Origin of the sequence: Mycobacterium sp. 852013-51886_SCH5428379 (genome assembly GCF_001665575.1) — a bacterium.
Taxonomy (GTDB): Bacteria; Actinomycetota; Actinomycetes; order Mycobacteriales; family Mycobacteriaceae; genus Mycobacterium.
Genome location: NZ_LZSU01000034.1, coordinates 1 through 56,226 on the forward strand (window position 1 = coordinate 1; position 56,226 = coordinate 56,226).

A 56,226-nucleotide genomic window follows, 5' to 3' on the forward strand; every position below is an offset into this window, starting at 1 on the left:
CGACCCTACGAGCCAGACACCAGGTGATCAGGAATCCAACCACCGCAATACGCGGCACCCCACCCTGACACTGACGCGACCCTATCCGGCGGGGTCGACGAGATCGGCGAACTCGTCGTGCTTCTCCACATAGTTGGCGACCAGCTTGCACACCGGCACGATGCGCATACCGGCGTCGCGCGTCTGCTGCAGCGCCTCGCCGACCAGGATCGTGGCCAGCCCCCTGCCCTCGAACTGCTTGTCGACCTCGGTGTGGGTGAAGATGCGCCGGCCGTCGCGATCGGTGAACTCGGCGAAGCCGACGGTGTCGCCCTCGACGCCGATGGTGAAGCGGTCGCTCTCCGCGGTGACGGTGGTGGATGCGCCGGTCTTGTCGGTGGTCACAGTGTCTCCTCGATGGTCTGTCCGATGGTTCTGGCCCCCACCGGTGTACCCGTCATCGCCCCGCGGATCCGCGCGAAATCGGAATCGCCGATCGCGAACAGGCCGAACCGGAACCGGTAGCCCCAGCGCTGCTTGTTCTCGATGAACTCGAGGTCGTCGATGAGGGGACGGATCGGCGTCTCGGTGGAGGCGAGAAAATCGACGTTGCGCCGCCAAGGCATGACGTCGGCGGACAGCTCCGCCTGATACGGCTCGTCGTCGACGACCTGCCCGATGGCGGTGAACGCCTGCAGTGGTGCGCCGTCGGGATATTCGAGACGGGGGGAGTAGAAGATGATCCAGTCGCCGCGGGCCACGCGGCGCAACGGTTCTGCCTTGCCGTGGCCCGCCTGGGTGAAGCGTCCGCGGACGCCGAGCAGGACATGGTCGCGGCTCACGGTGTTGATCCAGTTCGTCATGTCTCGAACGCTAGGTCGCGTCGCCGACAGATCCGGCCCCGCCGACTACGCCCCTGTGGATAACTCCATCGGCCTAGCATCACGGTGATGAGCCGACCCCGTGACGTGCTGACCGCCGAGGATGTTCGCGCCGCCGTCTTCGCGAAACCACCGTGGAACAAGCGCGGATACGACCCGAAGCCGGTGCATGACTTCCTGGCGCTCGCGGTGCGCCGCCTCGAGGGGCGCGGCTATCTCTGCGCCGACGACGTGCGCGGGGTGCGACTCCCGCGCGCACCGATCGGCAAGCGCGGATACGACATCGAGCAGGTGGACGGCTATCTCGCCGCGGTGGCCGACGCGGTCGCCGCGATGGACGACCGCTGAGGGGGAAGTAGGGACGGTGCCGCCATGGCGCCTCTCGGCGAGTGGTCGCTCGAAGCGACGAATGTGGTTGGAGCCCGGGGCATGCCCGGCACCGTCGCATCACATAACCGAGGGATGCGCCCAGCTATTCCTGAGCTGTCGTGAGGTCAGGCCGATTCGGGGAAGACCCGGCGGATCGCCCGGATCGGGTAGCCGTTGCGCTCGGCGAGATTGCGCAGCTGTTTGAGGGCGAAGGTCCGCCCGCGGCCGGCCTCGGGGATCACGATGCCCGCCCACAGGCCTTCGGCGCGCGGGAGTTCGACGGCGTCGCGGGCGCACATCCACCGGCGCGGGCAGCCGCGGCAGATCGCCTTGGCCTCGTCGTCGGCCGTGGTCGTCCAGCGTTCGGGGTCGCGCGTGCAGGCGCCGACCGGCGTTTCCAGGTAGGTGACGTTGTTCATGAGGACTCCTCTGCGTACCGGGCGGGCGTGCGCTCCGCGCGTTGCCGCAGAATCTATAACATGAACCGTAGCGATGCAACGGTTATGGATCGGCATGGAGCCGGAGGACGGCAATTTGAACCTGAACTGCACCCATAAACGTAGTTATGCAACGGTTGGGTGCCAGGACGACCGTAGCAATGACACCGAATCGGATGCCCCAAGTCGTAGCGCTGCAGCGGTCCACGGTTAGAATCGAGCCCAACAATCCGTCGAGCACGCAAGGATCGGCAACGTCCATGACCAGCGGGGAATCCGTCGGCGCGAGCGTCGTCGCCGTCGACCCCGGAATGGTCCGCGCCGGCGCCGCCGCGGCGGCCCGCCGCCGGGAGCTCAACATCAGCCAACGCCATCTGGCGGCCGAGGGCATCATCAACGCCGGTGCGCTCATCGCGTTCGAGAAGGGGCGCAGCTGGCCCCGGGAACGGACCCGCTCGAAACTGGAGGAGGTGCTCCAGTGGCCGCAGGGCACGATCGCGCGGTTGCGCGAGGGCGATCCGGTCGCCCGCCCAGCCGACCCCCCGCCCGCGACACCAGACGACGACGACGAAGTTCCCCTCATCGCGCAGGCGGTCGTCACGGCCGTGCACACCCTCGGGGCCGTCGCCGAGACCCTGCCGCCGGTCGACGACCCAGACTTCGTGCCGCGCGTGACGTCGATCCTGGCCGACCTCCGCCAGCTCGAGGCGGTCGCCGCCCGAGCCGCACGCATCAGCAAGGTCACCCCGGCGCTGATCAAGGCGCTCAGCTCGGTGCGCAGACGTATCGACGAGCTCACCACGCTCAGCGCGACCGCCCCCGGCGCGACGCTCGGCCAGCGGCTCTACGCCGCCCGCCGGCGGGCCAACCTGACCGTCGACGAAACCGCCCAGGCCGCAGGCGTTTCCAGCGACGACATCATCCGCGTGGAGGCTGAGTCGCCGGTGGACGGGGCGGTCGCGAGGTCGATCGACACCTTGATCGGACAGCTGGACTGATGCCGTTCCGTAGCCACCCGCGCACGCCGCGGCCACTACTGTCATCTCCGGACACACCGACCGAAAAGGGGCGCCAGGTGAGCACGGAGTACGCGGAGGTGCGGACATGACGTGGCCGCCGCCGCCGCCCGAGTCGGACCCGTGGGCCACCGAACCCGTCCCCGCCGACGACACCGCAGCGGGCCCGCCCCCCGAGCCCCCGCCCGAACCCGTCGCCGAGCCGATCGACCAGCCGGTCTTCGAACCCGAACCGGAACCGGTCGTCGCACCTGAGCAGCACGACCCCGCACCGCCGATCGACGCGGGCATCGACGCGGGCCAAGCCGTGACACCACCCCCGCCGCCGCCCCCAGAGGGCTGGTCGGGATACAGCCACGCGCCGCCCCCGGTCGTGCCGCGTCCGCAGGTGGCGCCGCCGCCGTCGAAGAAACCGATCTGGCTGACCGCCGCCGCCGTGGCGGGCATCCTCGTCGTCGGATTGCTCGTCTGGCTCGTCCTACCGTCCGGTGGTGACGACACAGCGGCGCCCGCGACCACGACTGACACACCGAGGCTGCCCACTCCTACCGCCGACGCGGCGGCCGAGGCGCGGCTGCTGGGGATGCTCCCGGCCGGCTATCGCTCCGGCGCCTGCGAGACGGTGGCGCCACCCGCAGGCGCGCGGGCAGCCGCACGGTGCGGACCCAACACCGACCCGGGCGGACCGGTGTCGTCGACGTACACGGTCGCCGAGGGCGGCGGCGCGCTCGACGCCGCCTTCAACGCCGTGGTCAACGGGTCGACCCGGGTGAACTGTCCCGGGAACATCCAGTCGCCGGGGCCGTGGCGTCGCAACGCCACTCCGCAGCAGGTCAGCGGTGTGTTGTTCTGCGGCATCCAGCAGAATCGGCCGGTGGTGGCGTGGACGAACGTCGACGAGTCGCTGGTGGTGGTGGCCCAGGCCGGCCCGCAGGGACCGAACCTCGATCAGCTCTACCTCTGGTGGAGCTCGCACTCCTGAAACGCAGAAGCGGGGCCGGTGAGACCGGCCCCGCCCATGCAAGAGATGTGCTGCGTCAGGGCAGCGGCACCGCCGTGGTGGTGGGCGCCGGCACGTAGTGCGGCACCTCCGCCGGATCGGCGTTGCTCACCGGCTGCGGCGCCGCAGTGGGAGCCGGGGCGGCAGGCGGAGCGGCCGGCGGCGCAGCCGGGGCGGGTTGGGTGCCCGCCGGGATCGGCGTACCCGAGCTACCCGCGGGAACCGGCGTACCGGCGCTTCCCGCCGGGACCGGGGTGCCCGCGCTGCCTTCAGCGATCGGCGTGCCGGTGCTACCCGGAACCGGGGCGACCTCGGCGGAGGCCGGAACCGGTGCGCCCGGCACGGCCGCCTCAGCGCCCGCGGCGGCCGGAGCCGCAGCGGCGTCCGAACCCTGCGGTGCGGCGGTGGTCGCCGGGTAAGACGAGGCCGGATAGGACGAGGTGGCGCCCGAACCCGAGGTCGACGGCGTGGCCGCCGGCTTCACCCACAGCAGCAGGTCCTGGGCGCCGTCGTTGTAGACGACGCTGTCGGGCTGCGCGCCGGTGACGTCGAAGTACAGCTTGCCGCTGGTCTGCTGGCCCTGCGCGATGGCGCCCGGGTTGACGCCCTGCGGGGTGGCGACCTGGAACAGCGCCCGGTAGGTCTGCCCGTCAGCGGCGCGGGCGTTGAAGTTCGACACGATCGGCTGTGCCGACCCCGCGATCGCCTGGTCGGTGGCGGTGGCCTCCCACAGGGTGCCGCGCACCTGGTACGGAATCGGGTCCGAGCTGGGCTGCAACCCGCTGACGGTCCAGCCCTGGGTGACCGCACCGGTCACGAGCTCGGCCTGCTTGCCGAGTTCGGTGGTCTGCGGGCCTACGGGTGCGGCGCCCACCTCGGCCGCGGCGATCGGTGCCGCGGCCACGGCGCCGGCGGCGGCAATTGTTGCTGCGAGAATCGTGGTCTTCTTCAAGTCGGTTCACTCCTGAGTCGTCTGACGGCCCAAATCCCCCGGGTCACGAGGTGCCCCAAACGCCAACGTAACAAACCTGCACGTTGCTGGACACCCTCGTAGCCGACCGCGGAGCGAAGTCAGCCCCGTTCCCGCGACCGGTCGTCGGTGACCGGGAAGTGCTCCGCCAGCGCCGCGGCGATCTCGATGAACTTGCGCCGGGTGGCCGGTGTCATGGCGCGCGTCCCGTCGATCACCCCGCCCGGTCGCAGCTGTCCGTCGAAGGGCACCTCCACCACGATCTGCCCGTGTCCGGAGAACTGCTGCGCCAGGATCGACCGCGTCCTCTTGTCGGCGTGGCCGTCAGAGTCGTTGAGCACCACCACCGTTCGTTGCAGCAGCCCGGTCATGCCGCGATGGGCGAGCCAGTCGAGCGTCTGCCCCGCGGCCGCGGCGCCGTCCACCCACGGCGACGACACGACGATCAGCGCATCGAGATCGCGCAGCACCTCCTGGGTGACCGGCGAGTCCATCGTCGAGCTGCAGTCGATGATCGAGAGGGAGAAGTACTTGTCCAGCCGGGTGGTCGCCTCGCGGTAGATCGCCGGGTCGAGGACCCGCCTGCGGGCGGGCGAGGTCTCGCCGGCCAACACGAACAATCCGGCGGAGTTGTTGCCGACCCGACTGCGGATGTCGGCGAACGACTCCAGATGCTGATCCGACGCCAGCTCCCAGTACGACCCCTGAGCCCTGGGATCGACGCGGCTGCCCAATTTGCCGAACGCGGTGTCGGCATCGATGGCCACCACGCGGTCGTCCTGGCGGAGTTCGGCGAAGACCGAACCGATACTGGCGGAGACGGTCGTCTTGCCGACTCCCCCCTTACCCATCACGCCGATCTTGTAATGGCCGCGCAGCACACCGCGGACCCGGTTCTCCAGCGCGATCTGGCGGAGCTCCTCCGGCGACTGACCGGGATTGATCAGCCCGAAGCTGACGCGGTGGACGAACCGCCGCCACCCACGGGCGGGTGGGGTGCGCTGCGGCCGGATCAGCTGTTCGGGACGGATGACGTCGGCGTACGACGCCGGCGGCTGGGGCGGGTGGGGCGGCTGCTGCGGATAGGGCTGGCCGGGCGGCGGGCCCGGCGCCCGGTGCGACTGCCAGGGCGGGGGCGGCGGTGCGCCGTAATGCGGGTCGCCGGGGTTCGGCTCCCGGAAGCTACCGCGCGGCCGGAGGGCCTCATGGACGACGGTGGGGGTGTCCGGGGTGATCACCGGCATCGACGGACCGGTGTCGGCGTCGTCGTCGTACGGATCCGGGCCCGGCCGGCCGGTGTCTCTGCTCAGGGCGTCATCGCGGTCGGTCATCACCCCAGTATCGGCCACGCCCGGCAGCAAAAGCGGCGCCCCGCATCCGGGCCGGTTCCCGGACCGCACCGGCCCGACCCTCGCGGGTGCGTCGGGGAGACCGATCACGCCGGACCGGCGCCACCGGATCCGCGGACGCCCGTGTTCGCTACTTCCGGATTTCGAACGGGTGATCGGGCCAGCAGCACCGCTGGGCACTTGCTGAGAACCGTCTGAGGGCTCGGGGTATGGCGCCGTCGGGGCCGGAAATCGCCGCCGGGACACCCGCCCCAGCGCTGGTAGGCTCGCATCCGGTGTCGATGCCGCACCCCCGCTCGTCGACCCGGTTCACCGCGCTCGGCAAACTGGCGCCACGGGTCGGGCGCCGCGGGGACCCGGACGTCGCTGTCCATCGGACGAAGTGTGGTGAGGGGGAGTCATGACGAACTCGGTCGGCGCTTCGACCTCGCACGCCACCCACTACGACGACGTCGTGGGGGTGGAGGTCACGATCGACGGCATGTTGGTCATCGCCGACCGGCTGCACACTTCTGACTTCCCACCCGCGCTCGGCATCCGGCTCAACATCCCCCAACCCGATCTGCGCGAGATCGTCTGGGAGCAGGTGGCGCGCGACCTGACCGCGCAAGGAGTTTTGAACTTCTACGGCGAACCGCATCCCGAGGTCGCCGCGATGGTGGACACGCTCAGCCGCTCCGACCGGGTGCTCGAGGGCCGGTGGTGGCGCCGCGACCTCGGCGGGAAGATGGTGCGCTTCGTCGTCTGCCGCAAAGGCGACCGGCACGTGGTCGCGGCGCGCGACGGCGACATGCTGGTACTGCAGCGCGTCGCCCCGCAGATCGGGCTGGCCAACATGGTGACCACCGTCCTGGGCAGCGCGCCGCCGGCCGACGTGGAACCGCTCACCGGAGTCGCGAGCAAGCTGGCCGAATGCCGTTCCGCCGAACAACTGCAGGGGCACGGCATCGCGCTGAACTCCGCGCGGGCCTACGCCGACATCATCAGCGAGCCCGCCAGCTGGGTCGAGATCACCGCCACCGAGCGTCATCCGGGCGGCACCCAGACCACCGCGACCGTCGCGGCGGGCGTCCTGGACTCCCGGCACGGACGCATCGTCTCGATTCCCCGGCGGGTCAGCGGTGAGCTCTACGGCTCGTTCCTCCCGGGCACCCAGGAGAACCTGCAGCGCGCCCTCGACGGGCTACTCGAATTCCTCCCGTCGAAGGCGTGGTTCGAACAGGCCGACGCCGCGAACGCCGACTGAGTGGGGCCCTCCATGGCGGGTGACGCACTTGGAGACGAAATGCCGGACGTCGGGGCGGACGGATATGTGTCCGACCTCGACGCGCTCGACGCGGTCGAACTCGGCACCATCGAGTTGGCAGCCGGCGATGGCCACGTCCGACAGCCGCGGTTCGCCGTGTCGAACCCGATGGGGAGCGTGACGGTGAGCGCGCACCCAGACGGGCACATCGAACGGGTCGACCTGTCCGGCCGGGTGGCGGAGATGACCGAGAGAGAGCTCGCGGAGGAGATAGTGGTGATAGCCGGACTGGCTTCCCAGGACGCCAAGTCGGCGCAGTACGTGACGATGCTGGAGGGGATGCGCGAACAGGGTCACGACGACCATGCGACCCGCGAGTTCCTGCAGCGAGATCTCGATCTGCCCACCCCGGAACAGGCCTGGACACGGCGCACCGAGGTGTTCTCGAGCAGGTATGCAGGTACCCATGAGTGATCATCTGACCGCCCTGTTCGGCAGCGCGGTGGGCATGCTCCCGACGGCGCCCGCGCGGTCCTACGAGTTGTTCACCGAGATCACCAACTACGACGAATCCGCGTGCGACGCGTGGGTCGGGCGGATCCGGTGCGGGGACCGGGAGCGGGTCACGCTGTTCCGGGCCTGGTTCTCGCGGTCCAACTTCGGACGGCTGGCCGGTTCGGCGGAAGTCACCATGAACGCCGTGGGCGCGAGGGTCCCGATCGGTGGCATCTTCGGCGCCGACATCAGTTACCCCGTCCTGTCCCCGCTGGCGCTCACGCTCGGCTTCGCCGTGCGTGAGGCGGCCGAGGGCAACCACGCCGACGCGATGGAGGCACTCGACGACGCCCCCGCGGCGGGCGCCGAACACCTGGTGTCCTGGGTACGCGCGGTGATCTACGCCTATGGCGAGCGCTGGACCGACGTCATCGAGCAGGTGCGCGGCGCGGAGGCCTGGCCCGACAAGTTCCTCGCGGCCGCCGCGGGTGTCGCCCAGGGGGTGGCCGCCGCGAACCTCGGATTGTTCACCGAGGCCGACCGCAAGCTCACCGAGGCCAACAACACCGCGGTGGGCCAGGCATGTGCGCCGGCGATCGCCTGGTATCTCGCGATGGCGCGCCGGGCCCAGGGCAATGAGGACTCGGCCATGGTGCTGCTGGAGTGGTTGCAGGCCAACCATCCCGCGCCGAGGGTCACCGCGGCGTCGCGCGACCCCAACTACCGCCTGGTGACCACCACACCCGAGAAGATCGCCGCCCGCACGGACCCGTGGGATCCGGCCAGCGTCATGGCCGACACCTCGGGCCGGGAGCGGCTGCTCGCCGAGGCGCAGGCCGAACTCGATCGGCAGATCGGGCTGAGCCGGGTCAAGGAGCAGATCGAGGCGTACCGCGCCGCCACGCAGATGGCGAAGATCCGCGCCGCTCGCGGGATGAAGGTCGCGCAGACGTCGAAGCACATGATCTTCACCGGCCCGCCCGGCACCGGCAAGACGACGATCGCGCGCGTGGTGGCCAACATCCTGGCCGGACTCGGGGTGATCGCCGAACCGAAACTCGTCGAGACCTCGCGCAAGGATTTCGTCGCCGAGTACGAAGGTCAGTCCGCGGTGAAGACCGCCCGCACCATCGACCGCGCCGTGGGCGGCGTGCTGTTCATCGACGAGGCGTACACGCTCGTGCAGGAACGAGACGGGCGGACCGACCCGTTCGGCACCGAGGCGCTGGACACGCTGCTGGCCCGCATGGAGAACGACCGCGACCGGCTGGTGGTCATCATCGCCGGCTACAGCGCCGACATCGACCGCCTGCTGGAGGTCAACGACGGTCTGCGGTCCCGGTTCGCCAACCGCATCGAGTTCGACTCCTACTCGGCCGAGGAGATCGTCGATATCGCGAAAGTGATTGCGCAGGCCAATGATTCGATCGTCAGCGACGAGGCGGCCAAGCGGGTGCTGGAGGCCGCGACGCTGTTGAGTCAGCGTTCGCTCGGCGACAAGCCGGCGCTCGACATCGCCGGCAACGGTCGCTATGCCCGGCAGCTGGTCGAGGCCGGCGAACAGGCGCGCGACATGCGGCTGGCCCGGTCGCTGGACTTCGAAAACCTGGGCGTCGACCAGCTCAGCGAGATCAGCGGTGACGACATGGCGGCGGCGATCGCCTCGGTGCACGCCCGACTGAATGTGAGCGGGTGAGCAGATGGCCGGCTTCCGTCTCACCACCAAGGTCCAGGTCAGCGGCTGGCGTTTCCTGCTGCGCCGGGTCGAGCACGCGATCGTGCGGCGCGACACCCGGATGTTCGACGATCCGCTGCAGTTCTACAGCCGCGCGGTGATGGCGGGCATGATCATCGCGGTCCTGATCTGCCTGGGCGCCGCGCTGCTGGCCTACTTCAAACCGCTGGGCAAGCGCGGCAGCGACACCCTGCTCGTCGACCGGTCGACCAACCAGCTCTACGTCGTCATGCCGGACAACGGTGAACTGCGGCCGGTCTACAACCTCACCTCCGCCCGCCTGGTTCTCGGCAACGCGGGAACGCCGGTGGCCGTGAAGTCCGAGGAGCTCGCGCAGCTGACGAAGGGGCAGCCGATCGGAATCCCGGGAGCGCCCTACGCGACCCCCGTCTCCGGTGCGGCCGAATCCATGTGGACCCTGTGCGACACCGTGACCAAGCCGGACAGTGCGGTGCCCACCGTCGAAACCTCGGTGCTGGTGCGGCCGGTGGTGACCGACGCCACCGTCGGCCCCGTGCGCCCCGACCAGGCGATGCTGGTGTCGTTCAAGGGCGGCACCTGGTTGGTCACCGACAGCGGCCGGCATGCGATCAACATGGCCGACCGGGCGGTCACCTCCGCGGTCGGCATCCCCGTCACGGCCAGGGCGACGCCGATCTCGGAGGGTTTGTTCAACGCGCTGCCCAACGCCGGGCCGTGGCAGCTGCCGCTCATCCCGCGCGCGGGTGAACCGAACGCCTCGGGGCTGGCGCCGAACCTGGTCATCGGCTCGGTGTTCGTCACCGTCTCCGAGTCCGACGAACAGCAGCACTACGTGGTGCTGCCCGACGGGGTGGCCCGCGTCAACGACACCACCGCCGCCGCACTGCGCGCCACCAACTCCTACGGGCTGGTCGAGCCGCCGATGGTGGAGGCCAGTGTGGTGGCACGTATCCCCGAACAGGTCTACGTATCACCGCTACCGGACAAGGCGCTCGACATCCTGTTGCGCGAGGAGGATCCGACGCTGTGCTGGTCGTGGCAGCGGGTCGCCGGTGACCAGACGCCCAAGACCACGATCATCGCCGGCCGGCGGCTCCCGATCGCAGTGTCGGCGCTGGGCAGCGGCATCGACCAGATCACCGGGGACTCGACCGTCTACGTCGACGGCGGGCAGTTCATCCGGTTGCAGTCCCCGGATCCGCGCTACGGCGAGAGCCTCTACTACATCGATCCGCAGGGGGTCCGCTACGGCATCCCCGACGAGGACACCGCGAAGAGCCTCGGGCTGACCGGTCCGCAGACCGCGCCCTGGCAGGTGGTCAGTCTGCTGGTGGACGGTCCGGTGCTGTCCAAACAGGCGGCGCTGCTCGAGCACGACACGTTGCCCGGCAATCCGGAGCCCCGCAGGGCCGGTGATCCCGCGGGGGTCGCCGGTGCGCAACCGGCATCCGGTCCAGGGGGAGGCGGCTGATGACGACCAAGAAGTACACCCCGATCACCAAACGCGGGCCTCGGCTGACGCCGGGGGAGATCACCGTCACCCCGCCCGACGACCTCGGGGTCGAGATCCCGCCGTCGGGGATGCAGAAGGCGCTGCCCTGGGTGATGGGCGGCTGCATGCTCGGGATGATCGCGATCATGATCTTCACCGGCGTGCGTCAGCTGTCGCCGTACATGCTGATGATGCCGCTGATGATGATCATGGGCACCGTCGGTTTCATGGCCGGCGGCGGATCGGGCGGTAAGAAGGTCCCGGAGATCAACGCCGACCGGAAGGAGTACCTGCGGTACCTGGCCGGGCTGCGCACCCGCGTCACGTCGTCGGCGGCCGCCCAGGTGACCTTCTTCAACTACCACGCCCCGCATCCGGACGATCTGCTCTCGATCATCGGTACCCACCGGCAGTGGTCGCGGCAGGCCAACAACGACTTCTACGCCGCGGTCCGCATCGGGCTGGGCGCCGAGGCCGCCGTCGACCGGCTACTCAAACCGTCGGTGACCGGTGACCTCGCCGGTCCGCAGGCCGCACCGCAGCCGCACCTGGAACCGGTCAGCCACATGTGGGTGACGAAGTTCCTGCGGACCCACGGTCTGATCCACGACTGCCCGAAACTCGTTCAGCTGCGCACCTTTCCGACCGTCGCCATCGGCGGCGACGAGGCGGGCGCGGCCGCGCTGCTGCGGGCGATGATCTGCCATCTCGCGGTGTTCCATCCGCCGGACCTGCTGCAGATGCGGGTGCTGATGGACAACCCCGAGGATTCCGACTGGAGCTGGGTCAAGTGGCTGCCGCACGTGCAGCACCAGACCGACACCGACGCCGCGGGCCCCACCCGCATGGTGTTCACCCGGCCCGACGGGCTGTCCGATCTGACCGCGCGCGGACCGCATACCGCCGACGCGGCCCCGGGCGGTCCGTACGTCGTGGTGATCGACCTGACCGGCGGCCGCGCGGGATTCCCGGTCGACGGCCGCGCCGGCGTCACCGTCCTCACGCTGGGCAACCACAACGGGTCGGTGTACCGGATCCGGGTCGCCGCGGACGGTACCGCCGACGATCGGCTGCCCAACCAGTCGTTCCGTCTGGTCACCGACACCACCGACCGGATGACACCCGGCCAGGCCGGCCGCATCGCGCGCAAGCTCGCGGGCTGGTCGATCACCGGCACCATCATCGACAAGAACGTCCGCGTGCAGAAGAAGGTCGCCACCGAATGGCACCAGCTGGTCGGCGCGCAGACGATCGAGGAGGTGACCCCGGCGCGGTGGCGGATGTTCAGCGACACCGACCGCGACCGGCTGAAGATCCCCTTCGGTCACGAGCTCAAGACCGGCGACATCATGTACCTCGACATCAAGGAGGGCGCCGAGTTCGGCGCCGGTCCGCACGGGATGCTGATCGGCACCACCGGCTCCGGTAAGTCCGAGTTCCTGCGCACCCTCATCCTGTCGCTGGCCGCCACCCATCACCCCGACCAGGTGAACCTCCTGCTGACCGATTTCAAGGGCGGCTCGACCTTCCTCGGTATGGAGAAGCTGCCGCACACCGCGGCGGTGGTCACCAACATGGAGGAAGAGGCCGAGCTGGTCAGTCGTATGGGTGAGGTGCTGACCGGTGAGCTCGACCGCCGGCAGTCCATCCTGCGCCAGGCCGGCATCCAGGTGGGCGCCGCGGGCGCCCTGTCCGGCGTCGCGGAATACGAGAAGCATCGCGAACGGGGCGCCGACCTGCCGCCGCTGCCGACGCTGTTCGTCGTCGTCGACGAGTTCGCCGAGCTGCTGCAGAACCACCCCGACTTCATCGGGCTGTTCGACCGGATCTGCCGGGTGGGCCGCTCGCTGCGCGTGCACCTGCTGCTGGCCACGCAGTCGCTGAACACCGGCGGTGTGCGCATCGACAAACTCGAACCCAACCTGACGTACCGGATTGCGCTGCGCACCACCAGTTCAGCGGAGTCCAAGGCGGTGATCGGCACGCCGGAGGCGCAGTACATCACCAACAAGGAGAGCGGGGTCGGCTTCCTGCGGGTCGGCATGGAGGATCCGGTCAAGTTCCACAGCGTCTACACCGGCACCCCCTACGAACCGACCAAACCCGTCCAGGAGGACGGGGAGGCGAAACCGCGGGCCACGTCGACGAACAAGGTGCGCATCCACCGCTTCACCGCGACGCCAGTGTTCGACACGGCGGTGACGCAGTGACCGCCCCGAGGCAGGCCGCGGAACAGAAGGTGCTGCGGGAGGTCGTGCTCGATCAGCTGACCACCGGCGAGATCCGCGCCTACCGGATGTGGCTGCCGCCGCTGACCGACCCGACCCCGGTCAACGAACTCGTCGAGCGCGACCACCAGCGCCGGCCCCTGCGGTTCGGCCTGGGCATCATGGACGAACCGCGCCGCCACCGGCAGGAGGTGTGGGGCGTCGACGTCTCGTCGGCGGGCGGCAACATCGCCGTCGGCGGGGCGCCGCAGACCGGCAAGTCGACGTTCCTGCAGACGCTGATGCTGTCCGCGGCGGCCACCCACTCGCCGCGCGACGTGCAGTTCTACTGCGTCGACCTCGGCGGCGGCGGCCTGATGTACCTCGAGGACCTGCCGCATGTCGGCGGTGTCGCGACCCGCGCGGAACCCGACCGGGTCAACCGCGTGGTCGCCGAGGTCAAGGCCGTGCTGCGGCAGCGCGAGCGCACGTTCAAGGAGTTCCGCGTCGGGTCGATCGCGTCCTACCGGCAGATGCGGCAGGACCCGGCCAATCCGGCCGCGGCGGACCCGTTCGGCGACGTCTTCCTGGTGATCGACGGCTGGCCGGCGTTCGTCGCGGAGTTCCCCGACCTGGAACCGGTGGTGCAGGATCTCGCCGGCCAGGGGTTGGCGTTCGGCGTCCACGTCGTCATCTCCACGCCGCGGTGGACCGAGCTGAAGTCCCGGGTGCGCGACTACCTCGGCACCAAGGTGGAGTTCCGGCTCGGCGACGTGAACGAGACCCAGATCGACCGCATCACCCGCGAGATCCCCGCCAACCGACCCGGCCGGGCGGTCTCGCTGGAGAAGCATCACCTGATGATGGGCGTGCCCCGCCTCGACGGGGTGCACAGCTCCGCGGACATCGTGCCGGCGATGTCGGCCGCGGTGTCCTACATCGCCTCGCAGCACACCGACCGCGCCCCTCAGGTGCGGGTGCTGCCGGAACGCGTCTACCTGCACGAGATCGATCCGCACCCGCCCACACCCGACGCCGACTACCGGACCCGGTGGACGGTGCCGCTCGGGTTGCGGGAGTCCGATCTGAGCGTGGCGTACAACCAGATGCACTCGACGCCGCATCTGCTGATCTTCGGGGCGCCCAAATCCGGCAAGACGACGATCGCGCACGCGGTGGCGAAGGCGATCTGCGCCCGCAACAGCCCCAAGCAGGTGCGGTTCATGCTGGCCGACTACCGGTCCGCGCTGCTCGACGCGGTCCCGCAGAGCCATCTGCTGGCCGCGGGGGCGGTGAACCGGAACCACGCCTCGCTGGAGGTGGCGATCAAGGCGCTGGCCCAGAACCTCAAGGAGCGGCTGCCACCGCCGGATCTGACCACCGCGCAGCTGCGGTCGCGGTCGTGGTGGACGGGCCCGGACATCGTGTTGCTGGTCGACGACTGGCACATGATCGTCGCCGCGTCCGGCATGTTGTCGCCGATGGCGCCGTTGGCCCCGCTGCTGCCCGCGGCCGCGGACATCGGTCTGCACATCGTGGTGACGTGTCAGATGAGCCAGGCGCACCGCGCGACGATGGACAAGTTCGTCGGTGCGGCCTACGGCGCCGGTACCCCGACACTGTTCCTGTCGGGGGAGAAGACGGAGTTCCCGTCCGCCGAGATCAAGCTCCGGAAACGTCCGCCCGGCCAGGCGCTGCTGGCCTCCCCGGACGGCAAGGAAGTGGTTCAGGCCGCCTATGTCGACCCTCCCGAGGACCCCCCTGAGGAGCCCCCGGCAAAAGATGTGTTCGCACCACCTCTGGGGGGCGGTTAGTATCTAACAAGAGCCGCAGCAACGTGGGAGCCACGCCGCTAGCAAAGGTTCGGGGGATGCGTCGGGTGACGGATGTGTAGATTCCACTCGCCGATCGCACGGCGTTTGTCCCGCTCAGCAGGTATTCGAGAAGGAGAAGCGCAATGCAACCCTTGGAGCACAACCCCGGCGCAGCAGGTGTCGGCGGACAGGTTGTCGCAAACGGCGCCCGGGGCCTGGCCGGCGGTACGGCAGCCACCGCGGCGGTGACCGCGCTGGTGCCCGCGGGCGCGGACGAGGTGTCGGCGATGGCCGCTGCGACGTTCGCCGCGGAGGGCGCCGAGACGCTCGCGATCAACACCTTCGCCCAGGAGGAGTTGTCGCGTGCGGGCGCCGCGTTCATCGAGATCGCCGGGTTGTACGCGGCGACCGACTCCGCCAACGCCAGCACGTTCTGACAGGTCGACCGGGCGCGTAGCGGAGAGTCCAGCGGAGTAACAAGAGATGCCAATCTCGGGTATCCCCCTTCCCCCGACCTGGGTGGCCATGCCACCCGAGGTCAACACGGCTCGGCTGATGCTGGGAGCGGGCCCCGCCCCGATGCTCCAGGCCGCTGCGGGCTGGGAAGGCTTCGCCCTGCTGCTGGAGACCCAGGCCGACGAACTCGCCGCCAGTCTGAGCAACCTCGCGTCCCTGTGGGGCGGCACTGCAAGTGAGCGCGCGATCGCCGCCACGACGCCCACGATCGCGTGGCTGCGCACCACGGCGGCGCAGGCGATGAAACGCGCACTGCAGGCCACGAATCAGGCAAACTCCTACACCGTCGCGATGGCAACCACCCCGCCGTTGCCGGAAATCGAACAGAACCACATCACGCACGGGGTGCTGGAGGCCACGAACTTCCTCGGCGTCAACACCGTGCCGATCGGGGTCAACGAGTTCGACTACTTCGTGCGGATGTGGAACCAGGCGGCCGGCGCGATGGACGTCTATCAGGCCGAGACACAGATGAACCTGTTGTTCGAGCCCATCATCCCGCTGAAGCCGATCGTCATCCCCGGCGTCGGGGAGAGCGGCGCCGCCGCATCGGCGGCCCAGGCCGCTGCACGTGCCCCGATGGGCGCGGCCCGCAACGCGGTCATCGCCAAGGTGAGCGCCCAGGGCAAGCTCGAATCGGCGAAGCTCGGTGCCGGACGGGCGATGGCGGTGGGGCACAAGGCCGGAGAGCAGGCACAGAGCACGACGCAGAAGTCCGAGGACGGCGCGGCCCAGCTGATGGGGTCGAGCCAGCAGCTGCAGCAGGGCATGCAGATGGGCGTCCAGATGGCCACGCAGGTCGGGTCGACGGTCGCCCAGATCCCCCAGCAGATGGGGCAGATGGTCCAGACGCCGATGCAGATGCTGACGCAGCCGCTGCAGCAGATGTCGTCGGTGTTCGGCCAGCTGGGTGGGCTGAATGAGCGCCCCGCCCAGATGGGGCTGATCGGGGCGAGCCCGCTGTCGAACCATCCGCTCGCCGGCGGATCGGGCGCGAGTTCCGGCTCGGGTCTGGTGCGGGCGGCGTCCCTGCCCGGGGCCGGCGGTACGGCGGCACAGACACCGCTGATGTCCAACCTGGTCGGCAAGGAGGTCGACTCCGCGAAGGTGCCCGTCGGGGCGGGCGTCGGACCGGGTGTGGTTTCGGCCGGCCTGGCACCGGTCGGCGGCGGGGCCGGCGGGATGGCTCCGATGATGGGTGCCCAGCAGGCCGCGAAGAGCGGGGGTTCCAAGACGGGGCTGACCGCACCGGCGCCGCTGGCGCACGACTTGAACGAGGACGAAGGCGACGACTGGTAGTCGTCACCACACCGACTTCCCGGTCGCACGGCCGGAAGACTCGCCATTTCCTTTGGTGAGGACACAGGAAAAGAAGGAATGTATCCAGCATGGCAATGAATACCGATATTGCTGTCCTCGCCAAGGAGGCCAGCAACTTCGAACGAATCTCTGGCGAGTTGCAGGGTGTCCGCGCGCAGGTCGAGTCGACGGCCGGCGGCCTGACCGCGATCTGGCAGGGCCAGGCCGGCACCGCGGTGCAGGCGGCGTTGCAGCGCTACCAGGAGGCAGCGCAGGCGCAGGTCCAGGCGCTCAACGACATCTCGTCGAACATCGCGATCTCGGGCACGCAGTACGGCTCGACCGACGATGACCAGGCCGCGGCGATCGCCGGCAACATGCAGATCAACGGCTGATCCAGCCGACGACCAGGAACGGAGACACCAATGTCACAACAGGTATGGAATTTCGGCGCCATCCGCGGCGGTATCAGCGAGGTCCAGGCCGCCGTCGGCGTGACCGACGGACTGCTCGACGAGGGCAAGGCGTCGCTCGCCGCGCTGGCGTCCATCTGGGGTGGTTCGGGTTCGGACGCCTACCAGGCCGTGCAGGCCCGCTGGGACAGCACCTCGGCCGAACTGAACGCCGCGCTGCAGAACCTGGCCCACACCATGGAAGAGGCCACCGGATCGATGGAGGGCACGGAGCAGGCCGTCACCGGCATGTTCTGATCACCCCGCGCGAGGTGGGTGGACGAGCGGGGAAGACCCCGGCCGTGTCCACCCACCTTCTGCGGTTTCGCATCAATCAAGCATTGAGAGGTTCTTATGTCGGCCGACTATGACCGGTTGTTCCACAATCCGGACGCCGCTCAGACGCCGGACGAAGCGACCACGCAGGTGGATCGTGACGCCATCCTGAAAGGCAGTACCCCCGGCGCCGCTGCGGGTGCCGCCGGTGCAGGCGCCTCGGCCACCCCGGTCCCGGCCGATACCGGGCGCAGCGATACCGCATCGGCCCCGCCGCCGATGCCGATCACCCCGCCGCGCACCCAGTCGGCGCCGCCGCCGCGGCAGTCCGAGATCACCCACCAGATCCCGCCCACGACCGCCGCGCCCAACCCGGCGCCCGCACCGGGCCCGCAGCATCAGCGCCCACAGAACGGCCTGCTGCGCACTCCGCAGACCAATGCGTCCGCCGGCGCGCGCTTCGAGGTGCCGCACTCCGCGCCGGCCCCGACGCCGCGCCCCGCGCCCGCACCGTCGCCCTCACAGCACTTCGCCGAGGCGCCGCTCGAAGTGAACTGGCAGCCCGGTCAGCCGCCGATGCAACCGGCGCCTACGTCGGCCGCCGCGATGGGCAACCACCGCGCCATCGACGCCCTGTCCCACGTCGGCGTGAAGTCCGCGGTGAAGATGCCGTCGCAGCGCGGCTGGCGGCACGTCCTCTACCTGTTGACCCGCATCAACCTGGGGCTGTCGCCCGATGAGCTCTACGAGATGGACCTGCACGCGCGGATCCGCCGCAATGCCCGCGACAGCTACCAGATCGGCGTGCTCGGGCTGAAGGGTGGCGTCGGCAAGACGTCGGTCACCGTCGCGCTGGGTTCGGCGCTGTCGAAGGTCCGCGGCGACCGCATCCTCGCGATCGACGCCAACCCCGACGGCGGCAACCTGGCCGACCGGGCCGGTCGGCAGTCCGCGGCCACGGTCGCCGATCTGCTGTCGGACAAGGAGCTGTCCCGCTACAACGACATCCGCGCCTACACGTCGATGAACGGCGCGAATCTCGAGGTGCTGTCGTCCGAGGAGTACAGCCAGGCCCGCCGCGAGTTCAACGACGAGGATTGGCAGGGCGCCACCAACGTCGTCTCCCGCTACTACAACCTCGTGCTGGCCGACTGCGGTGCGGGGCTGTTCCAGCCGGCGTCCCGCGCCGTGCTCAAAACGGTGTCCGGGCTGGTCATCGTGGCCAGCGCCTCCATCGACGGCGCCCGCCAGGCCGCGGTCACGATGGACTGGATGCGACAGAACGGGTACCAGGATCTGCTGGGCCGGTCCTGCGTCGTCATCAACCACGTGACGCCGGGCAAGCCCAACATCGACGTCGCCGATCTTGTTGCGCAATTCGAACGTCACGTGCAGCCCGGCCGTGTCATCGTGCTGCCGTGGGACAAGCACATCGCAGCGGGCACCGAGATCCAGCTGGAGCTGCTCGACAAGACGTTCCAGCGCCGGATCATCGAATTGGCGGCCGCCTTGTCTGACGACTTCGACAGGCTCGAACGCCGTTGACCGCTACCGCACCGAGCTCAGCGCCGGCCGGCGGGTCGAGCGCCACCCCCGGGCGGCAGGCCACCACCCGGGTGACGGTGCTGACCGGTAGGCGGATGACCGATCTGGTGCTGCCGGCGGCGGCGCCGATCGAGACCTACATCGACGACACCGTCGCCGTCCTCGCCGAGATCCTCGAGGACACCCCGAAGGACGTGCTGGCCGGGTTCGACTTCGCCGCCCAGGGCGTGTGGTCGTTCGCGCGGCCCGGTGCGCCGCCGCTGCGGGGCGGCGAATCCCTCGATGACGCCGGAGTGGTGGACGGGTCGCTGCTGACGCTGGTGTCGGTCAGCCGCACCGAACGCTATCGGCCGCTGGTCGAGGACGTCATCGACGCGATCGCGGTCCTCGACGAGTCCCCGGAGTTCGACCGCAGGGCTCTGCACCGCTTCGTCGGCGTCTGTGTGCCCGCGGTCGCGGTGGCAATCACCGCGATCTCCATGCTGACCTGGGACCGCACCGGCCAGAGCCTGTGGTGGGCGCTGGCACTGGCGCTGTTCGGACTGGCTCTGCTGGGCGGCAGTCTGCTCGCCCAGAGCCGCTTCTCGGACATCGACATGGCTGAGAGCCTGCTCGTCGCCTCGGCGCCCGCCCTCACCGGCGCGGCCGCGCTGGCAGTGCCGTTACCCCACGGGGTCGGATCGCTGGGCGCCCCGCAGGTGGCCGGCGCCGGTGCGGTACTGCTGCTGCTCACCCTCGCCACCCGCGGCGGCCCCCGCCGACGGGCCGAGATCGGTGCGTTCCTGGCTGTCGCGGCCACCGCGCTGACCGCGGCGGCCGTCGCCTACGGCTACGGCTGGGCGTACTGGGTCCCCGCGGGTGCGGTGGCGTTCGGATTGATCGTGGTGACCAACGCCGCGAAGCTGACGGTCGCGGTCGCCCGCATCGCGCTGCCACCGATCCCCGCACCCGGGGAGACCGTCTCCAACGACGAACTGCTCGACCCGGTCACCACCCGTGAACTCGCCGACGAGGAGACGCCGACCTGGCAGGCGATCATCGCGTCGGTGCCCGAATCCGCGGCGCGCCTGCAGGAGCGCAGTGTGCTGGCCAAGAAGCTGCTCATCGGCTTCCTCACCGCGGGCGCGCTGACGCTGGCCGTCGGCGCCATCGCCGTCGTGGTGCAGGGCCACTTCTTCGTCCACAGCCTGGTGGTCGCCGGTCTGGTCGCGGCCATCTGCGGGTTCCGGTCCCGGCTGTACGCCGAACGCTGGTGCGCCTGGGCGCTGCTGACGGTGACGGTCGCGGTCCCGACGGGCGTGATGGTGCGGCTGTGCCTGTGGTATCCCGACGATGCCTGGTTGGTGCTGGCCGTCTACGCAGCGCTCGGCGCCGTCGCGCTGATCGTCATCGGCGCCACCGACGGGGTGCGCCGGCTGTCGCCGGTGACCAAGCGGATCCTGGAACTGATCGACGGCGCCGCGATCGCGGCGGTGATCCCGCTGCTGCTGTGGATCGCCAGCGTCTACGACCTGCTCCGCAACCTGCGCTTCTAGTCGGGCTCGGCGGCCGGCCGTCGCAGGAATTCCACCAGCACGTCGGCCATCGCGGCGATGGCGCCGCCTGCGAGCACCTCGTAGCCGTGCGTGCTGAGTGTCGGCAGGCACAGCAGCCCGGCGCGCGGGGTGAGGCCGCTGGCCTTGGCGTGCGAGGCGTCGGATTCGAATGCGCCGAGCACCGCGGCCTGCGGGGAAAGGCCGAGATCGGCGGCGATCTGCATCAGCCGGTCGGCGACGTCTTTGTCGTAGACGCACTCCGCATCGCTGTAGGCGACGATCGGACCGCCGCTGCACGTGGTGTCGTACTCCTGCTCGGTGGGTCCGACCTCGAGCGCGATCGTCAGCTCCCCGGGGAGCGTTCTGTTGGCGTAGGAGCCGCCGACGCCGCCGATCTCCTCGTTGGTGGTGAACACGAAGTAGGCGTCGGTGGCGGGCCGCATGCCGGACTCGTGCAGTCTGCGTGCGGTCTGCAGGAGAGCGGTGCACGGCGCCCGGTCGTCCATGAACTACGACCCGAGATAGTCACCGAACTCGAAGAGCTGCCGCTTGCTGCGGTCCACGCACACCCGGGTGCCGGGGTGCACGCCGGCGGCGGCCAGTTCGTCGGGGGTGCGTCCGGTGAAGACGTACACGTGCGTCCAGTCCAGCGCCATATCGCCCTGATCGGGTTTGGTCTCCCAGATCCGCCGGCTCTCCTTGGTGGTGTGCTCCGAACCGAGTGTGAGCACCGCTGTCAGCGTCTCGTGGTCGCCGAGGACGGCCACCGGTCCCAGCCCGAAGTTGCCCGGATACATGGTGCCGAGCGGGGTGAGGTGTAGAGATCCGTCCGGCGCGATGCGCTTGACCAGCATCGAGAGCTCATCCAGGTGGGCCGTCAGCCGCGTGCCCGCGCCGTCGCCGGTGTCGCTGCGAATCACCCCGACGAGGTTGCGGGCCTCGTCGACCCACAGTTCGTCGAACGTAGGGCTCCAGCTCGCGGCGGCAGACGTCGCGGACCGCGTCCTCTTGTCCGCACGGGCCGTAGGTCCACAGCAGTTCCTGGAGGAGTTCGCGGGTGCCTTCGGTCACCGGGCTAGTTCTGCAGGCCCGCGCGCAGCGCAATGGCCTGCTTCACGCCGACGTCGGTGACCGTGTCGGGGTCGGCGGGATCGCCCGGGGCGCTGCCGAACTCGATCCGCGCGACGGCGGGACCCTCGGTGAACAGCAGCACGGTCATGTCCTTGGTGCCGTCCGCGGACAGCCCGCTGACGACGGTGCCGTCGGTCCCTACCGGCGACGGGGCGGGTGGACCGCCCGTGAGGGTGTTGCCGATGGCCTGCACGCTCGCGTCGAGGGCGGCCTTGGCCGCCGCCGGGTCGGGCAGGACGTTGATGGTCACGCCCACCGCGTGGGTGTCGTCCTGGTTGACGAACAGCGCCGAGACGCCCTTACCGCCGCGACGGTTGGGCACCGTGGAGCGCAGCACGAACTGCTGGGTGGCGGTGCTGATGTCACCGGGTTGAACCAGCAGCCGCGAATAGTCGGTCGCGGCGGTGTTCTCCTTGGGTGCGGACGTCGGCGCCGAGGTGGTCGGCGCCATCGCCGGCAGTCCGGTCTCCGCGGACGAGGACGACGAGGAGGACGGAGACGATGGAGCCGTGCCGTTCGGCGTACACCCGCTCAAGCCGAGCGTCAGAACGACCGCTGCGCCGACGGCGGCGCGAACCACGACCGATTTGTTGCGTGCAATGCCCATGGCTATCCGCTGAAACCTCTTCCGATCCGAAACCTGAGATTATACTGAACAGAGTGTCCACTAATCATGGTACGCGGGCCGTCGCGGACGTGGCAATCGCTGCGACACCGCCGGTGCGGCGCGGCCGGCCGCGGAACGCCGAACTGCGCGACGCCGTGTTACGCGCGGCCGCCGACCTCGCGCTGGCGGGAGGGGACACCCGCGTCAGCATCGACGCGATCGCCAAGCGGGCGGCCGTCAGCCGCACCACCATCTACAAGTGGTGGCCGTCCGCCGCGGCGATCGTGCTGGAGGGTCTGCTCGACCGGATGCGCCCGTCGATCACCCCGCCGGGTGGCAGCTCCGTGCGGGAGGCGGTCGACCACCAGCTACGCGCCCTCAACGCAATCCTCTCCGACCCCACCACCGGCCCGCTGTTCCGCAGCGTCATCGCCGCGGCCGGCTCGGACGCCGAACTGGCCGCAGCACTGCTCGGCGAATGGCTGCTGCCGCGGCGCGCCGCGATACGCGCGGTGCTGCTCGACGGGATCGCCTCGGGTGAGCTGCGTGCCGACGTCGACGTCGACGTGATGGTCGACGCCCTGTTCTCGCCGCCGTATCACCGGCTGATGTTCGCCATGCCGGCGCTGGACGACGCGGCGCTGACCCGACTTCTCGACACCGTCTGGCGCGGATCGGTCTCCGACCTGGCCGCCGCCCGCCTACAGTCGAACCCATGACACGCATGGTGCGACGATTCGCCGGGGCGGCACTCTGCGCGGGCGCGCTGGTCGCGACGGGCACCGTCGTCACCCCCGCGGTCAGCGCCGCCTGCCTGCCTGGCGAAACCGGCGTGACCAACGGCTGCGCCCCGTTCTGCCTGCCCGGCAAGTACCTCGACATGAGCACCGGCCTGTGCACGCCCGCGCCGTTCCCGGTACCGCCCGGTTCGGGTCCGCTGCCGCCGGCGGGGGCGATCCCGCCGTCCCCATACTGAGCCCACCCCGAAGCCCACCCCTAAGCCCACCCGCTGTAGACCCGTCCGAGCCGGGTGGGCGACCATGTACGCCGTGTATGACGAGGGTTCCTCCGATACGTCCGACGCCGACGCCGCGCACGAAGCGGGGTCCCGCCTGGACCCGGTGCTCGCCCGCAGCTGGCTGTTGGTCAACGGTGCGCACGCCGACCGGTTCGCCGCGGCCGCGCGTTCCCGCGCCGATGTCGTCGTCCTCGACATCGAAGATGCGGTCGCGCCCAAGGACAAGACGGCCGCCCGCGACAACGTGGTGGCATGGCTGGCGGCCGGCAACGCCGACTGGGTGCGGATCAACGGCTTCGGCACGCCGTGGTGGTCCGACGATCTCGACGCCCTGAGCGGTACGTCGCTCGGCGGCGTGATGCTGGCGATGGCCGAATCGGTCGACCACGTGGCCGAGACCGCCAAACGGCTGCCCGGTGTGCCGATCGTCGCACTGGTGGAGACCGCCCGCGGGCTCGAGCGGATCACCGAGATCGCCGCCGCGAAGGGCACGTTCCGGCTGGCGTTCGGCATCGGCGACTTCCGCCGCGACACCGGATTCGGGGACGATCCGGCGACGCTGGCCTACGCGCGATCGCGGTTCACCATCGCCGCCAAGGCCGCGCATCTACCGAGCGCGATCGACGGCCCCACCATCGGATCGAGTGCGCTCAAGCTGATCGAGGCGACCGCGGTCACCGCGGAGTTCGGCATGGGCGGCAAGATCTGCCTGACCCCGGAGCAGTGCGCGGTGGTCAACGAGGGGCTGTCGCCGTCGCAGGACGAGATCTCCTGGGCCAAGGAGTTCTTCGCGGAGTTCGAACGCGACGGCGGGGAGATCCGCAACGGATCGGATCTGCCGCGAATCGCGCGGGCCAACAAGATCCTCGACCTGGCGCGGGCCTACGGCATCGAGGTCTCCGACTTCGACGACGAGTCCGTGCACGTGCCGCCGCCCTCGGACACTTACCACTTCTGACCGTCAGGTGCCGCAGAACGTCCGGTAGGTGCCGAAGTCGTCGGGCGCGGGTTCGGCATGGCGTTCCAAGCCGGGCCGCTCGTCGAACGGCCGGGTCACGGCGTCGAGCAACCGCTCGACCGGGCCCAGGTCCCCGTCGGTCGCCGCGGCCAGCGCCTCCTCGACGAGATGGTTGCGGGGGATGTACACGGGGTTGACGCGGTCCATGGCCTCGCCGTCGGGGGACAGCTCCCGCCAGCGTTGCAGCCAGGCGTCGAAACCGGCGAGGTCGGCGAACAGTCCGCGCACCGGTTCGGCGTCACCGCGGGTGGCGCGGGCCAGCGCCCGGAAGAACGACGTGTAGTCGATGTGGTTGTGCTGCAACAACTCCGGCAGGTCGGCCAGCAGTGATGCGGCGGCGTCGGTGTCGACGTGTGCCACGCCCAGCTTCGCCTGCATCCCCGCCGTGTAGGCCGCGTTGTAGCGGGTGCTCAAGGCGCCCAGCGAACGCTCCGCGATCGCGATGGCCTCGTCGACGTCCTCGGCGAACAGCGGCAGCAGCGTCTCGGCGAAGCGCGCCAGGTTCCACGCCGCGATCGCCGGCTGGTTGCCGTAGGCGTAACGGCCCCAGGAATCGATGGAGCTGAACACCGTTGCCGGATCGTAGGCGTCCATGAACGCGCACGGCCCGTAGTCGATGGTCTCCCCGGAGATCGTCATGTTGTCGGTGTTCATCACCCCGTGCACGAATCCGACGAGCATCCAGCGGGCGACGAGTTCGGACTGCGCGGCCACGACGGCGTCGTACAGCGCGAGATAGGGGTTGTCGGCCGACGCCGCCTCGGGATGGTGCCGTTCGATCGCGAAATCGGCCAGCTTGCAAAGCAATCCGCGGTCACCGGACGCGGCCGCGTACTGGAAGCTGCCCACCCGCAGATGGCTGCTCGCCACCCGGGCCAGCACCGCACCCGGCAGCGCCGTCTCCCGCTGCACGCGACGTCCGGTCGCCACCACCGCCAGCGACCGGGTGGTCGGGATGCCGAGGGCGTGCATCGACTCGCTGACGATGTACTCGCGCAACATCGGGCCGACGGCGGCCAGGCCATCCCCGGCGCGGGCGAACGGGGTGTGCCCGGAGCCCTTCAGATGCAGATCGCGGACGTGTCCCTCGGTGTCGACGAGTTCCCCGAGCAGCAGGGCACGGCCGTCCCCCAGACGGGGCGCGTAGCCGCCGAACTGGTGTCCGGCGTAGGCCTGCGCCACCGGGGTGGCGCCGCTGGGAACCGAGTTGCCGACCAGCAGACGGACCCCCTCGGGGGTCCGCAGCCAGTCGGCGTCGAGACCCAGTCCCGCGGCGAGGCGCTCGTTGAGCACCAGTAGCTGCGGATCCGGGACCTCTTCGGCTCGCCAGGGCAGCGCCATCTCCGGCAGTGCCCGCGCGAAGCGGTCGTCGAGCACAAGGGCAGGCAGGGAGGAAACGCTCACCTCATCCAGCCTACGAGCACGTCAGGTCTTGTCCGGATCGATCGCGTCCTTGAGCTTGCCCATGACGCCCTTCTCGGTGCCGAACGACGGTGTGCGCGGTTCGCCCATGGCGCCGTCGTAGGTGACGTAGAGCTTCGGGTCCGGCGGCGGGCCGGACTGACGGTCACCGAGCGGCTGCGGGTCGGCGAGGAACTTGCCGGTGTGCACACCGTCGGGCAGGGGTCCGTGCGCCCAACGGCCCTTGTCGGCGTCGGCGCCGTCGGACAGATGCCACAGCGTGCTGGCGTGCTCGGTGTACTCCTCGTCGAACAGATCGTCCGGTGCCACGACCTTCTCCAGCCCGTCGGCCTGCAGTTCCTCGATCGCGGCCAACCACATGTTCTGGTGGTAGGTGTCGCGGGCGAGGTTGAACTTCAACATCGCCTTGACGCCGGGGTCGTCGGTCATGTGCCACAGCCGCGCGGTCTGCACGCGGCCCTGCGCCTCGGCGGTCACGTTGGCGTAGAAGTCGGCCAGCAGGTTGCCCGATGCGGTCACGTAGCGGCCGTTCCACGGCACGCCCTGGCTGTCCGACAGCGTCGGTGCGCCGCCGGAGATGATGGCCTGCTGCGGGTCCATTCCGCCCATCACCGCGGCCACGACCGGATCGCCCAGTGCGTTCTCGGTGGCGTCGGTGGCGGGAGCACTCTCCAGCAGGCGCGCGATCATGGTCGCGATCATCTCGACGTGACCGATCTCCTCGGTCGCGATGTCCATGATCAGGTCCTTGTACTTGCCCTTCATGCGACAGTTCCAGCCCTGCATCAGGTACTGCATCGTCACGGTCATCTCGCCGTAGGCGCCACCCAGCAGCTCCTGCAGTTTGCGGGCGTAGACCGGATCGGGCTTCTCGGGCTTGACGTCGAATTGCATGTAATCGGTATGGCGAAACATCAACGCGCTCCAATGGTTTTAGTGACTAAGGGCCGCGATCCATCACCGCGCCCGACGACCGCACGCCTCTGAACGGTCCACCCGCGATACCCGGGCAGGTCACCCCGAAACATGGGCGCGCACGCGTTTCAACCCGGTCTGCGGGGGCACTCGCCGAGCGCACGAAAGGAGTCCCGCATGGGCACATCTCTGGCCGACCAGACCGCCGACGACCTGGGCGGGCCGCACAGCGTGCTGACGCGTCAGAAACGCGACCACGTCGAGCTCGACCGGCTGCTGCACCGGATCGACGAGTCCGACGGCGCAACCCGGCAGGATCATCTGACCCAGTTGTGCCGCTTGGTGTTTCCGCACGCCTTCGCCGAGGAGTCGGTGCTGTGGCCGGCGATCCGGAAGTGGGTTCCGCAGGGTGAACCCCTCACCCTCGAGATCGAACGCGAGCACCAGGAGATCAACGAACTCTTTACCGAACTGGAGAAGCTGCGGCCGGACGACCCGGAGCATCGACGGCTCTGGGAGCGCATCAAATCGCTGCTGCGTGAGGATGTTCGGGACGAGGAGGACCGGTTGCTGCCGATGCTTCAGGACGCGCTGGACCGCGACACGCTGGTGCGGCTCGGGTGGGCATGGGAGGCCGTGCGGCGCATCTCCCCGACCCGGCCGCATCCGGTCGTGGCGCGACGGCCGCCGGGCAACGTCGCGGCGGCCGCACCGCTGACAGTGCTGGACCGCGCCCGCGATCAACTGGACCGGGCGGCACGCCGGTCGACCGGACGGACGGGCGCGCTACTGGGCTCGGCCAGCGCGGGCCTCGCGCGGGTGGCAGGCGTCATCGAACACGTGCCGCCGCTCACCCGCGGCGAGGACCCGAGCACCCGGCCCGGCCGGAGCGAGCAGGGTCAGGACTGATCGGGAGTTGCGGCGCCCTGGTCCTCGGCATCGCGCACCCCCTCCGGCGGCGGCGTCGAATACCCGGGGCTCGCCGAGGGAATCTGCTGGCCGGTGTGGCCCTCGTCGGTCTGGTCGGCGTCCTGCGTCGGCTCTGGTGAACTCACGAATCCTCCTGCGTCGTTGTGGTGTTGCGCCAAGGGCTACCCGGCGCCACCGTCGGGAAACGCGGCATAACTCGGCCCATGACGGGGAACACCCGACGGAATGGGCACCGACCTGCACGACGAGGACGTGATCGTCGTCGGCGCCGGACCCTGCGGGTTGGCCATCGCCCGGCAGCTGCGCCACGAACGCGGAATCGACGCGCTCGTCGTCGACAGGGCGCATGCGCCCGCATCGTCCTGGCGTCGCCGCCACGACGGCTTCCGCCTCAACACCTGCGGGTTCTGGTCGCATCTGCCTGGCCAGCGCATCCCGCGCCGGCACGGCCGCTGGCCCGGGCGCGACGCGATCGTCGGCTACCTCGACGACTATGTGCGGCGGCAGGATCTGCGGCTGCAGCTGGGCGTCACGGTGGTCCGGGTCGACGGCGACGACGGCCGCTGGCTGGTGACCACCGAGGACGGCGCCGTGCACGCGCGGGCGGTGATCGTGGCGACCGGGAACTACCACACGCCGGCGCTGCCGCCCTGGCCCGGCATGGACGGCTTCACCGGCGAGATCCTGCACTCCGCCGACTACCGCAACCCGTGGCCGTTCGTGGGCCGCGACGTGCTGGTGGTGGGTCCGGGCAATTCAGGCACCGACATCGCCGTGCAGCTGACCGGGGTGGCGGAGCGGGTGCGGATGGCGGTCCGCACGCCGCCGCACCTGGTACCACGTTCGACCGCCGGTCTGCCCATCGACGCGGCGACGCCGGTGTTGCGCCGGCTGCCGGTGGCGGTGCTCGACCGTGCGGCGGCGGTGCTGCAACGCGCCCGGTTCGGTGATCTGTCCTCACACGGTGTGCCGGCACCCGGCAAGGGCATCTATCGCGCACTGCTGGACGACGGACACGTCCCGACGATCGGCGACCAGCTGGTGGCCCGCATCAGGGACGGACGCATCGGCGTCGTCCCGGCGGTCGAATCCTTCGACGCCGACAAGATCGTCCTCGCCGACGAATCCCGCGTCACCGCCGACGTCGTCATCGCCGCCACCGGGTACCACCCGGGGCTCGAGCCGCTGGTGGGACATCTTGGCGTCCTCGACACCCACGGCCATCCGTCGGTCAACGGATTGCCCTGCGCGGCACCGGGTTTATGGTTCGCCGGTTACGACGAGCCGCTCATCGGGCCGCTGCGCTCATACCGGTTGCAGGCCGGCCCGATCGCGGCCGACGTGGCGCGGTACCTGACGCGCTGAGTCATCCCACGGCGTCGCGTCCGGCTTCGAGGGCACGGTCGCCCTTGCGTCGATAGAGATCTTCGTCGGCCAACGCGAACAACGCGTCGACGGCCCCCTCGTCGGGCGGGCCGACGGCGACGCCGAATGTCACGCCCACGGCGTGCCCGTCGACGAGTTCGGCAGCAACGGAGCGGGCTTCGTCATCGCCGTAGCCGGACAAGACGACCACGAACTCGTCACCCCCGACCCTGCCGATGACACTCGGCTGCGGCAACCGCTGCAGCCACTTCTCGGCGAGATCGCACAGCACCGCATCACCCGCGGTGTGCCCGCGCTGGTCGTTGACGAGTTTGAAGTCGTCGACATCGAGGACGACGACGGCGATCGCTTCACCCCGGCGTCGGGCGCGGGCGGTGATCCGCTGCGATTGTCGTGCGATGCCGGCCCGGTTCCACACCGACGTCAGCGGATCCCGCAGCGCTGCGTTCAGCAGCGCCGTATTCGCCATTCCGAACACCTCGGCGGCACCGAGGATGCACAGGGCGTACAGCACCACCCAGAGGGTGGGGACCGGTGCCGGCGCGATCATGAGCGCGGTGGCCGACACCGCTGCGATGGCCGCGACGGCGATCCGCGTCGCGGCCGGGCTGTGCCAGGTGCGGATGAACATCGCGATGAACATCAACGGCACGACCGACCAGACCTGGGCGGCGATCTGATGGTGAAACAGCACCGCCGCCACCGGCGCCCCGATGACGCACAGCAGCGCCCCGACATACCGACGACCGCGTAGTGGCGGGTGCCAGGCCGCCGAAAGCCCGGCGAGCGCCAGCAGCATCGCGAGAACCTCACCGCGCGCGTCGGACGGCGGGAGCTCGAGCCAGTACGCCGACACCACCGACACGAGATAGAGCACGAGCACGGCCGCAAGATAGGAGACCAGCATCTTGCGGCGCAGTGTCTCGTCGAAGCGCACGGCGTGAGTCGCCATCACTAGACTCGGTCGGCCAGCGCGCGGCCCGCCGCGCGACCGGAGAAGATGCAGCCACCGAGGAAGGTGCCCTCCAGCGCGTTGTAACCGTGCACCCCGCCGCCGCCGAAGCCGGCCACCTCACCCGCGGCGTACAGGCCGTCGATCGGCCGGCCGTCCAGGCCGATGGCGCGCGAGGCGAGGTCGGTCTGGATGCCGCCCAACGTTTTCCGGGTCAGGATGTGTAACTTGATGCCGATCAGCGGACCGGCCTTCGGGTCGAGGATGCGGTGCGGTGCCGTGGTGCGGCCGATGCGGTCGGCCAGCGCGCGACGCGAGTTGTGGATGCCCTGGATCTGGGCGTCCTTGCTGAACGGATTGGCCACCTGCAGATCTCGGGCCTCGATTTGACGGCGGACGGTCGCGGCGTCGAGCAGCGGTTGCTCGGTGAGCGCGTTCATCTTGGCGACCAGCGTCTCGAGATCGTCGGCCACCACGAAATCGGCGCCGTTGCGCTTGAACGCCTCGACCGGGCCGGGGCCGCCCTTGCTCAGCAGGCGCTCTTTGAGGAAACCGCGGCGGTCCTTGGCGGTGATATCGGGGTTCTGCTCGGAGCCCGACAGCGCGAACTCCTTCTCGATGATGCGCTGGGTGAGGATGAACCAGGAGTGGTCGTAGCCGGCGATCTCCGGGGTGGTCCGCAGATACCGCAGCGTGCCGAGGGTGTCGTAGCCGGGTAGGTAAGGGGCGGGCAGTCGCCGACCCAGGGCGTCGAACCACATCGACGAGGGACCGGGCAGGATCCGGATCGCGTGGTTCGGCCAGATCGGATCCCAGTTCTGGATGCCCTCCGTGTAGTGCCACATGCGGTCCCGATTCACCAGTCGCACACCGGATTCCGCGGCGATGTCGAGCATCCGGCCGTCGACGTGAGCGGGGACGCCGGTGATCATCGACGACGGTGCGGTGCCCATCCGGGCCGGCCAGAACCGTCGCACGATCTCGTGGTTGGCGCCGATACCGCCGGTGGTGACCACCACGGCCTGGGCCGACATCTCGAACTCGCCCCGAACCTCCCGGTTGGACGGCGCGCCGCGCACGGCGTCGTCCGGGGCCAGCACGGTACCCCGCACCCCGGTGACCGCGCCGTCGGTGAACACGAGTTCGTCAACCCGGTGGCGATGGTGGAACGTCACGAGGCCGCGGTTCGCGGCAGCGAGCGCCGAATCGGTGAACGGTTCGACGACGCCGGTGCCCGTACCCCAGGCGACGTGGAACCGGGGCACGGAGTTGCCGTGCCCGTTGGCGCGCAGATCGCCGCGCTCGGCCCAGCCGACCGTCGGCAGGAACGAGATGCCGAGGCCGGTGAGGTAGTCGCGCTTCTCGCCGGCCGCCCACTCGACGTAGGCGCGCGCCCACTTCGCCGCCCACACGTCCTCGTCGTCGAGGCGGTCGAACGCTGCGCTGCCCTGCCAGTCGCTCCAAGCGAGCTCGAACGAGTCCTTGATGCGCATCCGGCGTTGCTCGGGGCTGTCGACCAGGAAGATCCCGCCGAACGACCAGTACGCCTGAGCGCCGAGATTCGCCGCGTTCTCCTGATCGACGACCGCGACCCGCTTACCGCGGCGGGTCAGTTCGTGCGTGGCGACCAGGCCGGCGAGCCCGGCGCCGACCACGATGACGTCAGCGTCCATGCATTGAAGATATCGGTTGCCGCCGCCGCGCCGGCCTGGATGAATGGCGCTGTGACCACATCACCGCTGAGTCGACTGACCCGCAAGCCGGACCGCGCGGCGGATCTGGCGCTGCTGCACGCCGTCTTCGACGAGTGCGCGGTGGCCACGGTGTCGACGGTGCTCGGCGACGAGCCGTGGGCGGTGCCGATGCTGGTGGCCCGCGACGGCGACCGGCTGCTGCTGCACGGGTCGACCGGTGCGGGGGCGCTGCGCCACATCGCCGACGGGGCCAAGGTGTGTGTCAGCGCGTTCGTGCTCGACGGGCTGGTCATCGCAGAGCGCCAGTTCGACCACTCGGCGAACTACCGCTCCGCGGTGGTGCGTGGTGTGGCCACCGTCGTCCCCCGCGAGGAGTCGCCGGCGCTGCTGGACCGCTTCACCGAGGGCCTCATCCCCGGCCGCGTCGAGGAGTGCCCGCCGCATTCGGCCAGGGAGGTGGCCGCCACGCTGCTGCTGGCGGTCCGCATCGTCGACGGGCAGTGGCTGGCCAAGGCCCGCAGTGGGCCGGCGGCCGAGGGCGCGGCCTGGACCGGGGTGGTTCCCGTCGAGACCCGCTACAGCGCGCCGGTCAGCGACTCGGCGCTACCGGTCCCGCCGTCGGTGCGGCGGTTGATCAGCGGGTGAGCGCGCCAGTGCACTGGGTGTAGCCGCCGCTGAGCCCGTCGAGGGCGATCAGTCTGCCGTCGGCGATGATGCGGCAGGTCACGTCGGCCGAGGACGCGTCGGTGCGGCCTGCGCTCAACGAGACGAACCGGGCGTCGGCGGGGACGGTGAACTGTCGCCGCCAGGGCAGGGTCTCCGGGGTCGCGGTGGACAGCGCGCCGTCGGCGTCTTCGTAGCGGATCTCGACGTGCCCGGCGGCGCCGGTCACCTCGTAGGCGACGGTGACCACGGCGGGCGGTTCGTGGGGCAGGGTGTACGCGGCGGTCGTGGCGACGGCCAGCAGAGCAACCAGGAGGACGGCGCGGACCGCGGTGTGGACACGGTCACCACGCTGCGTCATCCGGGCCTCCTGCGGTGCCCCCATCCTACGGAAGACGTGCGGCCCTCCCGTCGGCTTACGAGCCCTGACACAGGCGACGACCAGGCACTACCGGTATCGTGATCGCTTTCCGGGGGGAGAACGGCCGAGACGGCCGATTCTCAGCCATGCCGTAGAAGGAGCAACCTTGCCCCTGAACACCGTCGCGCTCGAACTCGTGCCGCCCAACGTCGACCGGGGCCGCGAGCATGCGCTCGAGGACGCTCACAAGGTGCTGCGCTGCTCGGCCGAGGCCGGTATCGAGGGCCGCATCGGACACGTCATGATCCCGGGGATGATCGAGGAGGACAGCGGTCGTCCCATCGAAATGAAGCCCAAGATGGACGTGCTGGACTTCTGGCAGATCATCCAGCCGGAACTGCCGGGCGTCCGCGGGTTGTGTACGCAGGTCACCGCGTTCCTCGACGAGCCCGCGCTGCGGCAGCGGCTGACCGAACTGGGTACCGCCGGCTTCGACGGCATCGCGTTCGTCGGGGTCCCGCGCACCATGAACGACGGCGAGGGCGGCGGGGTCGCGCCCACCGATGCGCTGTCGCTCTACGAGAACCTCGTCGACAACCGCGGCGCGATCCTGATTCCGACCCGCGACGGTGAGCAGGGCCGCTTCACGTTCAAGTGCAAGCAGGGCGCGACCTACGGCATGACGCAGCTGCTGTACTCCGACGCCATCGTCGACTACCTGGCCGAGTTCGCGGCGAACAACGAGTTCCGGCCGGAGATCCTGCTGTCGTTCGGGTTCGTGCCGAAGATGGAGAGCCGCGTCGGGCTGATCAACTGGCTGATCCAGGATCCGGGCAATCCCGCGGTCGCCGCCGAGCAGGAGTTCGTCAAGTCCCTGGCCGCCAGCGAGCCCGCCGAGAAGCGCCGCATGCTGCTCGACCTGTACAAGCGGGTGATCGACGGGGTCGGCGAGCTCGGATTCCCGCTGAGCCTGCACTTCGAGGTCACCTACGGGGTGTCGACGCCGGCGTTCGAGACGCTCGCCGAGATGCTGGAGTACTGGTCGCCGACCCGCGCCGGCTGACCTCGCGTTGAGTTTGCACCCAGATCGCCGATCCGGCGATCGGGACGATCTGACTGCAATGTGAACGCGGTGGCGGACCGCCTATCCTGGCGCGAGTGTCCGAACCGTCCCGCGAGGAGTTGCGTGCGCTGCGCCGGCGTCTCGACGGCCTGACGATCCGCGACGCGTCCCGGCTCGGGCGCCGCCTCAAGGACCGTCGCCTCACGGCCGAGAAACTCGCGCAGATCGAGCGGCAGATCGTGACCGGCGAGGCGCTGATCGCCACCCGCACCGCGGCCGTGCCCGCGATCACCTATCCGGATCTGCCGGTCAGCGAACGCCGCGACGACATCGCCAAGGCCATCGCCGAGCATCAGGTGGTGGTCGTCGCCGGCGAGACGGGCTCCGGCAAGACCACGCAGCTGCCCAAGATCTGTCTGGAGCTCGGTCGGGGTATCCGCGGCACCATCGGCCACACGCAGCCGCGGCGGCTCGCAGCGCGCACGGTCGGCCAGCGCATCGCCGACGAACTCGGCACGCCGCTGGGCGACGCCGTCGGCTACACGGTGCGGTTCACCGATCAGGCCAGTGACCGCACGCTGGTCAAGCTGATGACCGACGGCATCCTGCTCGCCGAGATCCAGCGCGACCGCCGTCTGCTGCGCTACGACACCCTGATCCTCGACGAGGCCCACGAACGCAGCCTCAACATCGACTTCCTGCTCGGCTATCTGCGCGAGTTGCTGCCGCGGCGGCCCGATCTGAAGGTCATCGTCACCTCGGCGACCATCGAGCCGGAGCGGTTCGCTGCGCACTTCTCGGGCGCCCCGATCGTCGAGGTGTCCGGCCGCACGTACCCCGTCGAGATCCGGTACCGCCCTCTCGAGGTCCCCGTCGTCGACGCGTCGGGCGACGATCCCGACGACCCGGACCACGAGGTCGTTCGCACCGAACTGCGGGACCCGACCGACGCCATCGTCGACGCGGTGCGCGAACTCGAGGCCGAACCGCCCGGTGACGTGCTGGTGTTCCTGTCGGGGGAGCGCGAGATCCGCGACACCGCCGAGGTGCTGCGCGGGGCGCTGGCCGACACCGAGGTGCTGCCGCTCTACGCGCGGCTGCCCACCGCCGAACAGCAGAAGGTGTTCTCGACGAGCAGGCATGGCCGCCGCGTCGTGCTGGCCACCAACGTGGCCGAGACGTCGCTGACGGTGCCGGGGATCCGCTACGTCGTCGACCCCGGCACCGCGCGCATATCCCGCTACAGCAGGCGCACCAAGGTGCAGCGGTTGCCGATCGAGCCGATCTCCCAGGCGTCCGCGGCCCAACGCGCCGGCCGCTCCGGGCGCACCGCCCCCGGCGTGTGCATCCGGCTGTACTCGGAAGCCGACTTCGACTCGCGCCCGCGCTACACCGATCCGGAGATCCTGCGCACCAACCTCGCCGCGGTCATCCTGCAGATGTCCGCGCTCGGTCTCGGTGATCTAGAGGGTCCCGTGCCCTTCCCTTTTTTAGATCCGCCGGACAAGCGCAGCATCCGCGACGGGGTGGCACTGCTGCAGGAGCTCGGCGCGTTCGACCGGGAGGGCAGGCTCACCGACATCGGACGCCGGCTGGCGCGACTGCCACTCGATCCGCGCATCGGCCGCATGATCCTGCAGGCCGACACCGAGGGGTGTGTGCGCGAGGTGCTGGTACTGGCCGCCGCGCTGTCGATCCCCGACCCGCGCGAACGGCCCGTCGACAAAGAGGCCCAGGCGCTGCAGAAGCACGCGCGGTTCAAGGACGAGCACTCCGACTTCGTGTCCTACCTGAACCTGTGGCGGTATCTCCGGGACCAGCGAAACGAACGCTCCAGCAGCTCTTTTCGCCGGATGTGCCGAGAAGAATTCCTGCACTACCTGCGGATCCGCGAATGGCAGGACCTGACCGGCCAGCTGCGCAGCATCGCCGCTGACCTCGGAATCCGGGAGTCGAACGAACCCGCCGATCCGGCCGCCATCCACGCCGCGCTGGTGTCAGGGTTGCTCTCCCACATCGGATTACGGGACGGCGACGCCCGCGACTACCAGGGGGCGCGCAACACCCGGTTCGTGCTGGCGCCCGGGTCGGTGCTGACGAGGCGGCCGCCGCGCTGGATCGTGGTGGCGGATCTGGTGGAGACCAGCAGGCTGTTCGGCCGCAACGCAGCCCGCATCGAACCGGAGATGGTGGAGCGCATCGCCGGCGACCTCATCCAGCGCACCTACAGCGAACCGCACTGGGACGCCCAGCGCGGCGCGGTGATGGCGTACGAACGCGTCACGCTCTACGGGTTGCCGCTGGTGGCGCGCCGCCGGATCGGCTACTCGCAGATCGATCCGGAACTCGCCCGTGAGCTGTTCATCCGGCACGCGCTGGTCGAGGGCGACTGGCAGACCAAACACCACTTCTTCCGCGACAACGCCCGGCTGCGTGCCGAACTCGAGGAGATGGAGGAGCGGGCGCGACGGCGCGACATGCTGGTGGGCGACGAAGAGGTGTTCGCGTTCTACGCTGCCCGCATCCCCGCCGACGTGGTGTCGGCGCGACACTTCGACGCGTGGTGGCGCAAGGAGCGGCACCGCTCTCCGGACCTGCTGACGATGACCCGGGCGGACCTGCTGCGCGCCGACGATGCCGACGAACTGCCGAACGCGTGGCAGGCGGGCGATCTCTCGCTGCCGTTGACGTACCGCTTCGAACCGGGCGCAGCGGACGACGGCATCACGGTGCACGTCCCGGTGGAGGTGCTGTCGCGGCTCGGCGGCGACGACTTCGCCTGGCACGTCCCGGCGTTACGCGAGGAACTGATCACCGCGTTGATCAAGGCCCTGCCGAAGGAGTTGCGGCGCAACTTCGTTCCCGCGCCGGACACCGCCCGCGAGGTGTTGCGCACGATGGACCCGGGCAGCGGCCCACTGCTGGAGAGTCTGCAGCACGAGCTGTGGCGGCGCAGCGGGGTGACGGTGCCGCTGGAGGCGTTCGATCTGTCCAAGGTGCCACCGCATCTGCGGGTGACGTTCGCCGTCGAGGCCGACGGGGCCGAGGTCGCGCGGGGTAAGGACCTCGAGAATCTGCAGGAGCAGCTCGCCGCGCCGGTGCGCAAAGCCGTCGCCCAGGCGGTAGCAGACGGGTTGGAGCGCACCGGATTACGGTCGTGGCCCGACGATCTCGCCGAACTCCCGCGGATGGTCGAGAACACCTCCGGCGCGCACCGGGTCCGCGGCCATCCGGCGTTCGTCGATGCCGGCAAGGCGGTCGACCTGCGGGTGTTCCCGACCCCGGCCGAACAGGACGCGGCGATGGGGCCGGGGCTGCGGCGGCTGCTGCGGCTGTCGGCGCCCTCACCGGTCAAGCAGGTCGAACGGGGCCTCGACATGCGGCAGCGACTCACGTTGGGCGCCAACCCCGACGGGTCGCTGGCGGCGTTGATCGAGGACTGCGCCGATGCAGCCGTGGACGTCCTGGTGACGGCGCCGGTGTGGACGCGCGAGGCGTTCACCGCCGAGGCGCAGCGGGTGGGCCGGTCGCTGGTGCCGACGACGCTGGACGTCGTGCGTCGCACGGAGAAGGTGCTCGTCGCGGCCCAGCAGGTGGAGGTCGCGTTACCGGCGAGACCGCTTCCGGCGCAGTCGGAGTCGATCGCCGACGTCCGGGCGCATCTGGCGGCGGTGCTGCCTGCCGGATTCGTGACGGCCACCGGCGCCCGCCATCTCGCCGATCTGACGCGGTATCTGATGGCCGTCGGTCGCCGGCTCGAGCGGTTACCGCATGCGATAGGCGCCGACCGGGAGCGGATGGCGGTGGTGCACGACGTGACCGCCGCCTACGACGACCTGCGCGCGTCGCTGTCGCCGGCGCGGGCCGCGGCCCACGACGTCCGCGACATCGGCCGGATGATCGAGGAGCTGCGTGTCAGCCTGTGGGCGCAGCAACTCGGCACCCCCCGGCCGGTCAGCGAGCAGCGGATCTACCGGGCGATCGACGCGATCACGGGCTGACGGCCCCTCAACTGGCGACCACGTACACCACCGCGGCCAGCGCGAAGGACATGAACCCGATCGCCGTGGCGATCACGGTCCAGGTCTTCAGCGTGGTCACCGTGTCGAATCCGCAGAAGCGGCCGATCAGCCAGAAGCCGGAGTCGTTCACGTGGGAGAACGTGATCGAACCGGCGCAGATGGCGATGACCACGGCCGCGAGCGCGATCGCACCGAGGTTCATCGATGTCACCGCCGGGGCCATGATCGCACCTGCGGTGGTCGCCGCGACGGTCGCCGAGCCCTGCGCCACCCGGAACGCGATCGCGATCAGGAAGCCGGACAGGATGACGGGCAGTCCCAGGGCGTCGAGGCCGTCGGCCAGCGTCTGGCCGATCCCGGTCTCGGTGAGAACCCGCCCGAAAGCGCCACCCGCACCGGTGATCAGGATGATCGAGCAGACCGGCGCCAGGGCGTCGTCGACGAGATTCTCCAGCAGGCCGCCGATCGGTTCGCCGCGCCGCCGTCGTGGCCGCAGGTACAGCAGCACCATGGCCAGCAGCACGCTGATCAGCAACGCCATCGAGGTCGTCCCGATCAGCCGGGAGAGCTGGTAGAAGACGTTGTCGTCGGTGACGGCTCCGTCGGCCTCCAGCGTCGAGAACACCGTGTTGAAGAAGATCAGGAACAGCGGCAGCAGCAGCACCAGGATGACGGTCCAGAATCCGGGGCGCTCGTCCTCGGGATAGTCCTTGGGCTCACCGAGCAGTGTCGGCACCGGCATGTTCGGGTAGCGCTTGGCGATGATGAGGCTGAGCCGGTATCCGGCGAGGTACCAGGTCGGCAAGCCGACGAGCAGCGCGACGACGACCACCATCCCGACGTCGGCGCCCATCACCGTGGCCGCGGCGGTGGGGCCGGGATGCGGCGGAGTCAGGGCGTGCATCATCAGGAACGCGCCGATCGACGGCAGCACGTAGAGCATGAACGAGCCGCCCAGGCGCCGCGCCACGGTGTAGATGATGGGCAGCATGACGATGAAGCCGGCGTCCAGGAAGATCGGGAACGCGTAGAACAGCGAGGCTACGGCCAGCGCCAGTGGCGCCCGCTTCTCCCCGAACCGCGACAGCATCTTGTCGGCCAATGTCTGTGCGCCACCGGTCATTTCGACTAGCCGCCCGAGTACGGCGCCGAAGCCGACGAGCAACGCGACCGTGCCGACGGTATTACTGAAGCCGGCGATGACCACGGTGACGACATCGCCCATGCTGATGCCGGCGGCGAGGCCGGTCAGCACACTGACGATGATCAGCGAGAAGAAGGCGTGCAGCCGGACCTTGATGATCAGGAACAGCAGCACCGCGATCGCGACGACCGCGATGAGGATGAGCAGGGCGGCGGGCCGCTCGGCGAGAACGACTTCGTCCATGAGGTTCAGGATCCCTTCGGGGCCGGACCGAGTTCGCGCAGCAGATCAGCCATGCGCGAGTACGCCTTGTTGCGATAGGCGATGAGTTCCGCCTTGGTCTCGTCGTCGAAGTCGCCCGTCCAGCCCTTACCGTTCTTGGTGCCGTGGCGACCCGCGTCGACGGTGTCGGCGAGCAGCTTCGGCGTGGCCATGCGCTCGCCGAACTCGTTCTCCAGCGTGTGGAATCCCTTGGCGTACACGTCGAGTCCGGCCATGTCGGCGATGGCGAAGGGGCCGAAGAACCCGAGGCGGAAACCGAAGGTGGTGCGGACGATGGTGTCGACGTCCTCGATCGAGGCGACACCCTGCTCGACGATCAGCGTCGCCTCCTTCAACAGTGCGTACTGCAGGCGGTTGAGCGCCATCCCGGGGGTGTCGGCGACCTGGGCGCCTTCCCGGCCGGCGCGCACGAGGAGGTCCTTGACCGTGTCGATGACCTCCTGGGTGGTGGCCTCGCCGGCGACCAGCTCCACGCCGGGAATGAACGGCGCCGGGTTGGAGAAGTGCACGGTGAGGAACCGCTCGGGATGGGTGACCGCTTCGACGAGCACCTTGACCGGAATGGTGGAGGTGTTGGTGCCGATGATCGCGTCGGGGCGGGCGCTCGTGCAGATCCGGGCCAGTACGTCCTTCTTGACGTCGGCGTCCTCGAAGACCGCCTCCATCACGAAATCGACGTCGGCGACGGCGTTCTCGATGCTGTCGCCTGCGGTGAGGTTGCCCATGATGGCGTCGGCGCTACCCGCGTCGAACAAACCCTGTTCCTCGAATTCGCGGGCCTCTCGCTCCAGGCGTTCGAGCGCCGAGGCGGTGGCCTCGGCGCTGACGTCGGCGATCTTGACCTGGAATCCGCTGAGCGCCAGGGACTGGGCGATACCGCCGCCCATGTAGCCGGCGCCGACGACCGTGACGGTGTTGATCTTGCGCATGCGAGAGCCTTTCGGGTTGAGGTCAGGCGAGGGCGGAGGTGAGCACCTGGAGGATGTACTCCCGGTTCTCCGCGCACACGCCCAGGGAGTCGGAGCCGTAGTGCTCGCAGCAGAACGGCCCGGTGTAGCCGAGTTCCAGTGCCAGACGGATCATCTGGCGGTAGTTGATGTAGCCATACTTCAACGGCAGGGGTGCCGAGCTGTAGGCGCCGGTCGCCGGATCGTAGTCGCGCGAGTAATTCTTGATGTGCCAGAAGTTCGAGTAGGGCAGGACCTTGGCGTACATCTCGCTGAAATGCGGCATGGGCCGGTGCAGTCGGATGAGGTTGCCCAGATCCGGGTTGAGCCCCACCGCGTCGTGGTCGACGTCGCGGAGGAACTGGACCGCCTCGTCCGGTGTGCCGATGTAGGTGTCCTCGTACATCTCGAGGCTGACCTCGATGCCGTTGGACCGGGCGTGATCGCCGAGCTCGCGGATCCGTTCGATCGCCAGATCGCGCAGCGCCGGATCGTCGACGTGGCCTTCCACCAGCCAGAACCAGATCTGCTCGCTCTGCTCTGGGGTGACCGCCTGCATGAACCCGGTGTTGACGATCGTGGCGCCGAACGACGGGGCGAGGTCGATGAGGCGGTGCGCATCGGCGAGGTTCTGTTCACCGTTGGCCACGTCGACGACCGAGTTGCGGGTCATGGAGATCGACGAGATCGACAGGCCCTCGTCGGTCAGCACACCGCGGAACTCCTCGACCCGGTCGTCGGACAGCGCGGCGAGCGGGACCCAGGCGTCGGTGGGATCGATGTGGTCGAACCCCAACTCGCGGACCTGGCGCAGCTGCGAGGCCCACACCGCGGCAGGCGCGTCCTTGATGTGTCCGCCGTCCGGCGCGCGGTTGCCGAAACCGAGCATGTTGGCCGCGATCGGCCAGGTGTCGGCCGTATATCTCTGAGTGCTCGTAGTGTTCTGCATCACAATATAGGATATAGGTCGACCGGTGGGTGATGTCAAGGGCGGTAAACTCCCGTTCCACCGGGACCGAAAGGCTGGAGTGGAAGCGCACGAGTTCGGGATGCCGGCACGCAGCACGCTCGTCGACCAGGTCTACGAGCGCCTGATGGAGTTGCTGCTGGACGGCACGCTGCGGTCGGGAGATCCGATCAGCATCGACGGGACGGCCCGCCACCTCGGGGTCTCGCCCACGCCGGTCCGCGAGGCGCTGGCGCGCCTGGAGTCCACGGGAAACGTGGTGCGGGTTGCGATGCGCGGCTACCGGGTGCCGGAGATGCCGGACGCCAAAGAGATCGCCGACATCATGGACGCCCGCCTGCTCATCGAGCCCCACCTGGCCGAATTGGCCTGCGCACGGGCCGACGGCGCCCTACTCGACGCCCTCGAGGAGCTGATCGCCGAACAGGAGCGCGCCCCGCACACTCCCGACGCGTCGGCGATCCGCGAGTTCCACCGCGCCGACGAGCAGTTCCACCGGTTGATCGCCGAATGCGCGGACAACGCCGCGCTGCTGCGCGCCTATGACGCGCTCGGTGGTCACGGGCAGCGGTTCCGGCTGTTCATCGGCGTGGGTGTCACCGATTCGGCGCACGCGATCGCCGAACATCGCGAGATCCTGACCGCGCTGCGACGAGGTTTCGGCCCCGAGGTGTACCGGATCATGCATGCGCACATCAGGAGCGTGAAGCAGCGGGCGCTGACTGAGCAGGCCGAGGCCGAACGCGTCGGATAGCCCGGGCAGATGGCGGCCAAGACCACGCATTTCCTATAGGATGTGAGGCCGAACACTCGGTTGCAGCCTCCTCAAGGACGGAACAATGACGTACCTCCTCAACAAAGCTGACGACTTCGCCGACGAGGCGGTGCGCGGCCTCGTCGCCGCGCATCCGGACCTGCTCGTCGAGGTCCCCGGAGGCGTGGCGCGTGCAAGCCAGACGCCGGAGGGCCAGCCCGCGCTGGTGATCGGCGGCGGGTCCGGGCACTACCCGGCGTTCGCCGGCTGGGTCGGACCCGGCATGGGCCACGGCGCCCCCTGCGGCAACATCTTCTCCTCGCCGTCGGCCTCGGAGGTCTACTCCGTGGTGCGCAACGCCGAGAACGGCGGAGGCGTCATCCTCGGATTCGGCAACTACGCCGGAGACGTCCTGCACTTCGGCATGGCCGCGGAGAAACTGCGCCACGAAGGCATCGACGTCCGCATCATCAGGGTCAGCGACGACATCGCCTCCAACGGCCCGGAGAACCACCGCGACCGCCGCGGCGTCGCCGGTGACCTCCCCGTCTTCAAGATCGCCGGCGCCGCGATCGAGGCGGGCGCCGATCTCGACGAGGCCGAACGCCTGGCCTGGAAGGCCAACGACGCGACCCGCTCGTTCGGCCTGGCGTTCGACGGTTGCACCCTGCCCGGGGCCGGTGAACCGCTCTTCCACGTCGAGAAGGGCCGGATGGGCGTCGGACTCGGCATTCACGGCGAGCCCGGTATCCGGGACGAGGACCTCGGCACCGCCGCGGACGTCGCCGATCTGCTCGTCGACGCCGTCCTGGCCGAAGAACCGCCCCGCGGGGAGGACGGGTACGACGGCCGGGTCGCGGTGATCCTCAACGGCCTCGGCACGGTCAAGTACGAGGAGCTGTTCGTCGTCTACGGACGCGTCGCGCAGCGGCTCGAGGAGAAGGGGCTCACCGCCGTGCGCCCCGAGGTGGGCGAATTCGTCACCAGCCTCGATATGGCCGGTCTGTCGCTGACGGTGGTGTTTCTCGACCAGGAACTCGAGACGCTGTGGACGGCGCCGGTGGAGACCCCCGCCTACCGCCGCGGCGCGATGCCGGACGTGCAGCGCCCGCCGCGCACTGGCATCTGGGACGCGGCGGACGCCGAGATCCCGGAGGCTGGCGAGGAGTCGCGCGCCTGCGCCCGCAGAATCTCCGAGGTCCTCGGCACGTTCGAGCGGGTGTGCGCCGACAACGAGTCCGAGCTCGGCCGCCTGGACGCGGTCGCCGGCGACGGCGATCACGGCCAGGGCATGACGTTCGGCTCCCGGGGCGCTGCCCGCGCAGCGCGCGACGGGGTCGAGCAGGGCGCCGGTGCCCGGACGACGCTGCTACTGGCCGGGCAGGCGTGGGCCGACTCGGCCGGCGGCACCTCGGGCGCGCTGTGGGGTGCCGCGCTGGCCAGCGCCGGAGGTGCGTTCACCGACACCGCGGGCGCCGACGAGCAGAGCATCGTCGACGCGGTCACCGCGGGGATCGACGCCGTTCTCCGGCTCGGTGGCGCCCGCCCGGGCGACAAGACGATGGTCGACGCCGCAGTGCCGTTCCGCGAGGCGCTGACCGAAGCGTTCGAGGCCGAGGCGGGTCCGGCGATCGTCGCGGCGGCACAGGTGGCGCGCGACGCGGCGGACAAGACCGCCGAGATCGCGGCGCGGTTGGGCCGCGCGCGGGTACTCGGTGAGAAGAGCCTCGGCACCCCGGACCCCGGCGCGCTGTCGTTCGCACTGTTGATGGCAGCTCTCGGCGAGCATCTGACCGGATGAGCCGACAGCTGACTAAGGATGACGAAGGAGCAGAAGACATGGCATTGAGGATTGTGGTCGGCGGAGACAACGCCGGATTCAATTACAAGGAGGCGCTGCGGAAGGACCTCGAGGCCGACGAGCGGGTGGACGTCATTGCCGACGTCGGCGTCTCGGACCTGAAGGACACCACGTCCTACCCGAACGTCGCGGTCGCAGCCGCAGAGAAGATCGCCCGCGGCGAGGCGGACCGCGCGCTGTTGATCTGCGGGACCGGCCTGGGCGTGGCGATCGCGGCGAACAAGGTCAAGGGTATCCGCGCCGTCACCGCGCACGATCTGTACTCGGTGCAGCGCTCGGTGCTGTCGAACAACGCGCAGGTGCTGTGCATGGGTGAGCGCGTGGTCGGACTGGAGTTGGCGCGGGTGCTCGTCAAGGAGTGGCTGGAACTCGAATTCGACCCCGAGTCGTCCTCCGCGGCCAAGGTCGCCGACATCAGCGCCTACGAGAGTGACTGATCCGGTCCCGACCGCGACCGGTCCGCTGTGGATCGGTACCAGCTGGAAGATGAACAAGGGTCTGGCCGAGGCCCGCTACTACGCCCGCGGGCTGGCCGACCACCTCCAGCGGACCGCGCTGCCGGGCGTGCAGCCCTTCATCATTCCGTCGTTCACCGCTCTGGCCGTCACCCGCGAGGAACTCGGCACCGATTCGCCGGTGCTTCTCGGGGTGCAGAACGCGCACTGGGAGGACGAAGGCGCCTGGACCGGTGAGGTTTCGGTGGCCCAGGCGAAGGACGCCGGCGCCCAGCTCGTCGAGATCGGACACTCTGAGCGCCGCGAGCACTTCGGCGAAACGGTGGCCACCACCCGGCTGAAAGTCGCTGCCGCCCTGCGCCACGGGCTCGTCCCACTGCTGTGCATCGGCGAGAGCGACGAGGTCAAACAGGCGGGCGGATCGTCGGAGTTCATCCTCGACCAGGCGGCCGGTGCGCTCGACGGGCTGACCGCCGATCAGCTGCGACACGTCCTGATCGCCTACGAACCCATCTGGGCGATCGGCGAACACGGCCGTCCCGCCACGGTCCCGGAGCTGCAGGAGCCGTTCGCTGAGCTCGGCCGCGAATACGGCAGTCGCACAGCGGGTCTGCTCTACGGCGGCTCGGTGAACCTCGACAACGCCGCGGACCTGCTCGGCATCGAGCACGTCACCGGACTCTTCGTCGGCCGCACCGCCTGGCAGTTACCGGGCTATCTGCGGCTGCTCGAGATCGGCGCGAACCACCCGAAAGCCGGCTGAACCGCGCCGGTTCAGCCGCGCAGCGACGTCGACGGCCGCCAGGCCAGCGCCCCGATCACCAAGCCCGCGAACGGAATGGCGGCCAGTATCGTGCTCAGCGTCGCGCTGCCACCGGTCACCAGCGTGAAGTTCGACAGCACCAGCCACATACAGCCGAGCAGGCCGAGCACCGCCACGGCGGGTGCGATCCGCGTCGTGAACAGGCCCCCGGCCCGGTCCCGGTGGCGGGCGAAGAACACCAGCACCGCCACCGACGTCGTCAGCATCAGGGTCACCATGCCGACGGTCGCGACGCCCGCCATCGACCCGAACACCCCCACCAGCGGATCGACACCCAGCACCGCGAGGATCGCCACGATGACCGTCGCCGTGATGGTCTGCACCACCGACGAGAACGCCGGGGACTCATGGCTGCCGTGGATACGGGCCAGCCGGGCCGGCAGCAGACCCTTTCCGGCCAGCACGAACTGGTAGCGCGCGATCACGTTGTGGAACGACAGCACGCAGGCGAACAGACTGGTCAGCAGCAGCACGTTCACGATGTCGCGCCCGACCGTGCCCAGCATGTCCCCGGTGGTGTCGAGCAGCATGTTGCCGTTGCCGTCGAGGGTCTGCCGCGCCACGCCGGTCACCTGATCCGGGCCGATCGCCACCACGAACGCCCACACCGTGATCGCGTAGAACGAACCGATGATGATCACCGCGGCATAGGTGGCGATCGGGATGGTCCGCTCGGGGTCGCGCGCCTCGTCCCGGAACACCGCGGTGGCCTCGAAGCCGATGAATCCGGTGAGCGCGAACAGGATCGCGATGGCGATCGCACCCTGGGTGAACGTGGCCGGCGCGAACGAGGTGAACGTGATCCCGGCCGGACCGGGGTTGGCGACCATCACGACGTCGAGCACCACCACGATGCCGATCTCCAGAGCGAGCGCGACCCCGAGCACCTTGGCGCTCAGTTCGATGTGCCGGTAGCCGAGCACCGCCACGATCGCCAGGACGGCGAAAGAGTAGACGGGCCAGGGGATCACCGGGCCGTTGTAGAACGCGACCGTATCGGAGATCGCCCAGCCGATGTAGCCGTAGATGCCGACCTGGATCGCGGTGTAGGCGATCAGCGCCACCACGGCGATGCCCTTGCCCATCCGCTCACCGAGGCCCACGGTCACGTAGGAGAAGAACGCCCCGGCCTCGGGGACGTGGGGCGTCATCGTCACGAATCCGACGCTGAACACCAGCAGCACCAGCGCGGCGATCAGGAAGCCCATCGGGGCGCCTGCGCCGTTGCCGATCCCCATCGCCAGCGGCATGTTGCCGCCGATCACCGTCAGCGGGGCGGCGGCGGCGACGACCATGAACACGATGCCGACCGGGCCGAGATGCCCCTTCAGCCGCCGCTTCTCCGGGGTGGTGGATGTCGTCATGAGTTCTCCTGGAAGGCGTTTCGCAGTCGGTCGTGGTCGATCGCATGGGCGGTGTAGCCGCGGTGGCCGGTCAGTGTGGTGGCGGCGACCATCGCGTTGACGATGGCCTCCTCGGTGGCCTCGATGGTCAGGTCGAACAACCGGGTCATCAGCTGCGGCGCCACCATCCGCACCGGGATCTCCGGACGCGCGGTGTCGGCGTCTTCGTCCCACGAATACGGGGGGATGCCGCGGTTACCGGTCGAGAAGGCCAGCATCAGGTCGCCGCTGTACTGCTCGCCGGTCCCGCCGAGCCGGCCGACCGCGAGCGCCGAGCGTTGCGCCAACCGACGGCACTGGTGGGGGAGCAGCGGCGCGTCGGTCGCGACGATGACGATGATCGATCCCGAGCCCGGTTCGTATCCGGCCGGCAGCGCCGGCAGGGGCACCTCGGCCGGTCCGATGAGCTCGCCGATCGGGGCGCCGTTGATCCGGAGGCGTTCGCGCCGACCGTGATTGGCCTGAACCAGGACGCCGACGGTGTATCGGCCGGCGGCCGTCTCCGTCACCCGGGAGGCGGTGCCGATCCCGCCCTTGAAACCGTGGCAGATCATGCCGGTGCCGCCGCCGATGTTGCCCTCCGCGGGGGCATCCGTCGACGCGCTGTCCAGCGCCGCCCGCACGTGTTCCGGGCGCACGTGAAAGCCGTTGATGTCGTTGAGCAGACCGTCGTAGGTCTCGCCGACCACCGGCAGCGACCAGTAGACGCCCTCGCCCCGGGCCCGGACGTGCGCGGCGACCAACTCGTCGCGGACGACGCCGACGCTGTGGGTGTTGGTCAGGCCGATCGCGGTGGTGAGTTCCCCGGATTCACGAATCCACTCCAGGCCGGTCAGCTCACCGCTGCCGTTGAGGCGGTGCGCTCCGGCGAACACCGGTTCGGTCCAGATGTCGTCGTGCGGGACGACGACCGTCACGCCGGTGTGCACCGCGGGGGGACCGTCGGCGTGCAGCGTGGTGTGCCCGACGCGTACCCCGGCGACATCGGTGATCGCATTGGCGGGGCCGGGCGGGTGCTCGCCGATCACCACGCCGAGGTCTCTGGCACGCATGCGTTCCGCTCGATTCATCCGTTGTTCTTTTCCTGATTGGAAAAGAACTATGCGCCCGTGTGCACCGCAGCGCAACAGGAAGGGCAGAATCGGCGGTATGGCACGGCCGAACAAGCAGGTCGAGAGACGCGGCGACATCATGGACGCCGCGATCGCGCTGATCGAGCGTCACGACCCGGCCACGCTGAAACTCTCCGACGTCGCCGCGGAGCTGGGCCTGACCACCAACGCGGTGCGCTACTACTTCAAAGACGTGTCGGACCTGCTGTCGGAGCTGGCGTTGCGGTCGGACGTGCGGTTCTACGAAGAGCGGTTACGCCTCGGCGCGACAACCGAGGATCTCCCCACCAGGCTGGCACTGACCATCGCGGCCGGTCTGCCCACGGGACCCGAGGACGCGGAGTGGCGCGCGATCTGGCGGGCCGTGCTGGCGGCCGGGTTCGAACTCGACCAGCGCAGCGATGTACAGGGCATCTACCACCGCCAGGTCGACCTCTACGCCGATCTGCTGGCGGCGGGCGAGCAGGCCGGGGCCTTCCGGCTGACCGGGCCGCCCCGCGACATCGCCATGTCGCTGATGGCGATGGAGGACTACTTCGGCTACCGGATCGTCGCCCGCGACCCGGCGCTGAGCCGCAGCACCGCGCTGCGGCTCATGCGCCAGTACGCGGAGGTGGCGACCGGAGTCGCCCTCCCCGAGACGGTGTGAGCGTCGGTCAGTAGTCCCACACGGCCGGCACACACCGGAAGGCGTCCCCGGCCGGCGCCACCCGGCACACCGACGGGAACGGCAGATGGGTGGCCACCAGTGATTCGCCGGTCGCGGCCAGCTCACGCAGCAGTGCCATCCGGACGCGCGTCGCCTCCTCGGGATCGTGCTCGAAGCCGTTCTGCCACTCGGGATTGTCGAATCCGGGCGCGAACACCGCGTCACCGGCGAACGTCAGACGGTCGCCGCGCGACTCCAGCCGGACGATGCTGTGCCCGGGGGTGTGCCCGCCGGTCCGGCTGAGGAGCACCCCGGGCGCCACCTCGTACTCGGTCTCGAACGTCTTGAGGTGGCCCCGGTATTCGTCGAGGAACCGCGAGGCGATCGACCGCAGGGCGGCCGGCACCGGATCCGGCATCACGGTGTGGGTGAAGTCGGGGGCCTCCCAGAACTCCGCCTCCGCCGCCGCGGTGTGCACCCGCAGATCCGGGCGCAGCCGTTCCTTGAGTCCCGCGGTCAGCAGTCCGCCGACGTGGTCCATGTGCAGATGGGTCAGCACGACATCGGTCACCGCGCCGGGATCGATCCCGGCGGCCTCCAGTCGGTGCACGGTCTGGCCGGCGCGGGGGAAGTCGGGGAACTCCACGCCCAATCCGGCGTCGACGAGGATGGTCCGGTCCCCGGTCCGTACCACGACGACGTTGAGCGGCCAGTCCAGTACGTCCGGCGGCAGGAACTGGTCCTGCAACCAGCCGCCGAGGTCCGCCGGGGCGGCGTTCGTCGCCAGGGTGCTCGCCGTGATCGGCAGCACGCCGTCGCTGATCACCAGCACCTCGATGTCACCGACCTGTACCGCGTACCGCGACGGGACCAGTTCGTCCTGAAGCACGCTCATGTTCTCCTCCTCCGTGCACCGACAGGGGCTCTCCGCTGTCTGCTCGTGGATCGCTGTGGCGCAGCCGGATTCATCCACCGGTCATGCCGCGGATCCGCCGCCGTCGACGGGCAGGACGGCGCCGGTGACGAAACCGGCCCGTGGCGAGGCGAGGAAGAGCACCGCCTGCGCGATCTCCTCGGGCTGCCCGGTGCGGCCCAGCGGCAACGCGCGGCCGAGCTCCTCGTTGGTCTCGCCCCACTCCGCGACGACGCCGTCGGTGCGCGTCGGTCCCGGCGCGACGGTGTTGACCCGCACCCCGCGGCCACCGAACTCGACCGCCCAGGTGCGGGTGAGGGATTCGACGGCCGCTTTCGAGGCGCTGTAGACCGACGCGGCGGGCACCCCCTTGCCCGCCACCATCGAGGTCACGTTGACGACGCTGCCCCGCCCGCGCGCGAGCATGCCGGGAGCCAGTGCCGCGGTGAGGAAGTACGTCCCGCGCACGTTGGTGTCGAAGGTCCGCGCGAAGGCCGCGACGTCCTGATCGACGGTGAGTGCCGCGGGGAAACTCGCCGCATTGTTGACCAGCACGTCGACGTCCCCGAGCAGGCGCGCGAGTTTCTGCACCGACGCGAGGTCGGCCATATCGGCCTGGAGGAACCGGATGCGGTCGTGGGTGGCCGCGGCGGCCTCGCCGCGCTCCGAGTCGCGCCCGGTGATCGTCACTTCCGCCCCCGCGCCGGCGAGCAGTTGTGCGCACGCCAGCCCGATCCCGGCGGTGCCGCCGGTGACCACCGCGCGATATCCCTGCAGTTCTCCGTCGTCCACTGACATTCCTTTCTGTCGATTCCTTCGCCGGAACAGCGGAGAAGCGGCGCGGTCATCCAGGCGGGGATGAATCGGCGCCGAGGCGGCGGTTCTGGCCGGCGGAGGCGGAGATGTCGCCGCCCCGCCCACGGAACAGAAAGGGCCGTCATGAGAATCGTCGTCATCGGGGGAACCGGCCGGATCGGGTCGAAGGTCGTACGCGGACTGACCGAACGCGGCCACGACGCCGTCGCCGCCGCACCGTCCACCGGCGTCAACGCCTTCACCGGCAAGGGGCTGGCCGAGGCGCTGTCGGGTGCAGAGGTGGTCGTGGACGTCACCAACTCGCCGAGCTTCGACGAGGAACCCGCCCGGGAGTTCTTCACCGTCGCGACCACGAACCTGCTCGACGCCGAGGCGCGCGCCGGGGTCGCGCATCACGTGGCGTTGTCGGTGGTCGGCACCGAGCAACTGGCCCGCGAGAGCGGATACTTCGCGGCGAAACTGCTGCAGGAGAACCTGATCGCCGGCGGACCGGTGCCGTACACGATCGTGCGCGCCACGCAGTTCTTCGAGTTCCTCTCCGCCATCGCCGATTCCGCGACCGAGAACGGAACCGTGCGGCTGCCCGGTGCGCTGATCCAGCCCATGGCGTCCGCCGACGTCGCCGAGGCCGTCGCCATCGCCGCGGTCAACGCACCCGTCGGCGGCATCACCGAAGTCGGCGGACCCGAACGGTTTCGGATGCCCGACCTGATCCGCACCGTGCTGACCGCCCGCGGCGACCGACGCCCGGTGGTGGCCGATCCGCACGCCCGCTACTGGGGCGCCGCGATCGACGACCACACCCTGGTGCCCGGCGACGGGGCGGCGCTGTTCGACCACCGGCTCGAGGACTGGGTTCTGGAGACGGCGGCCCGGCAGTGAACGTCTACGAGGCGGTAACCAGTCGCCATGCGGTGCGCGCCTTCACCGACGAACCGGTGCCCGAGGAGACACTGCGGCGCGTGTTGTCCGCGGCGGCCTGGGCGCCGTCCGGATCGAATCTGCAACCGTGGCGCATCTACGTCGTCACCGGCCCACCGCTCGCGCGGTTGAAGAAGAAGGCCGTCGAACGCGTCGCCGCCGGCGATCCCTGGGACCCGCGGCAGTTCGAGATGTACCCCACCGCACTGCAATCGCCCTACCGCGACCGGCGCCACGCGTTCGGCGAACAGCGCTACCGCGCCCTGGGCATCGTCCGCGACGACTGGGAGGCGCGCCAGCGTGCGGCGATCGGCAACTGGGACTGCTTCGGCGCACCCGCGGCGCTGTTCTGCTACATCGACCGCGGACTCGGTCTGCCGCAGTGGGCGGATCTGGGCATGTATCTGCAGACCGTCATGCTGCTGCTGCGCGCCGAGGGGTTGCACAGCTGCCCGCAGATGGCGTGGTCGACCACCCGCACCACCGTCGCAGAGATCGTCGAACCCGACGAGGAGATGATCCTGTTCTGCGGAATGTCGATCGGCTACGAGGACACCACCGTCGACCACGGCCGCACCGGCCGGGCGCCACTGGCCGAGACCGTCACCTTCGTCACTGACCGCTAGACCGGGCGACCTCGCGTGATTACCGTGATGCGATATGTCGAGCCGGGGTCGGGGACGACCGCTGCACGGCCGCACCAGAGAAACCGCCGCACTGGATGAGGTGACCGCCGCGGTCCGCGCCGGGCGGTCGCAGGTGCTGGTGTTGCGCGGTGAGGCCGGCGTCGGGAAAACCGCCCTGCTCGAGCACCTCCTCGACCGGGCCGACGGTCTGCGCTGTCTGCACGTGTCGGGCGTGGAATCGGATATGGAACTGGCCTACGCCGGCCTGCACCAGCTGTGCGCCCCACTGCTGGCCCACCTCGACGAGCTGCCCGAGCCCCAGCGCGAGGCCCTCGACGTCGCGTTCGGACAGGGGGTCGGCCCCACCCCCGAACGCTTCCTCGTCGGTCTGGCGGTGCTGAACCTGCTGGCGGCGTCCGGACACCGACAACCGCTGCTGTGCGTCGTCGATGACGCCCAATGGCTCGACCAGGTCTCGGTACAGACGCTCGGATTCGTCGCGCGCCGGCTGATGGCCGAACCGGTCGCCCTGGTGTTCGCCGCTCGCACCGAGGGCGCCGCGGCGCTGGCCGGCCTCCCCGAGCTGCCGGTTCACGGACTGTCCACTGTCGACGCGCGAAACCTGTTGGACAGCGTGCTGATCGGCGGCCTCGATCCCGGCGTCCGCGACCGGGTGGTGGCCGAGACCCGCGGCAACCCCCTGGAGTTGCTCGAGATCCCGCGGATGTACTCCCCGGCCGAACTGGCGGGCGGATTCTGGACCGTCAGCACCCAGTCGTCACCGAACCGGGTCGAGGCCAGCTACCTCCGCCGGATCCAGGCGCTGCCGGACGACACCCGCAGGCTGCTGCTCATCGCCGCCGCCGAACCGGTCGGCGACGCGGCGCTGTTCCTGCGCGCCGCCGCGCTGCTCGACACCCCGGTCGATGCGCTGGCGTCGGCCGAGGCCGCAGGTGTCATCGAATTCGGACCCCGCATGCGGTTCCGGCACCCCCTGATGCGCTCGGCCGCCTACCGCGCCGCGGACCTGGCCGACCGCCGCGCCGTGCACGGGGCGCTCGCCGCGGCCACCGACGCATGCGATCCCGACCGGCGGGCATGGCACGCCTCCAACTCCGTCGCCGGCACCGACGACGCGGTGGCCGCCGAATTGGAGGCCTCGGCGACCCGGGCGCAGAGCCGGGGCGGAATCGCCGCCGCGGCGACGTTTCTCGAGCGGGCCACGGTGCTCACCGGTGATCCCCAGCTGCGGGGGAGCCGCGCCCTGGCGGCGGCGCGGGCCAAACGCGACTCCGCGGCCACCACCGCCGCGCACGAGCTGCTCGCGATCGCGGAGGCCGCGCCACTGTCGGAGCTCCAGCGCGCCGGTGCCGTCCGCCTGCACGCCCAGATGGAGTTCGTGAGCAGCCGCGCCGGTGAGCCCGGCGCCCCGCAGGTCGGCGAAACCGCGGCCGGGCTGCTCGACGCCGCGAAGCAGCTGGAGCTCGTCGACGACTTCGCGTCCCGGGAGAGCTATCTGGAGGCGTTCGCCGCGCTGATGTACGCCGGCCGCCTCGCTCAGCCCGGCGCGCTGCGGGGCGCCGCCGAGACCGCGCGCGCGGCGATGGACCACACCGCGGAGTTGCCGCGCGCGGTCGACCTGTTTTTCCGCGGGATGACCGAGAGGCTCACCGGTGGCGTCCGCAGCGGCGGCGAACACCTGCGCGCCGCCCTGGACGCGATGTGCGAACTGGCCCGCACCGAGCCCGACCAGATCCTGCGGTGGCTGGTGCCCGCCTTCCCCCTGCTGCAGGAGTCCGCCGCGCACGAGCTCTGGGACGAGAATCTGCTCGATGCGCTGTCGGCGGGCGTCGTTGCGCAGGCCCGCGCTGCAGGGGCGCTGGCCGGCCTGCCGCAGGCCCTCGTGTACCGGGCGGGCCTGAAGATGCTGCAGGGCGAGATCGCGGAAGCCGCAACGCTTTTGGCGGAGTCTCAAGCCATCAGTGCGGCCACCGCGCCGGGCGGTCCGGTCCGGTATCACCGCCTGCTCGTCGCCGCGTGGCGGGGGGACCCGGCCGAAGCGGTGCCGCTGATCGACGCCGCTGCCGCCGGCGCGGCCGCGCGCGGCGAGGGACGGCTCATCGGGCTGACGGGGTACGCCTCCGCGCTGCTGTACAACGGGCTGGCGCGCTACGAGGAGGCCTACGCCGCGGCCCGCGCGGCGTGCGAGTACGAGGACCTCGGCATCTACGGGTGGTGCCTGGAGGAACTGGTGGAGGCCGCCACCCATCTCGGCGAACGCGACGCCGCCGAACAGGCCGTCGAGGAGCTCGAGGGTCGCGCCGGGGCGAGCGGGACGCCGTGGGGTCTCGGCGCGATGGCCGCCGCGCGGGCGCTGCTGGCCGACAACGACGACGCGGATCGGTTGTTCACCGAAGCACTCGACCAGCTGAACCGGTCCCGCGTGGCGGTGCGGACCGCGCGCACGAAGCTGTCGTACGGCGAATGGCTGCGACGGGTCAACCGGCGTGGCGACGGTCGCAGACACCTCACCGAGGCCCACGAGATGTTCACCCGCATGGGCGCCCAGGGCTACGCCGAGCGGGCCCGTAGGGAGCTGATCGCGGTCGGCGAGAAGGTCCGCAGACAACCCACGAGCTCCGGTGACGAGTTGACCGCGCAGGAGGCGCAGATCGCGCGGCTGGCCGCCGACGGGCTGACCAACCAGGAGATCGGCGCGCAGCTGTTCATCAGCATGCACACCGTCGAATGGCACCTGCGCAAGGTGTTCGTCAAGCTCGGGATCTCCTCCCGCAGGCAGCTCCGCACCGCCACGTGGTCCGGGGGCTGACCGCCCGACCACGGATCACTGGTGTACGGGGACCACGGACCACCAAGGGTGTCTCCGGGGTCCGCCGGAGTGAGGCTGATGTCATCGGCCCGAGCGGGCGCAGCGACATCAACCGGAGGAACTCCCATGACCGCCCCGATCATCCCCGTTTCCGGCGACACCGAGCTCAGGGCCCGATTCACCGCGGAGGTCTGGCCGCTGGTCGACGTCCTGTCCCGCGGTGCGCGCCGGCTCACCCGCAACGACGCCGACGCCGAGGACCTGCTGCAGGAGACCCTGGTGCACGCCTACACCGGGTTCCGCACCTACCAGCAGGGCACCAACCTCAAGGCCTGGCTGTTCCGCATCCAGTACAACCAGTGGGTCAACGCCTACCGGCGGCGCGAGCGCCGGCCCGCCGAGGTCCTGTCGGACGTCATCACCGACCGGGAGCTGGCCGACCAGGGTGCGCACGAGTCCAGGGGGCTGCGGTCGGCTGAGTGCGAAGTGCTCGAGCTGCTGCCCGACAGCGACCTGCGCGACGCGATGGGCCGGCTGTCCGAGGGGTTCCAGCAGGTGCTGTTCTACGCCGACGTCGAGGGCTACACCTACGCCGAGACCGCGGCGCTGATGGACATCCCGATCGGCACCGTGATGTCGCGGATCGCGCGGGCCCGCGTGCAGTTGCGCCGCGCCCTCGCCGGCACCGACTGCGCGCGCAGCCGGGCGGCGTGACGGATCAGTCGTCGCTGCCGTCGGGCGGATAGGGCATCCCGAACTGCTCGGAGAGCAGGCTCTGGGCGACGATCATCGCCGCCTGCGCTCCCGAGGCGATCGACCCCGCGACGTAGGGGTGCTCGGTGCAGGTGTCGCCGGCGGCGAACACCGTCGGCGCCGACGTTCGGTGCAGCGCGTCGATCCCGATGGTGTCGACCGCCAGCGGGCCGGGCGTGCAGGCCGCGCCGAGCTGCTCGGCGAGTTTCGAGCGCTGCCGCAGCGGCGCCTCGACGAGCAGACCGTCGCGCTCCAGCCGGGTGCCGTCGGCGAAGGCGATCGCCGTCAGCTGCCCGCCGTCGCCGATCAGTTCGGCGATGCGGCGATCGTCGATGGTGATCTGCGCCGCGGCCAGCTGATCGAGGTCCTTGCCGTCGAGCTGCGGATGCCCGTCGGTGAGCAGTACCACGTCGTCGCTCCAGCCGCGCAGCATCAACGCCGAGTGCACCGCCTCCTCCCCGGCGGCCAGCGAGGCGATCCGCTTGTCCCGCATCTCCCAGCCGTGGCAGAACGGGCACTGGAACACCGAGCTGCCCCACAGCGGTTTGAGGCCCGGCAGATCCGGCGGGCAGTACTCCATGCCGGTGGCCAGCAGCACGCGCCGCGTCGTCACCCGCTCACCGTCGTCGAGGACCAGCGCGAAGCCGTCCTCGTCCTCGAGCGTCGTGCCCTCCACCACCGTCGCTCGGCGGAACTCGACGCTCGGATAGTTCTCCAGCTCCCGGCGACCCGTCTCGTAGAGCTCGGCCGGTGGCCGCTGGTCGAACCCGAGCAGCCCGCCGATGCCCTCGGCGGCCAGATTGCTCTGTTCCCCGGCGTCGACGATCAGGGTGCGGCGGCGCGCCCGGCCGAGGACGAGGGTGGCGCTGAGCCCCGCGGCGCCGCCGCCCACGACGATGCATTCGAAGTCGTACGTCATGTCTGCATGTGACCGGACGGGTGACCCGTCAAACCCGGGCGATCACCGGTCGACGTCGACGACGGCCACTTCGACGACGGCCGGGGTCGGCCCGATCACGTCGGCGAGTACGTTTGTGCACCGGTCGAGTGCCCGCGCCGTGGCCGCGCGCAGGTCGGCCCCGTAGCGCCCGACCAGGCGCACCCGCACCGCCCGCAGCACTCCGTCCGCCACGTCCACCTCGATGTCGAGCGGGGCGACCTCGCCGTCCGCGCGCAACGTCCGCGCCAGCAGC

General features: G+C 70.0%; 53 protein-coding genes and 1 pseudogene (1 of these 54 only partly in view). 32 read left to right on the forward strand and 22 right to left on the reverse strand.

Features of this window, described 5'->3' with window-relative positions:
* Positions 1-81 precede the first annotated feature (81 nt).
* Both A5757_RS13625 and A5757_RS13630 read right to left on the reverse strand, forming a co-directional pair.
* Complete coding sequence (locus tag A5757_RS13625; protein WP_066834982.1) at positions 82-384, reverse strand: GNAT family N-acetyltransferase; 303 nt, start codon at positions 382-384, stop codon at positions 82-84.
* Entirely contained in the window at positions 381-842 is a 462-nt protein-coding gene (locus A5757_RS13630) for an EVE domain-containing protein (RefSeq protein WP_066834983.1), read from the reverse strand. Before A5757_RS13630 ends, A5757_RS13625 begins: the two co-directional genes overlap by 4 nt.
* An 87-nt stretch (positions 843-929) precedes the next feature.
* On the opposite strand from A5757_RS13630, the gene A5757_RS13635 reads away from it, so the two are divergent.
* Positions 930-1,208, forward strand: a complete 279-nt coding sequence (locus A5757_RS13635; RefSeq protein WP_066834984.1) for a DivIVA domain-containing protein — start codon at positions 930-932, stop codon at positions 1,206-1,208.
* Positions 1,209-1,354: 146 nt separating this feature from the next.
* Here the strand turns inward: A5757_RS13635 and A5757_RS13640 are convergent, their stop codons facing one another.
* Positions 1,355-1,648, reverse strand: coding sequence for a WhiB family transcriptional regulator (locus A5757_RS13640; protein WP_066834985.1), 294 nt, complete (start codon positions 1,646-1,648; stop codon positions 1,355-1,357).
* A gap of 278 nt (positions 1,649-1,926) precedes the next feature.
* Between A5757_RS13640 and A5757_RS13645 the strand changes: the two genes are divergently transcribed.
* Positions 1,927-2,664, forward strand: a complete 738-nt coding sequence (locus A5757_RS13645; RefSeq protein WP_066834986.1) for a hypothetical protein — start codon at positions 1,927-1,929, stop codon at positions 2,662-2,664.
* Between the two features lie 106 nt (positions 2,665-2,770).
* Positions 2,771-3,664, forward strand: a complete 894-nt coding sequence (locus tag A5757_RS13650; protein ID WP_066834987.1) for a hypothetical protein — start codon at positions 2,771-2,773, stop codon at positions 3,662-3,664.
* Between the two features lie 55 nt (positions 3,665-3,719).
* Here the strand turns inward: A5757_RS13650 and A5757_RS13655 are convergent, their stop codons facing one another.
* Together A5757_RS13655 and A5757_RS13660 are read right to left on the reverse strand one after the other, a co-directional pair.
* A complete protein-coding gene (locus A5757_RS13655) occupies positions 3,720-4,634 on the reverse strand; it encodes an MPT63 family protein (protein WP_066834988.1) in 915 nt (304 codons plus the stop codon).
* A 119-nt stretch (positions 4,635-4,753) separates the two neighbouring features.
* Entirely contained in the window at positions 4,754-5,983 is a 1,230-nt protein-coding gene (locus tag A5757_RS13660; protein ID WP_066834991.1) for a MinD/ParA family protein, read from the reverse strand.
* A gap of 418 nt (positions 5,984-6,401) precedes the next feature.
* Here A5757_RS13660 and A5757_RS13665 point away from each other — a divergent pair, with 418 nt between their 5' ends.
* The 12 genes from A5757_RS13665 to eccD all read left to right on the forward strand — a co-directional run bounded on the left by A5757_RS13665 (position 6,402) and on the right by eccD (position 20,595).
* Positions 6,402-7,247, forward strand: a complete 846-nt coding sequence (locus A5757_RS13665) for an ESX secretion-associated protein EspG (protein ID WP_066834993.1) — start codon at positions 6,402-6,404, stop codon at positions 7,245-7,247.
* 39 nt (positions 7,248-7,286) lie between these two features.
* A complete protein-coding gene (locus tag A5757_RS13670) occupies positions 7,287-7,721 on the forward strand; it encodes a YbaB/EbfC family DNA-binding protein (protein WP_156618390.1) in 435 nt (144 codons plus the stop codon).
* On the forward strand, positions 7,714-9,438 hold the full coding sequence (gene eccA, locus A5757_RS13675) for a type VII secretion AAA-ATPase EccA (RefSeq protein WP_066834995.1): 1,725 nt from the start codon (positions 7,714-7,716) through the stop codon (positions 9,436-9,438). The genes A5757_RS13670 and eccA overlap by 8 nt, the downstream gene beginning before the upstream one ends.
* 4 nt (positions 9,439-9,442) lie before the next feature.
* Complete coding sequence (gene eccB / locus A5757_RS13680) at positions 9,443-10,930, forward strand: type VII secretion protein EccB (RefSeq protein ID WP_066834997.1); 1,488 nt, start codon at positions 9,443-9,445, stop codon at positions 10,928-10,930.
* On the forward strand, positions 10,930-13,161 hold the full coding sequence (gene eccCa, locus A5757_RS13685) for a type VII secretion protein EccCa (protein WP_066834999.1): 2,232 nt from the start codon (positions 10,930-10,932) through the stop codon (positions 13,159-13,161). The genes eccB and eccCa overlap by 1 nt, the downstream gene beginning before the upstream one ends.
* On the forward strand, positions 13,158-14,972 hold the full coding sequence (eccCb, locus tag A5757_RS13690) for a type VII secretion protein EccCb (protein ID WP_066835001.1): 1,815 nt from the start codon (positions 13,158-13,160) through the stop codon (positions 14,970-14,972). The genes eccCa and eccCb overlap by 4 nt, the downstream gene beginning before the upstream one ends.
* A gap of 143 nt (positions 14,973-15,115) precedes the next feature.
* Positions 15,116-15,409 (forward strand): PE domain-containing protein, encoded by a 294-nt coding sequence (locus tag A5757_RS13695; protein ID WP_066835003.1) that lies wholly within the window; start codon positions 15,116-15,118, stop codon positions 15,407-15,409.
* A gap of 46 nt (positions 15,410-15,455) precedes the next feature.
* Complete coding sequence (locus A5757_RS13700) at positions 15,456-16,787, forward strand: PPE family protein (protein WP_066835005.1); 1,332 nt, start codon at positions 15,456-15,458, stop codon at positions 16,785-16,787.
* Positions 16,788-16,876: 89 nt separating this feature from the next.
* The gene (locus tag A5757_RS13705; protein ID WP_066835007.1) at positions 16,877-17,182 is read left to right on the forward strand and encodes a WXG100 family type VII secretion target; all 306 of its coding nucleotides are present in this window, start codon (positions 16,877-16,879) and stop codon (positions 17,180-17,182) included.
* Positions 17,183-17,212: 30 nt separating this feature from the next.
* Positions 17,213-17,497, forward strand: a complete 285-nt coding sequence (locus tag A5757_RS13710; RefSeq protein ID WP_066835009.1) for a WXG100 family type VII secretion target — start codon at positions 17,213-17,215, stop codon at positions 17,495-17,497.
* Between the two features lie 96 nt (positions 17,498-17,593).
* A complete protein-coding gene (locus A5757_RS13715) occupies positions 17,594-19,060 on the forward strand; it encodes a MinD/ParA family protein (RefSeq protein ID WP_066835011.1) in 1,467 nt (488 codons plus the stop codon).
* A complete protein-coding gene (eccD, locus tag A5757_RS13720) occupies positions 19,057-20,595 on the forward strand; it encodes a type VII secretion integral membrane protein EccD (protein WP_082929464.1) in 1,539 nt (512 codons plus the stop codon). Before A5757_RS13715 ends, eccD begins: the two co-directional genes overlap by 4 nt.
* On the opposite strand, the pseudogene A5757_RS13725 reads toward eccD, so the two are convergent.
* Positions 20,592-21,666, reverse strand: a pseudogene (locus tag A5757_RS13725) (M42 family metallopeptidase). The gene eccD and the pseudogene A5757_RS13725 overlap by 4 nt on opposite strands.
* Positions 21,667-21,670: 4 nt before the next feature.
* The gene (locus A5757_RS13730; RefSeq protein WP_066835015.1) at positions 21,671-22,333 is read right to left on the reverse strand and encodes a hypothetical protein; all 663 of its coding nucleotides are present in this window, start codon (positions 22,331-22,333) and stop codon (positions 21,671-21,673) included.
* A gap of 53 nt (positions 22,334-22,386) precedes the next feature.
* Between A5757_RS13730 and A5757_RS13735 the strand changes: the two genes are divergently transcribed.
* The 3 genes from A5757_RS13735 (at position 22,387) to A5757_RS13745 (ending at position 24,309) form a co-directional block, all read left to right on the forward strand.
* Entirely contained in the window at positions 22,387-23,052 is a 666-nt protein-coding gene (locus tag A5757_RS13735; protein ID WP_308195072.1) for a TetR/AcrR family transcriptional regulator C-terminal ligand-binding domain-containing protein, read from the forward strand.
* Positions 23,049-23,309 (forward strand): hypothetical protein, encoded by a 261-nt coding sequence (locus A5757_RS13740; protein ID WP_066835021.1) that lies wholly within the window; start codon positions 23,049-23,051, stop codon positions 23,307-23,309. The genes A5757_RS13735 and A5757_RS13740 overlap by 4 nt, the downstream gene beginning before the upstream one ends.
* A 64-nt stretch (positions 23,310-23,373) precedes the next feature.
* Positions 23,374-24,309, forward strand: coding sequence for a CoA ester lyase (locus A5757_RS13745; RefSeq protein ID WP_082929465.1), 936 nt, complete (start codon positions 23,374-23,376; stop codon positions 24,307-24,309).
* A 3-nt stretch (positions 24,310-24,312) separates the two neighbouring features.
* Here the strand turns inward: A5757_RS13745 and A5757_RS13750 are convergent, their stop codons facing one another.
* Positions 24,313-25,710 carry a YdiU family protein gene (locus A5757_RS13750; RefSeq protein WP_369815950.1) on the reverse strand — a complete coding sequence of 466 codons (1,398 nt, stop codon included), beginning with the start codon at positions 25,708-25,710 and terminating at the stop codon, positions 24,313-24,315.
* 84 nt (positions 25,711-25,794) lie between these two features.
* The gene (locus A5757_RS13755) at positions 25,795-26,706 is read right to left on the reverse strand and encodes a manganese catalase family protein (RefSeq protein ID WP_066835027.1); all 912 of its coding nucleotides are present in this window, start codon (positions 26,704-26,706) and stop codon (positions 25,795-25,797) included.
* Between the two features lie 177 nt (positions 26,707-26,883).
* Here A5757_RS13755 and A5757_RS13760 point away from each other — a divergent pair, with 177 nt between their 5' ends.
* Positions 26,884-27,615 carry a hemerythrin domain-containing protein gene (locus A5757_RS13760; protein WP_066835029.1) on the forward strand — a complete coding sequence of 244 codons (732 nt, stop codon included), beginning with the start codon at positions 26,884-26,886 and terminating at the stop codon, positions 27,613-27,615.
* On the opposite strand, the gene A5757_RS23185 is transcribed toward A5757_RS13760, so the two are convergent.
* Positions 27,606-27,761 (reverse strand): hypothetical protein, encoded by a 156-nt coding sequence (locus A5757_RS23185; protein ID WP_156618393.1) that lies wholly within the window; start codon positions 27,759-27,761, stop codon positions 27,606-27,608. The two genes, A5757_RS13760 and A5757_RS23185, sit on opposite strands and share 10 nt — an antisense overlap.
* 100 nt (positions 27,762-27,861) lie before the next feature.
* On the opposite strand from A5757_RS23185, the gene A5757_RS13765 reads away from it, so the two are divergent.
* A complete protein-coding gene (locus tag A5757_RS13765; protein WP_066835031.1) occupies positions 27,862-29,001 on the forward strand; it encodes an NAD(P)/FAD-dependent oxidoreductase in 1,140 nt (379 codons plus the stop codon).
* 1 nt (position 29,002) lies between these two features.
* Here the strand turns inward: A5757_RS13765 and A5757_RS13770 are convergent, their stop codons facing one another.
* Together A5757_RS13770 and A5757_RS13775 are read right to left on the reverse strand one after the other, a co-directional pair.
* On the reverse strand, positions 29,003-29,974 hold the full coding sequence (locus A5757_RS13770) for a GGDEF domain-containing protein (RefSeq protein ID WP_066835033.1): 972 nt from the start codon (positions 29,972-29,974) through the stop codon (positions 29,003-29,005).
* A gap of 2 nt (positions 29,975-29,976) precedes the next feature.
* Complete coding sequence (locus A5757_RS13775; RefSeq protein WP_066835035.1) at positions 29,977-31,647, reverse strand: FAD-binding dehydrogenase; 1,671 nt, start codon at positions 31,645-31,647, stop codon at positions 29,977-29,979.
* Positions 31,648-31,686: 39 nt separating this feature from the next.
* On the opposite strand from A5757_RS13775, the gene A5757_RS13780 reads away from it, so the two are divergent.
* Entirely contained in the window at positions 31,687-32,313 is a 627-nt protein-coding gene (locus A5757_RS13780) for a pyridoxamine 5'-phosphate oxidase family protein (RefSeq protein WP_066835180.1), read from the forward strand.
* Here A5757_RS13780 and A5757_RS13785 read toward each other — a convergent pair.
* Positions 32,303-32,692, reverse strand: coding sequence for an MmpS family transport accessory protein (locus tag A5757_RS13785; RefSeq protein WP_066835182.1), 390 nt, complete (start codon positions 32,690-32,692; stop codon positions 32,303-32,305). The genes A5757_RS13780 and A5757_RS13785 overlap by 11 nt on opposite strands.
* Before the next feature lie 166 nt (positions 32,693-32,858).
* On the opposite strand from A5757_RS13785, the gene A5757_RS13790 reads away from it, so the two are divergent.
* On the forward strand, positions 32,859-33,755 hold the full coding sequence (locus A5757_RS13790) for a mycobacterial-type methylenetetrahydrofolate reductase (RefSeq protein ID WP_066835037.1): 897 nt from the start codon (positions 32,859-32,861) through the stop codon (positions 33,753-33,755).
* 95 nt (positions 33,756-33,850) lie between these two features.
* Positions 33,851-37,756, forward strand: a complete 3,906-nt coding sequence (gene hrpA / locus A5757_RS13795) for an ATP-dependent RNA helicase HrpA (RefSeq protein WP_066835038.1) — start codon at positions 33,851-33,853, stop codon at positions 37,754-37,756.
* A 7-nt stretch (positions 37,757-37,763) separates the two neighbouring features.
* Here the strand turns inward: hrpA and A5757_RS13800 are convergent, their stop codons facing one another.
* From A5757_RS13800 to A5757_RS13810, 3 genes are read right to left on the reverse strand one after another with little or no spacing between them, the layout of a single operon-like run.
* Positions 37,764-39,164: a GntP family permease gene (locus A5757_RS13800; RefSeq protein WP_066835040.1), complete on the reverse strand. Its 1,401-nt coding sequence runs from the start codon at positions 39,162-39,164 to the stop codon at positions 37,764-37,766.
* A gap of 5 nt (positions 39,165-39,169) precedes the next feature.
* Positions 39,170-40,132 (reverse strand): 3-hydroxyacyl-CoA dehydrogenase family protein, encoded by a 963-nt coding sequence (locus A5757_RS13805; RefSeq protein WP_066835042.1) that lies wholly within the window; start codon positions 40,130-40,132, stop codon positions 39,170-39,172.
* A 22-nt stretch (positions 40,133-40,154) separates the two neighbouring features.
* Complete coding sequence (locus A5757_RS13810) at positions 40,155-41,099, reverse strand: sugar phosphate isomerase/epimerase (RefSeq protein WP_066835044.1); 945 nt, start codon at positions 41,097-41,099, stop codon at positions 40,155-40,157.
* A 25-nt stretch (positions 41,100-41,124) separates the two neighbouring features.
* On the opposite strand from A5757_RS13810, the gene A5757_RS13815 reads away from it, so the two are divergent.
* The 4 genes from A5757_RS13815 (at position 41,125) to A5757_RS13830 (ending at position 44,950) form a co-directional block, all read left to right on the forward strand.
* Complete coding sequence (locus tag A5757_RS13815; protein ID WP_231983982.1) at positions 41,125-41,871, forward strand: GntR family transcriptional regulator; 747 nt, start codon at positions 41,125-41,127, stop codon at positions 41,869-41,871.
* Between the two features lie 85 nt (positions 41,872-41,956).
* Positions 41,957-43,672, forward strand: a complete 1,716-nt coding sequence (lerK, locus tag A5757_RS13820) for an L-erythrulose 1-kinase (protein WP_066835046.1) — start codon at positions 41,957-41,959, stop codon at positions 43,670-43,672.
* 38 nt (positions 43,673-43,710) lie between these two features.
* On the forward strand, positions 43,711-44,169 hold the full coding sequence (locus tag A5757_RS13825) for a ribose-5-phosphate isomerase (RefSeq protein ID WP_066835048.1): 459 nt from the start codon (positions 43,711-43,713) through the stop codon (positions 44,167-44,169).
* Positions 44,162-44,950 (forward strand): triose-phosphate isomerase, encoded by a 789-nt coding sequence (locus A5757_RS13830; RefSeq protein ID WP_255360370.1) that lies wholly within the window; start codon positions 44,162-44,164, stop codon positions 44,948-44,950. Before A5757_RS13825 ends, A5757_RS13830 begins: the two co-directional genes overlap by 8 nt.
* Before the next feature lie 11 nt (positions 44,951-44,961).
* On the opposite strand, the gene A5757_RS13835 is transcribed toward A5757_RS13830, so the two are convergent.
* Both A5757_RS13835 and A5757_RS13840 read right to left on the reverse strand, forming a co-directional pair.
* Complete coding sequence (locus A5757_RS13835; protein WP_066835050.1) at positions 44,962-46,374, reverse strand: APC family permease; 1,413 nt, start codon at positions 46,372-46,374, stop codon at positions 44,962-44,964.
* Positions 46,371-47,465, reverse strand: coding sequence for a P1 family peptidase (locus A5757_RS13840; protein ID WP_066835052.1), 1,095 nt, complete (start codon positions 47,463-47,465; stop codon positions 46,371-46,373). The genes A5757_RS13835 and A5757_RS13840 overlap by 4 nt, the downstream gene beginning before the upstream one ends.
* Before the next feature lie 97 nt (positions 47,466-47,562).
* Here A5757_RS13840 and A5757_RS13845 point away from each other — a divergent pair, with 97 nt between their 5' ends.
* Complete coding sequence (locus A5757_RS13845) at positions 47,563-48,174, forward strand: TetR/AcrR family transcriptional regulator (RefSeq protein ID WP_156618397.1); 612 nt, start codon at positions 47,563-47,565, stop codon at positions 48,172-48,174.
* A gap of 7 nt (positions 48,175-48,181) precedes the next feature.
* Here the strand turns inward: A5757_RS13845 and A5757_RS13850 are convergent, their stop codons facing one another.
* Together A5757_RS13850 and A5757_RS13855 are read right to left on the reverse strand one after the other, a co-directional pair.
* Positions 48,182-49,069 (reverse strand): MBL fold metallo-hydrolase, encoded by an 888-nt coding sequence (locus tag A5757_RS13850; protein WP_066835056.1) that lies wholly within the window; start codon positions 49,067-49,069, stop codon positions 48,182-48,184.
* A gap of 81 nt (positions 49,070-49,150) precedes the next feature.
* Positions 49,151-49,879 (reverse strand): SDR family NAD(P)-dependent oxidoreductase, encoded by a 729-nt coding sequence (locus tag A5757_RS13855; RefSeq protein ID WP_231983983.1) that lies wholly within the window; start codon positions 49,877-49,879, stop codon positions 49,151-49,153.
* Positions 49,880-50,026: 147 nt separating this feature from the next.
* Here A5757_RS13855 and A5757_RS13860 point away from each other — a divergent pair, with 147 nt between their 5' ends.
* The 4 genes from A5757_RS13860 (at position 50,027) to A5757_RS13875 (ending at position 54,994) form a co-directional block, all read left to right on the forward strand.
* Positions 50,027-50,785: an SDR family oxidoreductase gene (locus A5757_RS13860; protein WP_066835060.1), complete on the forward strand. Its 759-nt coding sequence runs from the start codon at positions 50,027-50,029 to the stop codon at positions 50,783-50,785.
* Positions 50,782-51,450, forward strand: coding sequence for a nitroreductase (locus A5757_RS13865; RefSeq protein WP_066835061.1), 669 nt, complete (start codon positions 50,782-50,784; stop codon positions 51,448-51,450). The genes A5757_RS13860 and A5757_RS13865 overlap by 4 nt, the downstream gene beginning before the upstream one ends.
* Before the next feature lie 34 nt (positions 51,451-51,484).
* Complete coding sequence (locus A5757_RS13870; protein ID WP_066835063.1) at positions 51,485-54,280, forward strand: LuxR family transcriptional regulator; 2,796 nt, start codon at positions 51,485-51,487, stop codon at positions 54,278-54,280.
* Between the two features lie 126 nt (positions 54,281-54,406).
* Positions 54,407-54,994 carry a sigma-70 family RNA polymerase sigma factor gene (locus A5757_RS13875; protein ID WP_156618398.1) on the forward strand — a complete coding sequence of 196 codons (588 nt, stop codon included), beginning with the start codon at positions 54,407-54,409 and terminating at the stop codon, positions 54,992-54,994.
* A 4-nt stretch (positions 54,995-54,998) separates the two neighbouring features.
* Here the strand turns inward: A5757_RS13875 and A5757_RS13880 are convergent, their stop codons facing one another.
* Together A5757_RS13880 and A5757_RS13885 are read right to left on the reverse strand one after the other, a co-directional pair.
* Positions 54,999-55,952, reverse strand: coding sequence for an NAD(P)/FAD-dependent oxidoreductase (locus tag A5757_RS13880; RefSeq protein WP_066835067.1), 954 nt, complete (start codon positions 55,950-55,952; stop codon positions 54,999-55,001).
* A 42-nt stretch (positions 55,953-55,994) separates the two neighbouring features.
* A protein-coding gene (locus tag A5757_RS13885; RefSeq protein ID WP_156618400.1) for a hypothetical protein crosses the window boundary here: on the reverse strand, positions 55,995-56,226 show its 3' portion. Its footprint extends 203 nt past the window's final position; only the last 232 of its 435 coding nucleotides appear in the window; its start codon lies beyond the right edge, outside the window; the stop codon is at positions 55,995-55,997.

Excerpts from the sequence above, each read along its gene's own strand:
- A5757_RS13775 (WP_066835035.1), bottom strand. The coding sequence starts at position 31,647 with ATGGACGCTGACGTCATCGTGGTCGGCGCCGGGCTCGCCGGCCTGGTC.
- A5757_RS13785 (WP_066835182.1), bottom strand. The coding sequence starts at position 32,692 with ATGACGCAGCGTGGTGACCGTGTCCACACCGCGGTCCGCGCCGTCCTC.
- A5757_RS13640 (WP_066834985.1), bottom strand. The coding sequence starts at position 1,648 with ATGAACAACGTCACCTACCTGGAAACGCCGGTCGGCGCCTGCACGCGC.
- A5757_RS13825 (WP_066835048.1), top strand. The coding sequence starts at position 43,711 with ATGGCATTGAGGATTGTGGTCGGCGGAGACAACGCCGGATTCAATTAC.
- A5757_RS13660 (WP_066834991.1), bottom strand. The coding sequence starts at position 5,983 with ATGACCGACCGCGATGACGCCCTGAGCAGAGACACCGGCCGGCCGGGC.
- eccCa (WP_066834999.1), top strand. The coding sequence starts at position 10,930 with ATGACGACCAAGAAGTACACCCCGATCACCAAACGCGGGCCTCGGCTG.
- A5757_RS13650 (WP_066834987.1), top strand. The coding sequence starts at position 2,771 with ATGACGTGGCCGCCGCCGCCGCCCGAGTCGGACCCGTGGGCCACCGAA.
- A5757_RS13860 (WP_066835060.1), top strand. The coding sequence starts at position 50,027 with ATGAGAATCGTCGTCATCGGGGGAACCGGCCGGATCGGGTCGAAGGTC.
- A5757_RS13840 (WP_066835052.1), bottom strand. The coding sequence starts at position 47,465 with ATGCGTGCCAGAGACCTCGGCGTGGTGATCGGCGAGCACCCGCCCGGC.
- A5757_RS13880 (WP_066835067.1), bottom strand. The coding sequence starts at position 55,952 with ATGACGTACGACTTCGAATGCATCGTCGTGGGCGGCGGCGCCGCGGGG.
- A5757_RS13755 (WP_066835027.1), bottom strand. The coding sequence starts at position 26,706 with ATGTTTCGCCATACCGATTACATGCAATTCGACGTCAAGCCCGAGAAG.
- A5757_RS13805 (WP_066835042.1), bottom strand. The coding sequence starts at position 40,132 with ATGCGCAAGATCAACACCGTCACGGTCGTCGGCGCCGGCTACATGGGC.
- A5757_RS13745 (WP_082929465.1), top strand. The coding sequence starts at position 23,374 with ATGTACGCCGTGTATGACGAGGGTTCCTCCGATACGTCCGACGCCGAC.
- A5757_RS13740 (WP_066835021.1), top strand. The coding sequence starts at position 23,049 with ATGACACGCATGGTGCGACGATTCGCCGGGGCGGCACTCTGCGCGGGC.
- A5757_RS13695 (WP_066835003.1), top strand. The coding sequence starts at position 15,116 with ATGCAACCCTTGGAGCACAACCCCGGCGCAGCAGGTGTCGGCGGACAG.
- A5757_RS13645 (WP_066834986.1), top strand. The coding sequence starts at position 1,927 with ATGACCAGCGGGGAATCCGTCGGCGCGAGCGTCGTCGCCGTCGACCCC.
- eccB (WP_066834997.1), top strand. The coding sequence starts at position 9,443 with ATGGCCGGCTTCCGTCTCACCACCAAGGTCCAGGTCAGCGGCTGGCGT.
- A5757_RS13870 (WP_066835063.1), top strand. The coding sequence starts at position 51,485 with ATGTCGAGCCGGGGTCGGGGACGACCGCTGCACGGCCGCACCAGAGAA.
- A5757_RS13700 (WP_066835005.1), top strand. The coding sequence starts at position 15,456 with ATGCCAATCTCGGGTATCCCCCTTCCCCCGACCTGGGTGGCCATGCCA.
- A5757_RS13630 (WP_066834983.1), bottom strand. The coding sequence starts at position 842 with ATGACGAACTGGATCAACACCGTGAGCCGCGACCATGTCCTGCTCGGC.
- A5757_RS13780 (WP_066835180.1), top strand. The coding sequence starts at position 31,687 with ATGAATGGCGCTGTGACCACATCACCGCTGAGTCGACTGACCCGCAAG.
- A5757_RS13715 (WP_066835011.1), top strand. The coding sequence starts at position 17,594 with ATGTCGGCCGACTATGACCGGTTGTTCCACAATCCGGACGCCGCTCAG.
- A5757_RS13845 (WP_156618397.1), top strand. The coding sequence starts at position 47,563 with ATGGCACGGCCGAACAAGCAGGTCGAGAGACGCGGCGACATCATGGAC.
- A5757_RS13765 (WP_066835031.1), top strand. The coding sequence starts at position 27,862 with ATGGGCACCGACCTGCACGACGAGGACGTGATCGTCGTCGGCGCCGGA.
- A5757_RS13730 (WP_066835015.1), bottom strand. The coding sequence starts at position 22,333 with ATGGGCATTGCACGCAACAAATCGGTCGTGGTTCGCGCCGCCGTCGGC.
- A5757_RS13835 (WP_066835050.1), bottom strand. The coding sequence starts at position 46,374 with ATGACGACATCCACCACCCCGGAGAAGCGGCGGCTGAAGGGGCATCTC.
- lerK (WP_066835046.1), top strand. The coding sequence starts at position 41,957 with ATGACGTACCTCCTCAACAAAGCTGACGACTTCGCCGACGAGGCGGTG.
- A5757_RS13665 (WP_066834993.1), top strand. The coding sequence starts at position 6,402 with ATGACGAACTCGGTCGGCGCTTCGACCTCGCACGCCACCCACTACGAC.
- A5757_RS13670 (WP_156618390.1), top strand. The coding sequence starts at position 7,287 with ATGCCGGACGTCGGGGCGGACGGATATGTGTCCGACCTCGACGCGCTC.
- A5757_RS13710 (WP_066835009.1), top strand. The coding sequence starts at position 17,213 with ATGTCACAACAGGTATGGAATTTCGGCGCCATCCGCGGCGGTATCAGC.
- A5757_RS13810 (WP_066835044.1), bottom strand. The coding sequence starts at position 41,099 with ATGCAGAACACTACGAGCACTCAGAGATATACGGCCGACACCTGGCCG.
- A5757_RS13760 (WP_066835029.1), top strand. The coding sequence starts at position 26,884 with ATGGGCACATCTCTGGCCGACCAGACCGCCGACGACCTGGGCGGGCCG.
- A5757_RS13635 (WP_066834984.1), top strand. The coding sequence starts at position 930 with ATGAGCCGACCCCGTGACGTGCTGACCGCCGAGGATGTTCGCGCCGCC.
- A5757_RS13875 (WP_156618398.1), top strand. The coding sequence starts at position 54,407 with ATGACCGCCCCGATCATCCCCGTTTCCGGCGACACCGAGCTCAGGGCC.
- eccA (WP_066834995.1), top strand. The coding sequence starts at position 7,714 with ATGAGTGATCATCTGACCGCCCTGTTCGGCAGCGCGGTGGGCATGCTC.
- A5757_RS13750 (WP_369815950.1), bottom strand. The coding sequence starts at position 25,710 with ATGGCGCTGCCCTGGCGAGCCGAAGAGGTCCCGGATCCGCAGCTACTG.
- A5757_RS13705 (WP_066835007.1), top strand. The coding sequence starts at position 16,877 with ATGGCAATGAATACCGATATTGCTGTCCTCGCCAAGGAGGCCAGCAAC.
- A5757_RS13770 (WP_066835033.1), bottom strand. The coding sequence starts at position 29,974 with ATGGCGACTCACGCCGTGCGCTTCGACGAGACACTGCGCCGCAAGATG.
- A5757_RS13850 (WP_066835056.1), bottom strand. The coding sequence starts at position 49,069 with ATGAGCGTGCTTCAGGACGAACTGGTCCCGTCGCGGTACGCGGTACAG.
- A5757_RS13800 (WP_066835040.1), bottom strand. The coding sequence starts at position 39,164 with ATGGACGAAGTCGTTCTCGCCGAGCGGCCCGCCGCCCTGCTCATCCTC.